This window comes from Aminobacter sp. HY435 (genome assembly GCF_027568395.1).
In the GTDB taxonomy this organism is placed as follows: domain Bacteria; phylum Pseudomonadota; class Alphaproteobacteria; order Rhizobiales; family Rhizobiaceae; genus Aminobacter.
Window position 1 is genome coordinate 281,261 of record NZ_JANKZL010000004.1, and the last position, 57,372, is coordinate 338,632.

The 57,372-nt window shown below is 63.4% G+C and carries 51 protein-coding genes, 1 tRNA gene and 1 pseudogene (2 of these 53 only partly in view); 22 read left to right on the forward strand and 31 right to left on the reverse strand.

All coding sequences use genetic code 11. The annotated features are described in order from the left end of the window. The 3 genes from PCJ21_RS06175 to PCJ21_RS06185 form a co-directional block, all read right to left on the reverse strand. Positions 1–715, reverse strand: partial view of a glycosyltransferase gene (locus tag PCJ21_RS06175; protein WP_269930499.1) — the 5' portion only. The gene continues 392 nt to the left of window position 1, outside the view; the window shows 715 of its 1,107 coding nt (coding positions 1–715); the start codon lies at positions 713–715; its stop codon lies beyond the left edge, outside the window. Between the two features lie 48 nt (positions 716–763). Continuing rightward, entirely contained in the window at positions 764–1,741 is a 978-nt protein-coding gene (locus tag PCJ21_RS06180; RefSeq protein WP_269930500.1) for a glycosyltransferase family 2 protein, read from the reverse strand. 61 nt (positions 1,742–1,802) lie between these two features. Then, positions 1,803–2,795, reverse strand: coding sequence for a glycosyltransferase family 2 protein (locus PCJ21_RS06185; RefSeq protein WP_269930501.1), 993 nt, complete (start codon positions 2,793–2,795; stop codon positions 1,803–1,805). A 285-nt stretch (positions 2,796–3,080) separates the two neighbouring features. Between PCJ21_RS06185 and PCJ21_RS06190 the strand changes: the two genes are divergently transcribed. Further along, on the forward strand, positions 3,081–4,010 hold the full coding sequence (locus PCJ21_RS06190; RefSeq protein ID WP_269930502.1) for a hypothetical protein: 930 nt from the start codon (positions 3,081–3,083) through the stop codon (positions 4,008–4,010). A gap of 24 nt (positions 4,011–4,034) precedes the next feature. On the opposite strand, the gene PCJ21_RS06195 is transcribed toward PCJ21_RS06190, so the two are convergent. Continuing rightward, positions 4,035–5,252: a glycosyltransferase family 4 protein gene (locus PCJ21_RS06195; protein ID WP_269930503.1), complete on the reverse strand. Its 1,218-nt coding sequence runs from the start codon at positions 5,250–5,252 to the stop codon at positions 4,035–4,037. 252 nt (positions 5,253–5,504) lie between these two features. On the opposite strand from PCJ21_RS06195, the gene PCJ21_RS06200 reads away from it, so the two are divergent. Further along, positions 5,505–6,638, forward strand: a complete 1,134-nt coding sequence (locus tag PCJ21_RS06200) for a glycosyltransferase family 4 protein (protein ID WP_269930504.1) — start codon at positions 5,505–5,507, stop codon at positions 6,636–6,638. Here the strand turns inward: PCJ21_RS06200 and PCJ21_RS06205 are convergent. Next, positions 6,628–7,860: a glycosyltransferase gene (locus PCJ21_RS06205; RefSeq protein ID WP_442865967.1), complete on the reverse strand. Its 1,233-nt coding sequence runs from the start codon at positions 7,858–7,860 to the stop codon at positions 6,628–6,630. The genes PCJ21_RS06200 and PCJ21_RS06205 overlap by 11 nt on opposite strands. A 243-nt stretch (positions 7,861–8,103) precedes the next feature. On the opposite strand from PCJ21_RS06205, the gene PCJ21_RS06210 reads away from it, so the two are divergent. After that, positions 8,104–8,973 (forward strand): glycosyltransferase family 2 protein, encoded by an 870-nt coding sequence (locus PCJ21_RS06210; protein WP_269930505.1) that lies wholly within the window; start codon positions 8,104–8,106, stop codon positions 8,971–8,973. Positions 8,974–8,984: 11 nt separating this feature from the next. Further along, positions 8,985–10,400, forward strand: coding sequence for a polysaccharide biosynthesis/export family protein (locus PCJ21_RS06215; protein ID WP_269930506.1), 1,416 nt, complete (start codon positions 8,985–8,987; stop codon positions 10,398–10,400). A gap of 457 nt (positions 10,401–10,857) precedes the next feature. On the opposite strand, the gene PCJ21_RS06220 is transcribed toward PCJ21_RS06215, so the two are convergent. From PCJ21_RS06220 to PCJ21_RS06260, 9 genes are all read right to left on the reverse strand, one after another. Further along, a complete protein-coding gene (locus tag PCJ21_RS06220; protein ID WP_269930507.1) occupies positions 10,858–11,706 on the reverse strand; it encodes a sugar transferase in 849 nt (282 codons plus the stop codon). A gap of 281 nt (positions 11,707–11,987) precedes the next feature. Continuing rightward, positions 11,988–13,790: a GumC family protein gene (locus PCJ21_RS06225; protein WP_269930508.1), complete on the reverse strand. Its 1,803-nt coding sequence runs from the start codon at positions 13,788–13,790 to the stop codon at positions 11,988–11,990. Between the two features lie 233 nt (positions 13,791–14,023). Then, a complete protein-coding gene (locus PCJ21_RS06230; protein WP_269930509.1) occupies positions 14,024–14,413 on the reverse strand; it encodes a hypothetical protein in 390 nt (129 codons plus the stop codon). A gap of 121 nt (positions 14,414–14,534) precedes the next feature. Further along, complete coding sequence (locus tag PCJ21_RS06235) at positions 14,535–15,965, reverse strand: hypothetical protein (RefSeq protein ID WP_269930510.1); 1,431 nt, start codon at positions 15,963–15,965, stop codon at positions 14,535–14,537. 467 nt (positions 15,966–16,432) lie between these two features. After that, a complete protein-coding gene (locus PCJ21_RS06240) occupies positions 16,433–18,319 on the reverse strand; it encodes a CocE/NonD family hydrolase (protein ID WP_269930511.1) in 1,887 nt (628 codons plus the stop codon). Between the two features lie 22 nt (positions 18,320–18,341). Continuing rightward, on the reverse strand, positions 18,342–19,379 hold the full coding sequence (locus tag PCJ21_RS06245; RefSeq protein ID WP_269930512.1) for an ABC transporter ATP-binding protein: 1,038 nt from the start codon (positions 19,377–19,379) through the stop codon (positions 18,342–18,344). After that, positions 19,376–20,341, reverse strand: coding sequence for an ABC transporter ATP-binding protein (locus PCJ21_RS06250; RefSeq protein WP_269930513.1), 966 nt, complete (start codon positions 20,339–20,341; stop codon positions 19,376–19,378). The genes PCJ21_RS06245 and PCJ21_RS06250 overlap by 4 nt, the downstream gene beginning before the upstream one ends. Position 20,342: 1 nt before the next feature. Continuing rightward, on the reverse strand, positions 20,343–21,248 hold the full coding sequence (locus PCJ21_RS06255) for an ABC transporter permease (RefSeq protein WP_269930514.1): 906 nt from the start codon (positions 21,246–21,248) through the stop codon (positions 20,343–20,345). Further along, on the reverse strand, positions 21,245–22,219 hold the full coding sequence (locus PCJ21_RS06260) for an ABC transporter permease (protein ID WP_269930515.1): 975 nt from the start codon (positions 22,217–22,219) through the stop codon (positions 21,245–21,247). Before PCJ21_RS06260 ends, PCJ21_RS06255 begins: the two co-directional genes overlap by 4 nt. Before the next feature lie 201 nt (positions 22,220–22,420). On the opposite strand from PCJ21_RS06260, the gene PCJ21_RS06265 reads away from it, so the two are divergent. Both PCJ21_RS06265 and PCJ21_RS06270 read left to right on the forward strand, forming a co-directional pair. Next, positions 22,421–23,350 carry a LysR family transcriptional regulator gene (locus PCJ21_RS06265; protein ID WP_269930516.1) on the forward strand — a complete coding sequence of 310 codons (930 nt, stop codon included), beginning with the start codon at positions 22,421–22,423 and terminating at the stop codon, positions 23,348–23,350. A 260-nt stretch (positions 23,351–23,610) separates the two neighbouring features. Further along, positions 23,611–25,185 carry an ABC transporter substrate-binding protein gene (locus tag PCJ21_RS06270; protein WP_269930517.1) on the forward strand — a complete coding sequence of 525 codons (1,575 nt, stop codon included), beginning with the start codon at positions 23,611–23,613 and terminating at the stop codon, positions 25,183–25,185. 471 nt (positions 25,186–25,656) lie between these two features. Here the strand turns inward: PCJ21_RS06270 and PCJ21_RS06275 are convergent, their stop codons facing one another. From PCJ21_RS06275 to PCJ21_RS06290, 4 genes are all read right to left on the reverse strand, one after another. After that, positions 25,657–26,901, reverse strand: coding sequence for a sulfotransferase family protein (locus PCJ21_RS06275; RefSeq protein ID WP_269930518.1), 1,245 nt, complete (start codon positions 26,899–26,901; stop codon positions 25,657–25,659). A gap of 246 nt (positions 26,902–27,147) precedes the next feature. Beyond that, positions 27,148–27,321: a hypothetical protein gene (locus PCJ21_RS06280; protein ID WP_269930519.1), complete on the reverse strand. Its 174-nt coding sequence runs from the start codon at positions 27,319–27,321 to the stop codon at positions 27,148–27,150. A gap of 280 nt (positions 27,322–27,601) precedes the next feature. Beyond that, positions 27,602–28,876, reverse strand: coding sequence for an alkyl sulfatase dimerization domain-containing protein (locus PCJ21_RS06285; protein WP_269930520.1), 1,275 nt, complete (start codon positions 28,874–28,876; stop codon positions 27,602–27,604). 432 nt (positions 28,877–29,308) lie between these two features. Next, a tRNA-Ile gene (locus PCJ21_RS06290) sits at positions 29,309–29,384 on the reverse strand. 132 nt (positions 29,385–29,516) lie between these two features. Between PCJ21_RS06290 and PCJ21_RS06295 the strand changes: the two genes are divergently transcribed. Beyond that, complete coding sequence (locus PCJ21_RS06295; protein ID WP_269930521.1) at positions 29,517–30,233, forward strand: SIMPL domain-containing protein; 717 nt, start codon at positions 29,517–29,519, stop codon at positions 30,231–30,233. A 255-nt stretch (positions 30,234–30,488) separates the two neighbouring features. Here the strand turns inward: PCJ21_RS06295 and PCJ21_RS06300 are convergent, their stop codons facing one another. Further along, on the reverse strand, positions 30,489–30,893 hold the full coding sequence (locus tag PCJ21_RS06300; RefSeq protein ID WP_269930522.1) for a hypothetical protein: 405 nt from the start codon (positions 30,891–30,893) through the stop codon (positions 30,489–30,491). 212 nt (positions 30,894–31,105) lie between these two features. Beyond that, positions 31,106–31,552: a YcgN family cysteine cluster protein gene (locus PCJ21_RS06305; protein WP_269930523.1), complete on the reverse strand. Its 447-nt coding sequence runs from the start codon at positions 31,550–31,552 to the stop codon at positions 31,106–31,108. A gap of 200 nt (positions 31,553–31,752) precedes the next feature. Between PCJ21_RS06305 and PCJ21_RS06310 the strand changes: the two genes are divergently transcribed. The 4 genes from PCJ21_RS06310 to PCJ21_RS06325 all read left to right on the forward strand — a co-directional run bounded on the left by PCJ21_RS06310 (position 31,753) and on the right by PCJ21_RS06325 (position 35,505). After that, complete coding sequence (locus tag PCJ21_RS06310; RefSeq protein WP_269930524.1) at positions 31,753–33,852, forward strand: OmpA family protein; 2,100 nt, start codon at positions 31,753–31,755, stop codon at positions 33,850–33,852. A 386-nt stretch (positions 33,853–34,238) separates the two neighbouring features. Continuing rightward, entirely contained in the window at positions 34,239–34,778 is a 540-nt protein-coding gene (locus PCJ21_RS06315; protein WP_269930525.1) for a TIGR00645 family protein, read from the forward strand. Between the two features lie 82 nt (positions 34,779–34,860). Beyond that, positions 34,861–35,103, forward strand: a complete 243-nt coding sequence (locus PCJ21_RS06320) for a hypothetical protein (RefSeq protein WP_269930526.1) — start codon at positions 34,861–34,863, stop codon at positions 35,101–35,103. A 96-nt stretch (positions 35,104–35,199) separates the two neighbouring features. Further along, positions 35,200–35,505, forward strand: a complete 306-nt coding sequence (locus PCJ21_RS06325) for a hypothetical protein (RefSeq protein WP_269930527.1) — start codon at positions 35,200–35,202, stop codon at positions 35,503–35,505. 279 nt (positions 35,506–35,784) lie between these two features. On the opposite strand, the gene PCJ21_RS06330 is transcribed toward PCJ21_RS06325, so the two are convergent. Next, positions 35,785–36,210 (reverse strand): VOC family protein, encoded by a 426-nt coding sequence (locus PCJ21_RS06330; RefSeq protein WP_269930528.1) that lies wholly within the window; start codon positions 36,208–36,210, stop codon positions 35,785–35,787. 68 nt (positions 36,211–36,278) lie between these two features. On the opposite strand from PCJ21_RS06330, the gene PCJ21_RS06335 reads away from it, so the two are divergent. Continuing rightward, positions 36,279–36,890 carry a TetR/AcrR family transcriptional regulator gene (locus PCJ21_RS06335; RefSeq protein WP_269930529.1) on the forward strand — a complete coding sequence of 204 codons (612 nt, stop codon included), beginning with the start codon at positions 36,279–36,281 and terminating at the stop codon, positions 36,888–36,890. Positions 36,891–36,987: 97 nt separating this feature from the next. Here PCJ21_RS06335 and PCJ21_RS06340 read toward each other — a convergent pair whose 3' ends face one another. The 3 genes from PCJ21_RS06340 to PCJ21_RS06350 all read right to left on the reverse strand — a co-directional run bounded on the left by PCJ21_RS06340 (position 36,988) and on the right by PCJ21_RS06350 (position 38,701). Continuing rightward, a complete protein-coding gene (locus tag PCJ21_RS06340; RefSeq protein ID WP_269930530.1) occupies positions 36,988–37,278 on the reverse strand; it encodes an HlyU family transcriptional regulator in 291 nt (96 codons plus the stop codon). 111 nt (positions 37,279–37,389) lie between these two features. Continuing rightward, complete coding sequence (locus PCJ21_RS06345; protein WP_269930531.1) at positions 37,390–37,683, reverse strand: GYD domain-containing protein; 294 nt, start codon at positions 37,681–37,683, stop codon at positions 37,390–37,392. Positions 37,684–37,819: 136 nt separating this feature from the next. Further along, on the reverse strand, positions 37,820–38,701 hold the full coding sequence (locus PCJ21_RS06350) for a helix-turn-helix transcriptional regulator (RefSeq protein WP_269930532.1): 882 nt from the start codon (positions 38,699–38,701) through the stop codon (positions 37,820–37,822). A gap of 167 nt (positions 38,702–38,868) precedes the next feature. Here PCJ21_RS06350 and PCJ21_RS06355 point away from each other — a divergent pair, with 167 nt between their 5' ends. Beyond that, positions 38,869–39,699, forward strand: coding sequence for an N-acyl homoserine lactonase family protein (locus tag PCJ21_RS06355; protein WP_269930533.1), 831 nt, complete (start codon positions 38,869–38,871; stop codon positions 39,697–39,699). A 123-nt stretch (positions 39,700–39,822) separates the two neighbouring features. On the opposite strand, the gene PCJ21_RS06360 is transcribed toward PCJ21_RS06355, so the two are convergent. Further along, positions 39,823–40,434 (reverse strand): LysE family translocator, encoded by a 612-nt coding sequence (locus PCJ21_RS06360; RefSeq protein WP_269930534.1) that lies wholly within the window; start codon positions 40,432–40,434, stop codon positions 39,823–39,825. 164 nt (positions 40,435–40,598) lie between these two features. Between PCJ21_RS06360 and PCJ21_RS06365 the strand changes: the two are divergent. From PCJ21_RS06365 to PCJ21_RS06375, 3 genes and pseudogenes are all read left to right on the forward strand, one after another. Then, positions 40,599–40,813: pseudogene (locus PCJ21_RS06365) on the forward strand (citrate/2-methylcitrate synthase); the annotation flags it as partial. Positions 40,814–40,897: 84 nt separating this feature from the next. Next, entirely contained in the window at positions 40,898–41,284 is a 387-nt protein-coding gene (locus PCJ21_RS06370; RefSeq protein WP_269930535.1) for a DUF1801 domain-containing protein, read from the forward strand. Positions 41,285–41,388: 104 nt separating this feature from the next. Next, entirely contained in the window at positions 41,389–42,021 is a 633-nt protein-coding gene (locus PCJ21_RS06375; protein WP_269930536.1) for a DUF930 domain-containing protein, read from the forward strand. A gap of 89 nt (positions 42,022–42,110) precedes the next feature. Here PCJ21_RS06375 and rpoD read toward each other — a convergent pair whose 3' ends face one another. Together rpoD and dnaG are read right to left on the reverse strand one after the other, a co-directional pair. Next, entirely contained in the window at positions 42,111–44,132 is a 2,022-nt protein-coding gene (gene rpoD, locus PCJ21_RS06380) for an RNA polymerase sigma factor RpoD (protein WP_269930537.1), read from the reverse strand. 322 nt (positions 44,133–44,454) lie between these two features. Beyond that, the gene (gene dnaG, locus PCJ21_RS06385) at positions 44,455–46,401 is read right to left on the reverse strand and encodes a DNA primase (protein ID WP_269930538.1); all 1,947 of its coding nucleotides are present in this window, start codon (positions 46,399–46,401) and stop codon (positions 44,455–44,457) included. A gap of 295 nt (positions 46,402–46,696) precedes the next feature. Between dnaG and PCJ21_RS06390 the strand changes: the two genes are divergently transcribed. After that, positions 46,697–48,361, forward strand: a complete 1,665-nt coding sequence (locus tag PCJ21_RS06390) for a Na/Pi cotransporter family protein (RefSeq protein ID WP_269930539.1) — start codon at positions 46,697–46,699, stop codon at positions 48,359–48,361. Between the two features lie 159 nt (positions 48,362–48,520). Continuing rightward, positions 48,521–49,684, forward strand: coding sequence for an amidohydrolase (locus PCJ21_RS06395; RefSeq protein WP_269930540.1), 1,164 nt, complete (start codon positions 48,521–48,523; stop codon positions 49,682–49,684). Between the two features lie 111 nt (positions 49,685–49,795). Here the strand turns inward: PCJ21_RS06395 and PCJ21_RS06400 are convergent, their stop codons facing one another. Then, the gene (locus PCJ21_RS06400) at positions 49,796–50,245 is read right to left on the reverse strand and encodes a GatB/YqeY domain-containing protein (protein WP_269930541.1); all 450 of its coding nucleotides are present in this window, start codon (positions 50,243–50,245) and stop codon (positions 49,796–49,798) included. 289 nt (positions 50,246–50,534) lie between these two features. Here PCJ21_RS06400 and carA point away from each other — a divergent pair, with 289 nt between their 5' ends. After that, positions 50,535–51,737: a glutamine-hydrolyzing carbamoyl-phosphate synthase small subunit gene (gene carA, locus PCJ21_RS06405; protein WP_269930542.1), complete on the forward strand. Its 1,203-nt coding sequence runs from the start codon at positions 50,535–50,537 to the stop codon at positions 51,735–51,737. Between the two features lie 104 nt (positions 51,738–51,841). Here carA and PCJ21_RS06410 read toward each other — a convergent pair whose 3' ends face one another. From PCJ21_RS06410 to PCJ21_RS06420, 3 genes are all read right to left on the reverse strand, one after another. Beyond that, positions 51,842–52,759, reverse strand: a complete 918-nt coding sequence (locus PCJ21_RS06410) for an aldo/keto reductase (protein WP_269930543.1) — start codon at positions 52,757–52,759, stop codon at positions 51,842–51,844. 77 nt (positions 52,760–52,836) lie between these two features. Further along, positions 52,837–53,748, reverse strand: a complete 912-nt coding sequence (gene ypfJ / locus PCJ21_RS06415) for a KPN_02809 family neutral zinc metallopeptidase (RefSeq protein ID WP_269930544.1) — start codon at positions 53,746–53,748, stop codon at positions 52,837–52,839. 150 nt (positions 53,749–53,898) lie between these two features. Next, a complete protein-coding gene (locus PCJ21_RS06420; protein WP_269930545.1) occupies positions 53,899–55,071 on the reverse strand; it encodes an MFS transporter in 1,173 nt (390 codons plus the stop codon). Positions 55,072–55,209: 138 nt separating this feature from the next. Here PCJ21_RS06420 and PCJ21_RS06425 point away from each other — a divergent pair, with 138 nt between their 5' ends. From PCJ21_RS06425 to carB, 3 genes are all read left to right on the forward strand, one after another. Further along, a complete protein-coding gene (locus PCJ21_RS06425) occupies positions 55,210–55,551 on the forward strand; it encodes an ArsR/SmtB family transcription factor (RefSeq protein ID WP_269930699.1) in 342 nt (113 codons plus the stop codon). 198 nt (positions 55,552–55,749) lie between these two features. Further along, positions 55,750–55,995 carry a hypothetical protein gene (locus PCJ21_RS06430; RefSeq protein ID WP_269930546.1) on the forward strand — a complete coding sequence of 82 codons (246 nt, stop codon included), beginning with the start codon at positions 55,750–55,752 and terminating at the stop codon, positions 55,993–55,995. 188 nt (positions 55,996–56,183) lie between these two features. Next, a protein-coding gene (carB, locus tag PCJ21_RS06435; RefSeq protein WP_269930547.1) for a carbamoyl-phosphate synthase large subunit crosses the window boundary here: on the forward strand, positions 56,184–57,372 show its 5' end (the start). 2,306 nt of this gene lie beyond the right edge of the window; the window shows 1,189 of its 3,495 coding nt (coding positions 1–1,189); it begins with the start codon at positions 56,184–56,186; its stop codon lies off the right edge, out of view.

Sequence of the window (57,372 nt, forward strand, 5' to 3'; positions counted from 1 at the left end):
CCACGCCAGGCACCGATTGTGCCACCTCGGCGATCCGGTCATGGCCCAGCCCCCTCGAGCCACAAAGGACATAGCGGACCCCCTGTTCGTGGAAACGGCCGGCATGAAAGGCCTCGATGGCGGCGATCTGGTTCTTGCGGGTCTCGAAGGCTCCAACGGTCAGAAAGAAGCGGCCATCAATGCCTGGAACCGGCTCCTCGACGCCATTGAACAACTCTTCCCGGACATACAGCGAAATGGTCTTGAGCCATCGGAAGTCGGAACCATAGAGAGCCTTGAAGGCGCATCTTGACCAATCGCTGACGAACACGATTCCAGGCCTTGCGCGAGCGATCTTGTCGTAGGCCAGGCGGTAGTTGGCGACGGTTCGGGTATCGTAGAGCCCGCTGTGGGTGAGCGGACCGACGTCATGGCACAGCACTATGTCAGTCTCGTCCAGGCGAGACCGCAAGACATAGAGCGGATCCAGGAAAACCCTCGAGTTGCCGGCCTTGTTCGTGTCGCCGATCAGGCAAACGTTGCGGTCGCCGAGCCAGTCGATCTCCATCATCATCAGCCGCGCCATGAGCTTGCGGGCCACGCCTTCGGGAGCACGTGAACCAAGCCTCCAGTAGCGAACCTGAGCGTGAGCCGGTACGAACTCACGACAAAGATCCCTGGCGATGTAGTAGGCGCCAGTGCGGTTGATGAGAGAGAGGGAATTGTCGAACAGCAACTTGTACCTCACCTCCAATTTGAACCCGTTGCCATCATGACACGGGCGCTACGCAGCGCGCCGGCCAAGCGCCTCGGACACCACTGCCACGACACGCTTCGAAGCGCCCCCCATGCGAAACAGATGCCCGACCGGCGGAAGCAGCATCGTGGCCGGCCTCAGCGAGAAGCCGTACCGGAACAGTTCGAGCCCTGTGCCCGCCTTGCCGCGGGCTACATGGGACGCCGCGGACCAGAAAGCAGTCTCGGCAATTCGCTTGATGCCCAGCCGGTGCATCTTGTCGGCTCCGGGCAGTTGCCCCCCATCCAGTGCGAAGAAGCTATCGAATACGGCCTGACGCTCCCGCAGCAGACGCAACCGATTGCCCCAGGCCGGCTCGGAGATGCTGGTTTCGTGGATCCGTCGAACGGCAAGCGGGGTGTGCAATTCCACGACGGACCCTGTTCGAGCCAACCTCAGGACGAGTTGGAAGTCGTCATAAAAGGGCAGCGATGAACAGTAATATCCCACCTGCTTCTGTATCGACGTCCGCACCAGGAACGCGTGCGCGGCGACATGCTCGATGGACCGGCAACATCTATCGATGAAACGGGGGCCGTCGGTCGTCGTCCAGTCAGCTTCGTTTCGGGCAAGTTTGTCCTGCTCCTCTATCGACCGGGTTTCCCGATACACTCCAACGGCGAGGCTTGCCTCGGGATGCCGCTCAAGTGCTTCCACTCCCAGCCGCAATGCGCCCGGCGAAACCAGGTCGTCCGCGCACAGGATCATGAAATAGTCGGCGCGCGCCAGATCTATCCCTTCGTTGAACGAGCCCTGTGGCCCGATGTTCTTGTCGTGGCAGACGATTTCGACACGGCTGTCCGCAACGCCAAGACGACGGGCAACCTCGACGCTGCTGTCTGTGGAAGCGTTGTCGATAATGATTACCCTGAGGCCATCGACGTCTTCCGACAGGACGCTAGCCACGCATTGTTCAAGGAAATGTGCATAGTTGTAGCAGGGTATGACCACATCCACGCTCATCATCGCACCTTTCCAACAGGTCAGCTCGGTTTGGCGAGTTGTTCAGGGCGCCAATCGCCTTCGCTCAAATCCTGTTGCTCCTGGGGGCAACCGCCTCGGACAGCACCTCGACAGCGCGCCCGAATGGTCGGTCCATCCGAAACAGCCATGAAAGCGGCGGCGTCAGCACCGCATTTGGACGCCAATGGTGGGACAGGCGCATGATTTCGATGGCATTGCCCCCATGCCCGCGCAACAGATGCGAAACCGCCGACCAATAGGCATGCTGGCCGAGTCCTCGCCTGACATCCGCGGCCAGCGCTTCGACGTCCGCAAGTCGCCTGCCCTCATGATCGAAAAAGCTCTTGAATGCCCTTTCGCGCTCGATGAAATCCCGCGCTTGCCGGCTCTGATAATGAACCGACATTCGCGTATCGTGATATCGCCGGATTGCCTGGACCTCGGAAATTCTGGCGACGTTTCCAGCGGTTGCAAGGCGCAACCACATCTCGAGATCGTCGGTATATGGCAGCGACGGGCGATAGTGACCGATCTGCTTCTGCACCGACGTCCGCCGAACGACGGTATTCGCGCCGATGTGATTGACCGGCATGCGGCATAGCTGGCGAATGAAAGCCGTTCCGGTCATGGTGGAAACGGCCGGCTGGTCCGAGCCCAATCCCGGCATCCCGGCAGCGCCCCCCGCTTCGAGGCGGCCTTCGTCTCCGTGGGCAAAGCAGATGCTGGGATCGTTGTCGAGAACGGCGACCGCGCGCCCAAGCGCTCCAGGCGCAAGCATATCGTCAGCGTCGAGGATGAGCATGTAGTCGCCCGAAGCCAGGTCTATTCCCTCGTTGTAGCTGTATGTGGCGCCGCGATTGACAGAGTGCGCCACGACCTCGACCCTGCTGTCGCGTGCAGCCATCTTCCGCGCGATATCCAGGCTATCGTCCTGCGACGCGTTGTCGATGATCAACACGCGCAAGTCGACGCCACGCTGGTCGAGCACACTGGTTACGCAGTCGCCGATGAAGCGCCCGTAGTTGTAGCATGGAACCACCACATCGACGCTTGCCATTGGCTCCTCCAAGTTCGGGCTGCTTGCCGGCGCGGCAGCTCATTTCTGAACACGCTGAGCATAGTGTGCGAACGATGGCGTGGCGCGTCACCTGATGGGATGAAACGTGGCACGCCTATTGGCTAGGGTCCGGTTGCGGCCTGGAATGAAATGCCCGTCGCTACGCCAAATGATGCACTGTAGCTGCAGTGACCAGTACCGTAATCTTCTCGACGACGAACGTCATTGAGTTGCATTCCAACGATGTTGGGGCGCGTCAACCAGATGCCTGCTGCGGAGGGGTCCATGTCGGCCTTGTTCATCGATGCGAAACTCGGCGACGAAGCGCGCCGCCACCGGCTCTATTCAGGAGATATTTTCATCTTTTCGTCGACCGATGCGACGGAGGCATTGATCCAGCTGGCCCGCACAATGCTTGAGCAGGCATTCGCGCCGCATGATCCATGTTCGATTCACAAGCACAAGTCGGCGGAAGAAGTCGCCGATATCCTGGCCAAGGTGAAGCCGGCCTTCATCCATCATCCGGAATGCAAGCGCCTGATCCCGCTGATCATGCGGGAGCGCGGCATCGATCTCGAAAAACTCTATTTCGACGTGCCGCGCATGCGGTCGGCCTACCCTTCGCACTTCCTGTCGTCGGGCATCGCCTATGCGTTTCATCCGCATCGCGACACCTGGTATTCGGCGCCAATGTGCCAGATCAACTGGTGGCTGCCGATCTACCCGGTCGACCCCAACAACGCGATGGGCTTCTATCCCGATTATTTCGACGTGCCGGTGAAGAACAACTCCGAAATCTACAACTACTACGAATGGAACACCAAGAACCGTGCCACGGCGGCCCAGCACGTCAAGAGCGACACGCGCGAGCAGCCGAAGCCCCAGCAGCAGTTGCAGGGACAATCGCTGCGATACCTGCCGCCGCCCGGAGGGATGATCGCCTTCTCCGGCGCCCAACTGCATGAAACGGTGCCCAATACCACCGACATGGCGCGCTACAGCATCGATTTCCGGACCGTTCACATAGATGATGTCGCCGCGCGCCATGGTGCCGCCAACGTCGATACGCGCGCCACCGGGACCACCATGCGCGACTATGTTTGCGCCGCCGACGGACAAAGCCCGCTGCCTGAGGAACTGGTTCGGATGTATGACGACGGCACGGCGACGGACGACAAGATCCTGCGCTTCGGCGATCGGCTGGCGACGGCCTGACGCCAAGCCCTTTGCAGGCTCTCGCTACTGCGCCATTGCCTGCCCGTCCACCTTGGCCATCAGCTCGAGATAGATCTCGGCAATGCCGCGCCAGCTGTATTCCGCGGCGCGGATGTGGCCCGCCGCGACAAGTGCCTCGCGCATCTGCGGCTTCACCTGCAGACGGCGCACGGCATCGGCCCAGCCATCGATATCGTCGGGGTCGGCGTAAAGTGCTGCGTCGCCGCAAATCTCCGGCAGGCACGGCGAGGTCGACGCCACGACAGGGCATCCGCTCGCCATCGCTTCGACTGCCGGCAGGCCGAAGCCTTCGATGCGCGAGGGAAACAAAAAGCACAAAGCGCCGATCAGCGCCTTCTTGAAATCGTCGTCGCTGATCCGGCCCAACAGCCTGATGTTCTGCGGCACGGGGCGTTCGATCCTGCCCAACGCATCCTCGGCAGCGTCGCCCGCCATCCACAGGTCGAGCCCCATGCCGTCGAGCACGGTGGCAAGGCGCACCAGCAGCTCGAGATTCTTGTATCCCTGGTCGCGGCCAAGGCAAAACACATAGGCTCTTCCGGTCGTTGGAGCCAGCGTCGAACGACTGGCATCCCAGCGCCTGGCGTGGTCGCTGCCATTGTAGGTGACGGTGATCTTGTCGGCCGGTGCGATGCCATGGCTGGCGAGGTGGTCGCGCGACAGCTGCGAGACCGTGGTGATGTGCGCGGCGCGCCGGCCAAGCGCCGGCAGGATCAGGCGATGTGCCAGGCGGAAACCCAGCCCATAGCTTTCCGGCATCAGCCTTGTGTGCAGATCGTGGATGCAGGCGATCTGCCGCCTGACAGCCACCGGCGCCAGATTGCAGAAGCTGAGCAGCCCGCCCGGCACGTGGCGAGGCAACTGCATCTGGACCCAGAATTGCGGCAGGCGCGGCCTTTTGTATTCGGGCACGACCAGCGTGCCGATGACCCTGAGGCCCAGATCGACCGGCCGGGGGGCAACGACGTCAAGCTCAAGGTCGCGTGCCAGCGGGTGGCCCTGCGCCATCAGCGCGTCCAGCGCAGCGGTGACCTCGCGTGCGTAGCGCGCCACGCCATTCGGATTCAGCGTGACAAAATCGCCATTGATGCTCCAGCGCCTGACCTGGCGGGGCAAGCTCTTATCCGTGGCAGAAGCATCCACCCCGCGCTGCCGCGGCGGCATGGCGATGACGTTGCTCGCTTCGACCGTCGCTCGTGGCGCGGCACGCTCCGGGTCCATTGGATCGGCATCTCCAGGACAAGCGGCGTGGTGTCGCCGCCATCAATCTGGACCGTAACATTGTGCGGGCGTCGCGCGGTTTTACACGATGGAGGTAGGCGCATACTCCTTCGGATAGACCGCCCGCATTGTGGTGCGCCGTATTGCTGACACCGCCGCCATGCGCCGTCCCAATGGTCGAAATGACGGGCCGGCGGGTCGGAGGCAAGGTGCTCTTCACAGACTTTCCGACGTCAGACGATCGAGGATCATGTGAGAAGGCACTGGGCCATCAACGGCCGCTTCCTTGCCCAGCCATTGACCGGCGTGCAGCGCTATGCGCGCGAGATCGTCCGCGCCATGGATCGGCTGTTGGCCCGTCATCCCGGCATAGCCAGCCATCTAGACCTCGAGGTGCTGATGCCGCCGGATGCGGTCGACGACCTCGCCCTCACCGCCATCCCCTCGCGCCGCATCGGCAGGTTCGGCGGCCACCCCTGGGAGCAGGCGATCCTGCCCGCCAGCGTCACCGGCGGGCTGCTCAGCCTGTGCAACACCGGGCCGGTGCTGGCGGGCAAGCACATCGTCTGCATTCACGACGCCAACACGCGCAACTTCCCGCAAAGTTATTCGCCGTCGTTTCGCGCGCTCTATCGCTCGCTGCTGCCGGCGCTGGCGCGCAGTGCCGAATGTATCGCAACCGTCTCCCACTATTCGGCCGGTGAGCTGGCCCGGCACCAGATTTGCCGGGCAAGCAAGATCTTCGTCGCCTCCAATGGGCACGAGCACGCCACCCAATGGAAGGCAGAGCATTCCTTGCGGACGCAGATGGCCGCGGGGCCGGACACGATCGTTCTGCTAGGCAGTGCGGCCCCCCACAAGAACGCCAAGCTGGTTGTTGGCATGGCCAACCAGTTGCAGGCGGCGGGCTTCAAGATCGCCGTTGCCGGCATTTCCGATCCACGCGTCTTCAAGGCAACGGCAATCGCCGAGGCAACCAACGTGTTTTGGCTCGGACGACTTTCCGACAATGCGCTGGCAGCCCTGTTGCACGACTCGATGTGTCTCGCCTTCCCGTCATTCGAGGAGGGTTTCGGACTGCCGCCACTCGAGGCCATGGTCGTCGGTTGTCCGGTTGTGGCGTCCGATCGGGCAAGCCTGCCCGAAATCTGCGGAGACGCGGCACTTTATGCCTCGCCCAACAACCCGGCGGCATGGTTCGACCGGTTCATGGAACTCCGGGTGGCGCCGCTGGCTCGGCTCGACATGATCGCTCGCGGCTGGGCGCGCACCTCGCGGTACCGGTGGGACACCTCGGCGGAGCTCTATCTTCTGGCGATGCTGGAGTCGGATGGCTTGCAGCACGACGAGCGCGAGAGCGCCATCGAAAGGGAAATCATCCGATAGCCGCGTGAAGCGATTGCACGTGGCCTACCGCATCCATCAGTTCCCGGTCGAAGCGCTCTTCCGAAAAGCGCTCGCTGTTCTCCCGACATGCCTGGGGGGTGATCGCCGCGCCTTTGTCTTCGAAATGGCCGACAGCTTCCTTCAGGGCTGCCACAGTCTGCCGGCCGAACAGCACGCCGGTCGGCGCATTCGAAACGCCGAGGCGCTGTACGATATCGGTTGCCCCGCCGCGCCCGAAGGCGATCAGCGGCGTGCCGCATGCCTGCGACTCCGCCAATGCAATGCCGAAATCCTCGCACCCGGCGAACACCATGGCGCGCGCTTCGGCGATCGTGCGGACATATTCGCGCCGCGGCAGATAACCGGAGAAGGTGACGTTCGGTCCTGCCAGCGCTCTGAGTTTGGCCGACTGTTGCCCCTCGCCGACCACGACGAGGCGCCGCGAAGGCATTTCGTTGAACGCCTGGATCACCAGGTCGGTGCGCTTGTAGGGGGCGAGGAAGGAGGCCGAGACGTAATAGTCGTCCTTGTCGGATACGACATCCAGTTCGCCGAGCGGAACCGGCGGAAACACGACGCGGGCGTCGCGGCCATAGATATGCTTGATCCTCGACCTGACATAGTTCGAGTTTGCCAGCATCAGGTCCGGCCCATGTGCGGTGCGCGTGTCCCATTCCCTCAGCCGGTGCAGCATGTAGCGAAAAAGCGTACCCTTCGGCCCATAGCCGAGCTTGCCCTGTTCGAGATAGGAAAACTGCTCGTCCCAGGCATAGCGCACCGGGCTGTGCACATAACACAGATGCGGCTGGTCCGGCCGCGTGATGACACCACGCGCGAACGCAGCCGACGACGAGATCACGGCATCATACCCGGTGACGTCGAACTGCTCGATCAGGAAAGGACAGAGGAAAAACAGCGACCGGTAGAATTTCTTGACCATCGGCAGCCGGTTGGCAACCGAGGTGTGAAACTGGATGTCGCGAAAATACTGGTCCTTGATCTCCGCCGGCAGGAAGTCGAACAGCGTGAAGACATCGGCATTGGGGAACTGCCGGCAGATTTGCGCCAGGACCCGCTCTCCGCCCCTGAAGTCAGGGCACCAGTCATGGATGATCGCAACGCGGCTTCCGGGCGCGAAGCTTGCCTGCGGCAGCAGCCCAGCCGGCGTGCTGCCGGTCATCTCGGCAGCCGTCACCAGTTCGGTCGGCTTTGCATGGCGCATCACTGTCGATCCCGCTTGTCCGGGCCAGTGTCCGATTGCGGCACTGGCCCAGCAAGCTGGCCATCGGGGTGGCGCGACTTCCTACCCCAACGGTTATTCCGTCTACCCCAGCCATACCTCTAACGGCGCATCGCACTGACAGACCGCCCCTTTTATGCAAGCTGTTCCCGGTCACCTCAGGGGCTAGGGTCGGAACGGATGAATCCGCCTGCCGTCACGGTGGATCTCTGCAAAGGATTGCAGATGAAACTCGTCGTAGCGATAGCCACGCTTGGCCGCCCGGAGCAGCTGTCGCGGCTGATCGCGCATCTCGGATGGCAAACGCGGCTGCCCGACGAAGTGATCGTCTCGGCGCCCGATGCGAGCCATGTGGGCGAGGTTCAGTGCGAAAGCTTTCCGGTCACGACCGTCTTCGGCGCGAAAGGCCTGTGCGCGCAGCGCAACACTGCGCTGGACCGGGTCGGCAGCGACTTCGACATCATCACCTTCCTGGATGACGACTTCGTGCCCGCCGACGACTATCTGGCGCGCGTCGATGCAGCCTTCGCCGCCAATGCGGACTGGGCGGTTGTCATGGGCCACGCCATCATGGACGGTGCTCGCAATGCCGGCCACAGCTGGCAGGACGCGACGGAGGCTCTCGTCAATGCCAGGGCCAATCCCGCCGAGCATAGCGTTTCCGATCATGTCGGCGCCTATGGTTGCAACATGTCGATCCGGGCAGCGATGATTGGCGACCTGCGTTTCGACGAACGCCTTGTGCTCTACGGCTGGCAGGAAGACATCGACTTCACCAGCCAGTTGAGGGCGAAGGGCCGCGTCGTCGGCGTATCGTCGATCGTCGGCGTCCATCTCGGCCTCAAGGCCGGGCGGGTCAGCGGCGTGCGGTTCGGCTATTCGCAGGTCGTCAACCCGGTCTACCTGATCCGCAAGGGCACCGTGCCGGCGACATTCGCCGTGCCGCTGATGGCACGCAACATCGCCGCCAACATCGCCCGCAGCCTTCGGCCGGAAACCTATATCGACCGTCGAGGTCGCCTGCGCGGCAACATGATGGCTGTGGCCCACGTCCTGACTGGACGCATCGAGCCCGAATACATCCTGAGAATCTAGGAGTACGCGACGTGGACGCTAAGGCAAAGCTTGGACAGGAAATGGCGGCCCGGGGACACCTTCGTCTGAAAGTGCTCGCCGCCTCGGCGGCAATGGTCATGCTGGGCATGGGCGCGCTGCCAGCCAGCGCCGGCGAGTATCTGCTTGGTCCGCAAGACAAGGTACGCCTCAAGATCTACGAATGGCGCGCGTCACGCGACAGCATATTTGAATGGACCGCCCTGAACGACCAGTTCACCGTCGGGGCCGACGGCAACATGTCGCTTCCCTTCGTCGGCTCGATCAACGCCGCGGGCACCGCACCGGGAGCGCTCGGCGCGTCCATCGGCAGGCTGCTGATGGAGCGCATGGGGCTGGGCCGCGCGCCCGACGTCGCCGTCGAGGTCGTGCAATTCAGGCCCTTCTACGTCGTTGGCCAGGTCAAGAATGCCGGCGAGTTTCCCTACCGCCCCGGCCTGACTGTGCTCCAGGCGCTCAGCATTGCCGGCGGGCTCCAGACGCGCGAGGAAAGGACCGACCGTCTCGAGCGCGAGGTCATTTCCGGCAGGGGAGATCTCAACCTTCTGGCATTGGCTGGCACCAATCTTCTTGCGCGCAAAGCGCGCCTGCAGGCGGAGCTCGCCAATGCAGACGACATCGCCTTTCCGGAAGCGCTGACGCGCCGCGCCGGTGAGAGCGCGGTGGCGTTGGCGATGGAGCAGGAAAAGCTGGTCTTTACCGCTCGCAAGGACGGGATGAGAACGCAATTGCAGGCACTCAACGGCCTCAAGGAGTTCCTGCAGAAGGAGCAGACGTCGCTCGAAGCCCAGCTGGCCCTCTACGACGAGCAGATCGAGTTGGTGAAAAAGGAACTGACCGGCGTATCGACGCTGGTCGACAAGGGGCTGTCAGCTGCGCCTAGGGAAATTGCCCTCGAACGCGCCCTCGCCCAGGTTCGCAGCGATCGGCTGGCTGCCGAAACGGCCGTTTTCCGGGCCAGGCAGGAGATCAGCCGTACAGATGTTTCCATCCTCGATGTCAGCAACAGGCACACCACCGAGGTTTCGGAGTCTCTGCGCGAGACACAGGCCCAGATGAACGAAGTCTCGCGCAAGGCAGATACCGCCATGCAGATGCTGCGCGATTCAGAAATCACGGCGCCTCGCCTGCTCGCCATGCGCAACCGCAACGAAGAAGCCGAGCCGATCTATGTGCTGATGCGCACCACGCCTGAAGGCAAATCGACAGAAATCCCGGCCACCGAGGCCACGCAAATCGAACCTGGCGACACCGTCAAGATCAAGATCCCCCTGCCAAAGCTCGATGAAGGTGGACTGTCTCTGCTGTCGGAAAGCCAGGAGCCCGGCCTGCCCCTTGCATCACAGCCTGATGACCCCGCTACCGGGCTAGATCCGGAACAAATGGCGACGACCTCCAGTACCCAATAGCCGCTTCGCCATCCGTGGCAGCCCACGCCAGCCCCGCTGGCGTGGGCTGTTCGCGCGTTCAGCAGGCCAAAATGTGCCCTACATCACACAGCTCCCTCCTCTTGCGAGGTGAGAAAGCCATCAGCACCCTGTTCAGGCGACATCGACCGATGTTTCAATGCAGGGCGGGCCTGGGCATGATTCGCCTCAGCCGAAGGAGCGAACGCACTTGCTTTGGAGCATTGTCAGCGTCGGAGTGGTGGGAGCACTGCTGGGAATGACCTTTCGCGTACCCGCGCTGATCGCGGCAACCGCCGTTACGGTCGTAGCCACCAGCTTGCTGCTCGACGGACCGCTGCTTCATCGAGTGGCGATTCCCGTGCTGGTTCTCCAAGGCGCATATCTTGCGGGTCTCGTTCTAGCGAGCCTGTGGCGCCGAATGATGCCTCACGGTCGCTAGCTGATATAGCCAAACGCCTCAGGCCGCCTCGTCAAAGCGCATGACCGCAAAGACCGTGCGTATGAGTATCTTGACGTCGACCCATAGCGACCAGTTGTGCACGTAGTAGCTGTCCAGCTCGACTCGCCTGGCATAGTCGGTGCTGCTTCGCCCCGTCACCTGCCACAGCCCGGTCAGCCCGGGTCTGGTCGCCAGATAGTCGCCGACACTTGCGCCATAGCGCCAAAGCTCGTCCTGAACGATCGGGCGGGGTCCGATACAGCTCATCTGGCCTTTCAGGACATTGAACAACTGCGGCAGCTCATCGATGCTCGACTTGCGCAGGAGTGCGCCAAGGAACGTGATCCGCGGGTCATTCTTGAGCTTGTGATTGTCCTGCCACTCTCTGGCGGCCTCCGCATTGCCGGCAAGATGTTCACGCAGGATCTCGTCGGAATTGGCGACCATTGATCGGAACTTGTAGCATTTGAAGGACTGCCCCTTGAAACCGATCCGCTCGTGCGAGTAGAGCGCCGGCCCGCCGGTGGCAATCCGGATGGACAGGGCTACGATCAACATGACCGGCGAGGCAAGTACCAGCACGGTAAGCGCAAGCACGACGTCGACAAACCGTTTCAATCGACCGCCAAGAGGTGCCGAAGGCGGCGCGCCTGTATCGGACGTCGATAGAGCCCCTGCATTTGTCGGGCTTGCTGCACCGCCTACCGCCTGGCCGGAGACCGGAACAGTTGCTCTTGGCCAGTTCCAATTCTCGGAAGGCTCAAGCTGGTATTGCAGGTCGGCAGCCGCAGGCGCGCGCGATCGAATCTTCCGAAAGTGCCGGAGCTGATTTCGAGACACTCGCTTGCCTGGAACATTGATGGTCATGGGCTTATCGGGTGGCTTCTGGTTACGTATTACAATCCCAGCCGGCACCCTTGGCCGGCAAGAACGGCAAAGGTCGTATCGGCATCGATGGGGGCGTATGCACTAAGCCAAAGGCATTAGAGCGCCGCGCGTCCATTTGGACGCGCAAGAGACGCCACCACCCTGGGTATGTGTCATCGGAGATCGGATCGGAACGTGGCTGCTGGCTGCTCCCGCCATACAGCCATGCTGTTTGTTGAGACAGATGCAGCTTCGGAAGCCAAAGGTGACGCGGCCTTGGTTCAGCGCGCTTTCCTGCGGCCGTGACCATTGTACATCCTTGTCGATGAGACACGCACATTGGTCATGGCGACGCCAAGGATCGAGGTCTTGCTCGCGTGCATCGACCTCACCAGCTCGCCAAACAGGTCAATCGGGGTCCGGCCCCATTCGGCGATCAGGATCACTCCGTCGAACAATGGCGTCGTCGCAAGCCTGTCGGAACCGCATGTCAGAGGGGGCAGGTCAACGATGATCATGTCATAGCTCTGAAGCTCCGGCAGCGCCACGCGCATGTTGCGCGAGGCCAGAAGCCCGCGCGCGTCTGCTACTGCGCTCGGCAGGAGGTCGAACGTCGCATTCGCCACCGGCGCTATGAACTGCGAGACAGTCGTGCCGGTCGCGGCATTTACATCGCCTTCGCCCGGACTCGATACGGGCAGCAGCGCTCCGCTCAACACCGAATGACAGACGTCGGCGTCGACAATCAAGGTGCGGCTGCCGCTCATCGCGTACAGTGCGGCGAGATTGCTCGCAAACGAACTCTTGCCGTCGGAAGGCAGGGCCGACACGACGCCGATGCAGCGCAGCGACGATGCGGAATCTGCAAGGCCAATCGCCGTTTTCACGCATTTGAGACTGTTGCTGTAGCGCGAGGAAGGCGAAATGACCGCCTCGTCGAACATCGTTTCGCCCGATAGCGGTGGCAGTTCGCCCAGGCATTCGAGCCCAAACTCTTCCCGCAGCTGACGGCTCGACTTTATGCTCGGATCAAGCGTGTGGCGCAGGAACGCCACACCAACGCCAACCATCAAGCCGGCAAGAATGGCGAACGCGACCAGAAGCTTGGGCCGTGGCGAGCTCGCCCCAAGTGGGGGTGTCGCGGTTGTTATCACGCGGGCGTCGGCCACCGGATAGGACTGCTGGCTCACTGAGTTCGTGTAGGCCTGCAGGAAGCTCTCATACATTTTCCGATATGTATCGGCAGTTACTTCAAGCTCTTCCAGTGTCGGCGAATTCTTGCCCTCGCCAGCTTGCGAGGCCTGATCGCCGCCGACCGCCGGACCGACGCCATAGTCATGCTTGGAGCGGAATTCCTGTGCAACTTGCGTTGCTTGGTTCATTTGCTCGCGAAGTTCGTTCAGCCGGAGCTCAAGCCATTCGCCGCCTTCGCGCGCGGAAGCAGACTTTGTCTCCATTTGCTCGCGCACGAAGGCTTCCGCCGTTGCATTGGCGACCTTGGCCGACAGCTCGGGATCAAGCGAGCGAAAAGCGATGTTGATTGCGTATGAGACCCCGACCCGGCGGACATCGAGGCCTGCGCTGTACGCCCACATCGTCCCCCTGTCGCGCTCGAACCCGCTTGCCGGGCGCGCATAGCCCGTACCGGCACGCCAAAGTCCTGCTCGTTCGGCAAGCTTGCCCAATCGCTCCGTGAATGTCGGACTATGTGACCGATTGAACAAGGAATCGTGCGTCAGCTGCAGTTCGTCGATCACCATCTTGGCGATCTTCTCTGACTGCATCACGGCCATCTGACTTTCGACCTGGGCTGTGTCGAGCGTCAGGTTCACCTCCGTCTGCTGCTGCTGCAGCAGTTGAGAAATCTTCGGCTCGATGAGAATCTGCGTCTGTGCAGTGTAGATGCGGTCTGTCGTGGCAAGATAAAACCACGCACATGCCAACGCGACGAGCACGCATGCGCCAATCGTTTGGACGTACCTTCTTAGGAACGTGGATACGTCGGCAATGCTGATGAAGTCGCTTTCGGCAGGGCTGCCACGGTCGCTCACCTGATGCCAATGGGAAACTAGGCGACTGTCCATTGAATAATCCCGACAGCAAGTTGAGCAACCAGCGGCAGGCAGCAAGGCCCTGATGCGGCGTGCCGGAACCTTGCTGCCCGGTTTGGCTGCTTCCGCCCTGCAACGGATACAAGTCGGCAGGCGTCGGCGGCCTATTCCGTGAATGTCTCGAAGTTTAACTCCGACCATGGCAAGGTAAATGCCGCCATAGGGAGTATCGTTCATACCCCTTATGAGAGGCGGTTCGGCATGTGTCAGATGTCGCGCAACGCCGTTCGACTGTCGAATACCGCGCGCGGCGCTGCGGGTTCGCAGGTCCGCAAATTGAGCCGCGCCAGCCGTTCGGTCGTAGCTTGGACGAAGGCTGCCTCTTCCTCGATCGCGGCAAACCTTTTTGCGCTAGCTGCAATTAGCTCCGTCAACCTGGTGACGTCAGCGGAAATCGATGACGGTTCATCGCCATTGTCGAGTGCCTCGAGAGCGAACGCAGCGTCCGCGCAGGCGTTGTCATGCCGTTCCCGCAATGCCGTTCGCTCGGCCACAAGCTCCCGGCCGATCTCGTCGAGCAATCGCCTCAGGCGCCGAAAGCGCCATTCGCTGTCACCGCCGATCCCATGATCATGGCTGAAACGGAGAAATTTCATATCCAGCCTCCCGGCAAGCAGCCAGGCTCCCGGTTCTGTGGCCGGCCTTGGTCGCCTGTTCGGCATGATACGCCTAGCATCCGGCGCCGCGACACATCCTTTCGGCGGAAGACCGGCCGCATCATCGCCAGAGTGTGGCATACAGGTTCTCGCTTTGGCGCGGGCCGAACAGTACCCTGTTCCGACGCGCTTGGACGCGGCTCACGGAGACCACCGCCAAGGCAATGAAGAATACCATTCCCGGATCGGCGGTGCCGCTGACGAGGGAACCGGCGATCACACCGGCCAGCGCACAGGCTCGTACGCTTGATACGATCGCGTCGCTCTCGGGATCGATCCAGGCGCTTAGCCCGCCTGTCCCACGCGCAACGACGATCAATAGGACCGTCATCATCGCCGCACCAAGCAATCCCAGTTGGGAAAGAACAGCGATCGGCCAGCTCGAAGCGCGAGAACTGCCCATGCCGACGCCCAAACCACCGGTATCGGAAAAGGCCTGGAGGCTTTTCGTATTCCAGTAGGTACGCTCCACCCCGGACGCGGAAGTTCCCTTGTTGATGACCGTCGACTCGATCAGTCGGGAGAACGGATCGAAGAAACCGGGGTCAAGCAAATGGATCGCCAGCCCAACGACGACCATCGCAGCGAGGACGCCGACAATCGCAAAATCGTCTGGCCCCAGGCGACTTGATATCGTGGCTTGTACGAGGGAAATGGAGACCGGTACGGCAAGTATCGCCAACCCGACATAGGCCGTCGATGAGGTCGACAATATGATCAGCAACAGCAGCGTGGCCGACAGCCACTTGGCATAGCGTGCCCCCGTCTTGCGCCAGTAGGTGAAGGTGAAAGCAAGGCACGCGAGCGACACGCCACCAAAGGCGGAAGCTTCGGAATAGGCGCCGGCTATTCGCGCGAAACCGCCCTCGCTGGCATTCGTCAGCATCGCGTAGCTGGCCGTGCGAATTGGGCTCAGCAGATCCCCGGCGCCGGAAAGTTTGCCAAGCAAATCCAACAGCCCCATTCCCGCATGAAGACTGCACCAAAGGATAAAGCCGCGCCGCACCTGTTCCAGCCCGTGAGATCTGAGAAGAAGCACGCTGAGCGCAATCGCGGTCAGTCCTCCAAGCAGGAAATAGCCGGTCTGCGAGACATTCCCCGACACCGGTCCAAGCGCGGTTTCGACAACTCCGCGACGCGACGTTGATTGCACGAAGACGCTCGCATGACCTGCGAACAGACGGGGAAACAGCCATGCCCCTATGATTGCGTAGAGCATCAGGCCGCCAAGCACCCACAGCGGACGCATGCTGCCCATCGCATCTCCCAGCTCCCGGCGAACCTGCCGCCTGGCCGCAACCGCTGTGACGAGCAGAGCCGCGAAGAAGGTGTAGATCAGAGGCGACGAATTGCCGAGAAAAGTGAGCGTGGCGATGGCGGTGGCGCCGAACGCCAGCGAGGCGACAAGGCTGCCGACAAGCACATTGCGCGATCTGTATCCGACAATCAGGATACAGCAGCAGACGACAATACCCATCAGCGACGGTTGCATGGCCTGCTTCCACCCGCGCCTGCAAAGACAACGACTTGCCCCGGCGCGCGATCGCGCCGCGGCCGCTTGCCTCCGGCTCGAAATAGACGTTCCAAGACCTTCGCGTCGCCTCAATTGGTGCTGTACAGCATCCTCCGGGCGACAACGATTTCAGGCAACAACGTCAAAGGCGGTAGGCCATCCCGCCACCGTGATCGCTTCTACCTCTTTGGTACGCTTGGGGCAGCAAGGCGCCGTCCAGGACCAATCCAGAAATGACAAAGCAATCCGTTAGGCCGGGTTGAAACTGTGCGATTTCCCGACCCGCCGACGCTATCCAGGACGCGCACCTCTTGTGGAGCGGGCCGTCCAACAAAACTCGACCTTTCGTCATGTGGTTAGACGGCCGTCACCGCACTCATCGGTCGCGATCATCAGTTACCGCCTGTATCTCTTCGTCCAAAGGGTGACGAGGCGACAGGGTGATACTAGAGCTGTGAACCCGGAACAGTCAGCAGCCTGACGGATGAAGGCCGCTCGCGATCGCAATAGACGGTGTTGCGGGCGATCCGCTTGGTGCGTCCACGGCCTTCCGGCGCCCCGGTGTTTGGATTGACGTCGAATTTCGGAAAATTGCTCGACGACACGTCGATCCGCAGCCGGTGCCCCTTCTTGAACAGGTTTGCGGTCGCGAACGGCTCGATCGTGATCTTCATCACCTCACCTGGCATGCAAGGTTCAGGCTTGTCGAAACCATTGCGGTAGCGGCAGCGGAAGATGCCGTCGCTGAGGATGAGCGCGTAGCCGGACGGATAGTCGGTCCCCGGCGGGTAGACATCGATGAGCTTTGCCGTGAAGTCGGTGTCTGGGCCATCGGTCGCGGTGAAAAGCTCAACCGTGATCGGACCGACAACCGCCGTGTCCTCGGCAAAGGGCTCGGTCTCGAACGACAGCACATCCAATCGCGCGGAAAGCGGCAGGCCGCTATCGTCGCAACCGAAAAACCGGCTCGACTGGCGCTGGTCGAAGCCACCGCCTTCGAACACCGGCTGGCCGCTGGTCAGCGCGCCGCCGATGGTCGGAACCGGATTGCTCGGGTCGAAATCGTATTCAAACGCCGCTGCATCCGCGGCGGGCTTCTGGGCAGAGAGTTCGCCATTGTCATGCAGATACAGGACCGTTTCGCGCGCTCCAGGCAGCGGCCAATCGCTGGCTTCGATCCAGCGACCGCCGTGGTCGAGCCGGCCGGTCCCGGTCTTGGCGCCGCTACCGCCGCCCATGACGAAGAGCCGGGCACGGGCCTCGCTGTCGACGCCGTTGTCCACCCCCTTCAGCCAGCGATCGAACCAGCGGCGGCGAAATTCGAGCCAGCTTTCCGTGACATTGCCGCCAAGCGGGGCGCCCGGGCCGAATTCGACATCGCCGGCAAACGGCGTGTTGCGGTTGCCGTGCAGGCTTGCATGCATCAACAGGGCCATCGGCCGGTCGGCGTCGCGCGCCAAGCCGGCATAGTTCTCGAACGTGGTACGAACATAGGCGTCGTACCAGCTCGACATCAGCGCCACAGGCACTTTCGGGAAACTGTCGTAGTGTCCCGCGGCGTAGATGCCGACCTGTTTCCAGTAGTCGTCGAAGGTGCCGCGGCGCCACTGATCGAGCAGATAGTCCTCATATTCGGGGATCCAGCGCACCGGCGAGCGGCCTTCCGACCATGGCATCGCGGTGAACCAGGCGCGCAGGTCTTCAGCCTCCAGTGCCCGCAAGAGATCGGGACTGCTCCTGGCGTGCTTGCTTTCGCGCGCATTGTTGTAGGCCCAGGTTGCCTGTTTCAGCTCAAAGGCACCGCCTTGGCGGATGCCACAGGTGAAGGCGTTGGAAAAGCCGCCGGAATCGAGCACCATCGCCGCCAAGCCGGGCGGATTAAGACAGGCCTGCGCCATCTGAGTATGCGCGGCATAAGACAGGCCCATGGTGCCGACCTTGCCGCTCGACCACGGCTGGGCGTCGATCCAGGTCAAGGTGTCGAAACCGTCGGGGCCTTCGGAAAGGTATTTTACGAATTCACCTTCCGAGCGATAGCGGCCGCGGCAGTCCTGATAGATGACGATGTAGCCGTGACGGACGAAATGGCTGGCGACTTCGGCGCGCTCCATCGGCCGCGCCATGCCGATCTCGATCTCCGAGCGCGACCGCTCGCTCTTGCCGTAGGGCGTACGCTCGAGAATCACCGGAAGCGGCTGCTCCAGCGGCGCCGCGGCGGGCCTGTAGATGTCGGCTGCCAGGCGCACGCCGTCGCGCATCGTCACCATCACGTCGCGCTGCACGACAACGCCGTCCGCGACCGGCTCGAGTTTCGGATTTGCGTTGTCCAACACCGCTCTGCTTCCTCTTGATGCGTTAGTAGGTGGCTGAAAGCGCAGCCGTCGCCGGGGTCTTGCCGGGCGTGTCGTTGAGATGGCAGGCGCTGATGTGGCCTGGCGCGATCTCGCGTAGAACCGGACGCTCGATGCGACAGCGGTCGAAGGCGTTCGGACAGCGCGGATGGAAATGGCAGCCAGATGGCGGATGCAACGGCGACGGTATCTCACCCTTGACCGGATTGAACTGCCTCCGCCGCTGCTTGATCGTCGGCACTTCCGACAGCAGCGCGATGGTGTAGGGGTGGTTTGGCGCGGCGAAGAAGGCATCGGCCGGCGCGCTCTCGACAATGCGCCCAAGATACATGATCGCAACCCGGTCGGAGATGTGCTTCACCACCCCCAGGTCATGGCTGATGAACAGGTAGGTCAGGCCAAGCTCCTGCTTCAACTCCATGAACAGATTGAGAATCTGCGCCTGAATTGAAACGTCGAGGGCCGACACCGACTCATCGCAGATGATGAAGCGCGGCTTGACGGCGAGTGCCCGGGCGATGCCGATGCGCTGGCGCTGACCACCGGAGAACTGGTGCGGATAGCGCTTGAGATAGGAAGGATCGAGGCCGACGCGTTGCATCAGCGCGGTCACCATGTCGGCGGCCTCGTTGCGCCGCACCAGCCCGTGCGCCACGGGTGCTTCACCGATGATATCCATTATGGTCTTGCGCGGATTCAACGAAGACATCGGATCCTGGAAGATCATCTGTGAGGCCAGCCTGGCCGCTTTGGCCTCGGAACGGCCTTGCGTCGAAACGTCCCTGCCCTGCCAGCGCATGACGCCGTCGGACGGCGGCAGGATGCCGGCCATGATGCGACCGAGCGTGGACTTGCCGCAGCCGGACTCGCCGACAAGGCCGACAACCTCACCCGGATTGACCGCCAGCGACACACCGTCGACGGCATGAACGACGCGCTCCTCGACATTTGCGCCCATCATGCGGGCGAGCCTTTCGGCGTAGTCCAGCCCACGGCTGAAGCGGCGCGAAATGGCGGAGGCTTCGACCAAAGGTGTCGTCATGCGGCCCTCGCAGTCTGCGGATGGAAACAGCGCCAGCGGTGTCCGGCCGCCTGGCTTTCGGCCGGCTCGGTCTCGCATATCTCGGTGGCCGCGAAACAGCGCAGCCGGAACGGGCAGCCGCCAGGACGCCGAAGCGGCGGCGGCGCCATGCCGGGAATAGGCGTCAGCGGCTCGCCGCGATCGAGGTTGGCCGGCACCGAGCGCATCAGCCCGATCGTGTACGGATGAACGGGGCGGTCCAGAACCTCGTCGACCGTGCCGGTTTCCACGATCCTGCCGGCGTACATCACCGCGATCCTATGTGCGAGGCCGGCCACGACGCCGAGATCGTGACTGATCCACAGCAGCGACATGCCGAACTCGCCGCTGAGGCGCTGGATCACCGCCAGGATCTGCGACTGGATAGTGACGTCGAGTGCAGTGGTCGGCTCGTCGGCAATGATCAGATCGGGCCTGTGCAGCAGGGCGATGGCGATTGCCACGCGCTGGCGCATGCCACCCGAGAACTGGTGCGGGTAGGCAGCGAGCCGCTCCTCCGGAGACGGAATGCCGACCAGGCCGAGCGCCTCGATTGCCCGCGCCCGTGCGTCGGCCTTGGAGACGCGGTCATGGGCGCGAACCGTTTCGACCATCTGGGTCTCGATGGACAGCACCGGGTTGAGCGTCATCATCGGATCCTGGAAGATCATCGCGATCTTCTTGCCGCGCAGCGCGCGCATCTCGCCAGCCGGGCGGCCGACCAGATCCTGGCCCTGGAACAGAATTTTTCCCCCGGTCACGCGACCCGGCGGATCGACCAGCCCGATGATGGAGAAGCCGGTGATCGACTTGCCCGAGCCCGATTCGCCCACCAGTCCGAGGATTTCGCCACGCCCGACCTCGAACGACACGCCGTCGACCGCCTTGGCGACACCGTCGCGCGTGAAGAAATGAGTCGACAGGTTCTCGACTTTCAGCGTCATCTCAGCGCTCCGCCAGACGGGGATTGAGCACCTCGCGCAGGCGGTCGCCGACGATGTTGATGCTGAAGACAAGGACGAGCAGCAGCAGGCCGGGATAGACGCTGATCCAGTACTGGCCTGAAAGCAGGGTCTGGTAGCCGTTGGCGATCAGCAGGCCGAGCGACGGTTCGGTGATCGGCAGGCCGATGCCGAGGAATGACAGTGTCGCCTCGGCGGAAATTGCATTCGCCACCTGCAGCGTGCCGATGACGATGATCGGCGGCAGGCAGTTGGGCAGCATATGGCCGAACAGGATGCGCGTCTTTGAAAGACCAAGCGAGGTGGCAGCCTCGACATATTCCTTGCCGCGCTCGACAAGGGCTGCCGCGCGCACGGCGCGAGCGAACTGCGCCCACTGCACGATGACCAGCGCCAGAACCACCTTCCAGACACCCTGACCGAGGAAGGCAAGAAGCATCAGGGCAACCAGGATGGTCGGGAAGCCGAGCATCAGGTCGACCAGCCGCATGACAAGCGTGTCGATGCGACCGCCAAAATAGGCTGCAGCGAGGCCGAGCGCCGTGCCCACGGCGAGAGCGACAATGCCGGAGAACAGGCCGACGCCCATGGAGGTGCGCAGGCCGTAAATCATCGCCGACAGCATGTCGCGGCCCTGGCCATCGGTGCCGAGCCAATAGGTGCCGCCAGTCATGCTTTCCGACAGCGGCGGCAGGCGCGCGTCAAAGAAGTCGATTGCCGCGAGATCGTAGGGGTTCTGTGGTGCCAGCGACGGCCCGATGACCGCAATGACCAGCAACAGGAGGCAGACGACCAGCGCCACTGCCGCCTTGGGGCTGCCCAGGATGCCGCGTAGCGAACGCGCCCAGAACGCCTCGCTGGTTCGGAAACGTAGGGTCATCGCGCTCATTGCGTGTCGCTCAGCCGGATGCGCGGATCGAGCATCGAATAGACGATGTCGACCAGCAGATTGATGACGATGAACATGGTGACGACGACCAGCAGGTACGCAACGACCACGGGACGGTCGAGCAGTGTGATCGAGTCGATCAGCAGCTTGCCGATGCCCGGCCAACCGAAGATGGTTTCTGTAACCACAGCGAAGGCGATGATCGAACCGAACTCCATGCCGACCACGGTTACGATCGGGATCAGAATGTTCTTCATGACATGGACGAAGACGACGCGGCGCTCGGACAACCCTTTGGCACGGGCGAACTTGATGAAGTCGAGCGGCATCGTCTCACGCACACCGGTGCGCGTCAGGCGGATCACCAGCGACAGCTGGAACAGGGCAAGATTGGTAGCGGGAAGGATGAGATGCGCGAGGCCGTCCAGCGTTGCCAGGCTGGTCGTCATGCCAAGGATTTCGCCGGTCTCGCCGCGTCCCGACGACGGCAGCCAGCCAAGCCAGACCGAGAAGATCATGATCAGCATCATGCCTTGCCAGAAATTCGGCAGGCTGAAGCCCAGTATCGATCCCGTCATGATGGTTTCGTCGGCGACCGAACGCGGCTTCAAGCCAGCTATGAGACCAAGCGGAATGCCGAACGCGAGCGCGATGAACAACGCGACGAAGGCAAGCTCAAGCGTCGCCGGCAGGCGCTGGAAAATCAAAGAGATAGAGGGCTGATTGAAGACGAAGGAGCGCCCGAGATCGCCTTGCAGCGCGTTGGTCAGGAAAGACCAGTATTGCGCGAGTAGCGGCTTGTCCAAGCCGAGCGCACGTATCGCCGCGTCGCGCTCGGCAATGCTGGCGTCGGCGGGAATGAGAATATCGACAGGGTTGCCGATGGCGTAGACGCCGACGAACACGAGGATGGACGTCACGAGCAGGACCAGCAGGCTCTGTGACAGACGCCGGATGATGAAGACGGTCATCTCCGGCAATCCCTTGAGCTGGAAACAGCTCCCCCGCGGGGGCTTTGATTCGTCAACAGATTCCTCCACGCGCTATTTGCCGGTTGCTTTTCTTGACCGGAGCTAACAGGGAGTTCTTGAAGTACGCAATCTTATGCGTTTTGTGCATTAGTCAATGAACGGCGGGCTAAGGCGTCGCCTCGGCATGACAAGGGACCAGCATTGAACCTGCGCCAGCTCGAAGTGTTCCGCGCGATCATGCAAACCGGCTCCACCATCGGAGCGTCGGTTGTGCTGAGCCTGTCGCAATCGGCGATCAGCCGCCAGCTGACCAGTTTGGAGCAAGAGATCGGCTTCGAGCTGTTTCACCGTGACAAGGGCCGGCTGGCGCCGAAACCCGAAGCGACCGCGCTTCTGCGGGAAGTCGGGGAACTATCGGATGTATTGGTCCGCTTGAAGCGCCGGACCGACGAGCTGAGTGCCGGACGGTCGGGGCGCACCCTCATCAAGATGGGCTTTCCCCACTCGCTTACGACGACGCTGCTTCCGGGGCTGGTGCGTGACTTTCTCGCCGACCAGGACCAGGTGAGCATAGAACTGGTTTCAGGTCCTTACAGCGAGATCGAGCGGGCGGTCATGGGGCGCGCGGTGGATTTCGGCTTCGTGCGTCTGCCAACGGACGACCGCGGACTTCAGACAATGCCTTTGTTGAAAAGCATGCAACTGTGCGTTCTGCCCGCGGCCCATCCGCTTGCCGAGCACGAGACCGTCGCCGCAAGCGATCTTTCACGTCTGGACCTGGTGCTGCTCGGTCGCCTTCGTTCGAGCCGCGAAGACCTCGAGGAACGCCTGCGCAAGGCCCTGGGCACGGTTCGCTGCCGCGTCGAGGTCCACTCGGTGGAAGCAAGCGTGGCCATGGTAGCGGAAGGCATCGGCGTGTCGATCATCCCCGCGCTCATCGGCGATCTGCTCAAGTCAGAACGCGTCGCGATGCGACCACTGTCGCCGCCCTTGTGGAACGACTATGGCATCGCCACCTTGCGCGACGCACCGCTGTCGCGGCCGATGCTGTTGTTCATTCGCATGCTGCAGCAGCGGCTGATCGGCGATGGCGGTCATACCCAGGCCATCGGCGACGCTGTCACGGACTAAAGCGCGGCTTAATGTCCAACCGCGCTGCTTGTTCGTGCATTTGCGCATCGGGCAATGCACAAACGTCATAGCGTTGCGCCCGGTGCCGGCTGCTCCATACTCTCCGACCAAGGCGCGACTGCCGGGCATTGGCAATGCGTTGGGACAAAGGAGGAAGGGATCGCGGCAAAGGCGCTATCCCTCGGCTCGTTCCGGCGCGCAACCCCTGCCACGGCATCGCGACCGGCTATTGATGCCAATCAACGGGAGACCTCACCGCAATGAAATTTCTTCGGCCCGCATTCCTGGCGCTAGCGCTGTCAACCAGCCTGGGCGGCATGGCGTTGGCCGCCGACCTGATGGTCGGCAGCTCGACCGAACCGCAGGCGATCGACCCGCATTACTCGCGCACCGGCAACAGCCAGCAGATCGCGCAACAGATCTTCAATCGCATGATCGAGCCCGACAAGAACCTGCAGGTCCAGCCCGGCCTGGCTGTCGAGTGGAAAGCCGTCGATCCGCTGACCTGGGAGGTCAAGCTGCGCGAGGGCGTCACTTTCTCTGACGGTACGCCCTTTACCGCAGAGGACGTGGAGTTCTCGATCAATCGCGCCGCTACCATTCCCAACAGTCCTGCCCCTTTCACCGCCAATGTCGCGCCGGTCGCCAGCATCGAGATCGTCGACCCGCTGACCATTCGCTTCAAGACCGAAAAGCCCACTCCGCAGTTCATGGAACTGGTTGGCCTGGTCTACATCGTGTCGAAAAAGGCGGCAGTGGGCGCCTCGATCGAGGATTTCAATTCCGGCAAGGCGACCATCGGCACCGGGCCCTACAAGTTTGTGTCATGGACACCAGGCGACCGCTACGTGCTCAAGGCCAACCCGACCTACTGGGGTGAGAAGCCGAAATTCGAGAACGTCACCTTCCGGTTGATGTCGAACTCCGCCACGCGTGTCGCAGCACTTCTCTCTGGCGACGTCGACCTGATCGACGCGGTACCGCCGAACGACGAAGCGACACTGGCCAAGGATCCAAAGGTGACGCTGCATTCGACGCCGTCTGGCCGCATCATCTATCTCGGCCTGGACAGCGCCCGTGACGAGAGCCCCTTCGTCACCGGCCCTGACGGCAAGCCGCTGAAAGCCAACCCGCTAAAGGACGCCAGGGTTCGCAAGGCGATGTCGAAGATGATCGACCGCCAATTGCTGATCGACCGCGTGCTTTCGGGAGCAGGCACCCCGGCTGGGCAGTTGGCGCCAGAAGGCGTCGGCGGCTACACCGCGGACCTTGTCGCTGACACCATCGACATCGACGGCGCCAAGAAACTGCTGGCAGAGGCAGGCGTGCCCGACGGCTTCGGCATCACCGTGCATTCGTCCAACGACCGTTTCCCCGGCGACGGCGATGTGGCGCAGGCACTCGGCCAGTTGTTCCAACGCGGCGGCCTCAAGGTCAATGGCGTGGTCACTCAGCCGTACAACGTTTATGCAGCCGCAGCCGGCAAGCAGGAATTCTCGGCCTTCATCTTCTCCTTCGGAACCACCACGGCATCGGCGTCAGCCGGCATGAACAACGTGCTGATGACCTATAGCAAGGAAGCCGGGACCGGGTCGTTCAACCGGATGCGCTATTCCAATGCCGACTACGATGCCAAGATGCGCGAGGCTCTTGCCGAGTTCGACACGCAAAAGCGCAATGCCTTGCTCTCCGACGCCGCCAAGATCGCCTTCGGCGACCAGGCCATCCTGCCGCTTTATTGGCCGAAAGTGACTTGGGCGACGCGCAAGGGCATCGATTTCGTGCCCAACACATCCGAGGACACCTTGGCAACCTACGCCAGCGAAGCAAAGTAGCGGCGAAGCCGCGCCACCATCGCACTCGGGATACAGGCGGCCGGAACACTGTTTCGGCCGCTTTCTTATCAGCAACGGGTACGCTGCTCGGCGCCTGGAGGAGACGCTGCCATCCATGTCCGGTGCGGCAGGCACCGGGTGTCCAAAGCGGCATGACGCACTTCCGAACGGAAAAGCGCGTTACATTCTTCTGGAATTGCCCTGGCTATCGATCTCTGCTTTTCCAAAGACCGTTTCCGATATCAGGCGCGCCACGGCACCCGAGGGACGAGCGCGCGAAGCAGCCTAGCTTGGCTCTCGCCACCAGCGCGGGGTTCCGTGGCTTTCACAAGCATCAGGGTAGAGGGTTGAGACGTCCACCAAGCGCGCAGCGAATTCGTCCCAGTCGCTGCGCAATTCGTCACGGCTCCAACGCCATTTATGTCCCCAGTTCTGGGCAACATCCATTTCACGCAACCGCGTGGCGATGACCTACCTGCGCCAGCCAAAGCGGGGTCGACGTGATTTCAACCTTTCGATCTCTCTCAAGAGATCATCGAGCTTGAGGTTCTGATCAGCAAGATTCGCTTGAACGGAGGCCAGCTCGGCAGCCGACTTTCGTCGTTCCTCCCGAACGAGTTCCTCGACCATGCGCGCAAGTGTGATTGCTTGCTCGGCGTCTGACTTCCGCCGCCCCTCTTGAACACGCTCCTCGACCATGCGCGCAAGTGTGATCGCTTGCTCGGCGTCTGACTTCCGCCGCACCTCTTGAACAAGCTCCTCCACCATATCCGTCAGCTTGATGGCCTGCTCGTCTGACGCCTTGCGCCGATCGTTCGACGCCGATGCAATTGCCGCTGACAACATGAACGTTGCCTTGTCGAACCCGTCTCGGATGGAATCGAGGGTATCCAAATCCTGTTCGTTTTCGCCAAAGCGAACCCAACGGCTCGTGATTTCAAAAGCTTGGCTCAGTCCACCCGGCACGAACAGCTGATCCAGCCTGCCCGAAGGCTGACGGTGATGGCGATGCTTGTCCGACAAAAGGACGTCGATTTCTCCTGCGGCCTCATCGATCGAACGCGGCCAGGGCAAATCCAGCTCTGCCTGCATCTTGTCCGCCAGCAGGCGCCAGTCGCCGAGCAGATCATCATAGGTGGTAAAGACCCGGGATTGTCCACGCGTGGCGAATTCGGCCTCCAGAAGGTGCCGCATCCATAGCAAGTGGCCAAGGCTCGGGTCGATCTTGTCCCGGACTTGCAGCGATGCCGCCACCTCCAGCGGATTTCGGATCGGCAGCACGAATAGTGGAGTCACCCCCATGCCAGCGAGGACATCGCGCCAAAAAGCGGCCAATCGGCAAATGCGAGGCTCTTTGAGAACGAATGGGCGCGTTCCGTTGAACTCGGACCGGAGAATGTCCAAGGCTTCATTCTTGAACGTGGCTGCCGCTTGCGACCGGTGCCAGCCAGCATCAATCGGCCTCCAGTCGTCCCAGGTGGTCCCTAGCGAACCGAGGATCCGTTCATTCAGCGAAACGACAGGAGACGGCTCCCAATGGCCAGTCACGTTCCATTCGTTGCCGCCGAGTGGCGTTGCCGGCAAATCGATTCCCAACAAGCCCAGCATCCGCGTGAGCGCACTGGTGCCCGAGCGGTGCATACCGAGGACGACGACGCACCGTCGGTCGGCCGATGCGCCAGAAGCTGGATTTACGGGCAAGACATTGTTTGTCAAAAGAGTTCTCTGAATTTCATGATTGCAATGGCGCGTCGCCGCGGTCGGATCGCATTGTCAGGTCGAGGCGAGAACCGTCTGCATTCACGATCGCCCGAAGGCAATAAGCCGGCCGCCCTTCTTACACCGGTCGCTATGTCAGCGTGGACGGTCAGGGCATGGGCACCTACACGCCGAACAAGAGCGAGCACGTGCGCAAATTGACGGAAGCCTGCATCGGCTGGCAGCCACAGCGCAGCGATAGAGCTACCCGGCGATCGATCCGATGACGAGTGCGCCCATGATCAGGGCTGTGGCAACTATTGCCAGCATGGTGATCGTCTGAATGGCCCCGATAGCGGCACCTGCCGCCACCACGCCAACCAGGGCTACAGCAGCGACGAACGCCAGCACGGGCCTTTTTCGGACGACTTCGATCATGGTGCTCGATCCTTCTTTTCGCGCACACTCTAACCGCTCGCATTTGAAATGCCATATCGCGAAACTGCGACATGAGGACTGGCTGCAGGAGGAAGCTCTAAACAACCAGCTCATGATGGCGACCAGCCGACGGCGCGAGGACAAGTCGCCAAGGCAGGTCGGCCTGTTGCCGTGCAAGCCTCCGCGCGCTCGTCTCGCATTGGTAAGTTCAGCGAAACGACCAACCATACGACGGGATGGTCGTGGCTACCGAAAAGATCGAAGCATGCCACCATGCCGCTCAATTGGTGGACCGATTGCCCGACTCGCGCAATGTAACGGCCATGATCGCCTTTCCGATCAGCGAGGTCTCTGCTTCAACGCAGGCGGCATAGACCGCTGTGCGAACCCGGTGCACCTCCTTGTCGTCCGGCGCAGCTGCGACCGCGAATTCGATAAGACTGGCGGCGAGCCGGGTCTGGCCTTGCCTGCAAAGCGTTTCCGCGCGTCCGGCCAGCGTCGCTACGCCGCCGGCGAGGTTGGCGATCTCGGTTCCCAGCTCAAGATCGGACGCAGGCTTCAAATGCGCCGGATTGGCGTCGAACCAGCCGGCATAGAGGTGCCAAAGGCCGCGAACGACGAATTCCGGATCGTCGTACTTCGGAAGCAGATATGGCTTGGCGAGTAGTTCAGCCGGCGGCTTGACCCGATGCAAGATGGTATTCAGCGAATGCCCCTCATTCATCATGTCGAGCGTCTGTTTGACCAGGCTCTCCAAGACGCTTGCGCCATCGTCAAGCAGTTGGGCAGCGCGCCGGGCGTCGGCGATCACGGGACCGTGGCCCGGCACCAGCACCGCAGGCGCCAGGCCATGCATCTGGCGAAGAACGCCGGCCCAGTCATTGGCAAAGCGCTGGACCTTGCGCGGGTTGCCGGCGTTGGGGAAAACCCAGATCACGAAATCGCCGCTGACCAGAACCTTCTTTTCCGGAAGCCAGACGAAGGTTGCGTCGTCGGTCTCGCCGCGTCCGTGGCGTAGCTGGAGCCGAACCCCGCCGATCGTCAGCGTCAGCTCCTCGTCATAGACCTCGTCGGGGCGCCGATGCTCGCCGGGGAAGGTGTAGCCGGCCTGGTTGAACTGACGGCCCATGATGATCGTGTTCAGATCCTGGGTCTCGTCGTAGCGTTGGAAACGATGGAGCACGTTGCGGTGCGCGATGATGCGCGGCCGCGGAACGCCGTTGTCGTCGGCCTCCCTGTCGAGAAGCCGGGCGCCCCAGGTGTGGTCGATGTGGCCGTGGGTATAGATCACCGTGTGGACCGGGCTCTTGTCCCAGGATCTGACCGCCGTGAGCGTTTCCTGGGCAGTCTCCCGGCTGCCGGTGTCGATCATGACCAGCCCGGCTTCGGTGCGAATGACCGTGACATTGCCGAAGAGATAGCCGGTCGAGACGACGATGACATCGCTCGACACTTGCTTGATCGAGCCGCCGCTGACGGCCGCCGTCCATTCTTCCATGGGCGATTCGCCGTTCCACACGCGGTCGACAATCGCGTCGATTTGCCGGGTATCCATCATCAGCTTCCAATCATCTTTGTACTCGACCTCCTCGCCAACGCTGGCGAGCAGGCTGCTCTCCCCATCAAGAAGTCGCCAGACATCCCTCAGGTATCAGAGCATACGATCCCGGCCCGCCCGATGAAATCGCTGCGCATCACTGTCGGGCGCCGTCCGGTTCAACGATGGGCAACGAAGGGTTGAATTTGTCCATCAGGTCAGCCGGAGTTTTCGAGCTTGAGTGCGTATTTCTTCAGCCCGTCAGTGAAACCCCCGTTGCGGACCGGTACGACCGACATTGACACGTCGGCAGTCGGATCGCTTCGCCCACAATCCAAAACACATCAGGAATCTTTTCGCCAAAGGTACACGCGCGCTCCAGTGTACGTCTTGGTGTACACCCGCGCTTGAAACGGACTAAAATATAAATGAAATCAATAACTTAGTGAATGGTGGGCCCGGAGGGACTCGAACCCCCAACCAAGCGGTTATGAGCCGCCGGCTCTAACCATTGAGCTACAGGCCCCACGCGGGCTGGATAGTGTCTTTTTGACTCCGGCACAAGCCATCTTCGCAGCTCTCTTGCACGCCGCCGCAATCCACCCATAATCCGACCCTATCCGGCATATCCGCAAGGGCATCCAGAATGGAGAATATTATGAATCGCAAATACATGGCGCTGATGCTTGCAGCAGCGCTCGCGCTTCCCGCCGCTGCCGCGCGCGCCGACAACCAGCCGCCGCCGCGCATCATCGTCACCGGCGAAGGCGAGGCCAGCGCGGCTCCCGATTTGGCATTGCTTTCGCTCTCGGTGATGCGCGAGGCCAAGACCGCGCGCGAGGCGCTCGACGCCAACAACGAGGCGATGGCCGCAGTCATTGCGGCGATGAAGGCCGCCGGCATTGCCGACCGCGATCTCCAGACCTCGGGCATCCAGATTTCGCCGCGCTACAATTTCACCAACAATACCGACGGCAGCCAGACGGCGGAACTGGTTGCCTACCAGGTCACCAACACGCTCTCGGTGCGCATCCGCGACATCGCCAAGGCCGGCGAAGTGCTCGACAAGGCGGTTTCGCTCGGCGTCAACCAGGGTGGCGGCATCACCTTTGCCAATGACGATCCGTCCAAGATCATCACCGAGGCGCGCAAGCTGGCGGTCGCCGACGCCATCGCCAGGGCCAAGGTTCTGGCCGAGGCGGCAGGCGTCAGTGTCGGCAAAGTGCTCGAAATCGCCGACCAGTCCTTCGTCGGGCAGCCGATGCCGATCCAGGCCAAGTCATTCGATCGCGCCGGCGCCGCCGCAGTGCCTGTCGAAGCCGGCGAAAATGCCTACCGCGTGCAGGTCAACGTCATCTTCGAGCTGAAGCAGTAGCCAAAGGCCCTCCCGCACCCCGAAGACCGGCAGCGGCCTTCGGGGTGAGCGTGTGCCCTCGGGCGAGGAAAAGCGTGACGCGGTTTTCCGTTCGGAATTGCGGCAAGACAAGAGCGCGAATCGAAGCGAACAACACGCCAAACGCGCAATGAGACAACTTGAACAATGAAAAACCCCGGAGGCCAGGCCTCCGGGGTTTTGTTGGAGCCACCGCCCGACCCTGAGGTCAGGGGCTCCCGCTACTGTGGCGCTGGCTTACCAACGAACGACCGGGCAGTTGGGGGAGCGGGCGAAGCTGACCGAGATCCGTTCGCCGAACTTGCGGCCGGCAACCGTGATCGTGCGGCGATTGACATCGACGATGCGGGCGCGGCGCAGGCCCATGCGGTCGGCCTTGTCGAGCGCGCGGTCCGGCGAGCAGGCGCGGTTCCAGCGATCCTTCGGGCGACCCCAGCGGTTGTCGTTGCGATAGTCGTTGCGGTTGTCCCAGCGGCCGCCGCCGTGGCGACCGTCGCGATCCTGGACATAGATGCCGACATCGGCATGGCCCTGGCCAAGGTTGAGATAGAGGCCTTCCGCCTGGGCGGAGGCAGGGATGGCCGCGAGCGTGCCGAGGCCGATGACGGCCGAAAGCGCTGCGGTCTTGATCTTGTCGAACATGGTCTTCTCCTTGGTCCCTAAAACGTTTCGCCTGAGCGATGACCACACAATGCCAAGCTCAAGCTGAACCGATCTCGAACCGAATATTCATTTTCGGTTCATCTGCCAATCCTTTGAAATTATTATATATTTTCCAGAGAATCGCGCCAGCGCCCCCACCCCGGCCCACATTCAACAAGTGAACCCGGCTGCAATGTGGCGGCCGCTGCGGCTTACGGCTCGTCCTCGAGCATATGGTCGAAATAGTCTTCCGGCTCGGCCAGGTCGTCCTCAGAGGCCGTCACCGTGCCACGCACCGAAATGCCGGCTTCGTGCACGGTTTCACGGCTGCCCGAAACAAGGTGGTGCCACCAGTAGAGATCGTGGCCCTCGCCGACCAGCCGGTAGGCGCAGGTGCTTGGCAACCACGAAATGGTCCGCACGTTCTCCGGCGTCAGGCCGACGCAATCGGGCACGCGCGCCAGCCGGTTGGCGTAGTCGGCGCAGCGGCAGCTGTCGCTGTCGAACAGCCGGCAACCGACGCTCGTCCAGTAGATTTCGCCGGTGTCTTCGTCCTCGAGCTTGGACAGGCAGCACTTGCCGCAGCCATCGCACAACGCTTCCCACTGCGATGGGCTCATCGCCTCCAGCGGCGTGGTTTTCCAGTATGCTTCATCCATGGCGTGGCATGTGGCGCGCCTCGCGCCCGGCGTCAAGCAAATGCGGCTTTGGCGTTCATCGCCAGTTCAGCGATGTCACGATAATGCCATGTTGCTGTCGGGCAAATGCCCCGAAACGATGCGACTCCGCCAGGGAACCAATGCCGGTTCCGCAGGTTTGGGCGCGGAACGGGACTTTTACCTTGAGGAGACTTCCAACGATGAAACGCCAACCACGGATTCTCGCAGGCACGGCTATCGGCCTGTTCATGGCATCCGCGCCGTTGGGCGCCATGCCGCTGCCGGCTGGACCGCTTGCGGCCAATGGACAGGCCTTGCCGCTTGTGCGGGTGCAGGCCGAATGCCAGGACGGCGAATCGGCGGAAGCTTGCGCGGCGCGCCAGGGCGGCGGCCAGCAGGAACAGGCACCCGCACAGGAACAGGCGCCCGAGCCAGCCCCGCAACCCGAACCGCAGCCCGCGCCGGAACCACAGCCCGAGGCGCAACAGCCCGCACCCGAGCCACAGGCCGAAGAGCCGGCGCCACGCCGCAAGCAGCGCCAGCAGCCAGCCGCCGAAGAAGCCGCTCCGCAGGAAGCAGCGCCAGAGCCACAGGCCGAAGAGCCCGCGCCAAGGCGCAAGCAGCGGCGCGAACAGCCAGCCGCTGAGGAAGCTGCGCCGCAGCAGGAACAGGAAGCAGCCCCGCAGGCCGCGCCAGCGCCCGAACCGCAGGCGGAGGAGCCTGCGCCCAAGCGCAGGCCGAAACGTGAGCCAGCCGCCGAAGCTCCCGCCCAGGAACAGCCTGCGCAAGAGCAGCCGGCCCAGGAACAGCCTGCCCAGACGCCCGAAGTTGCGCCGCAGCCGGAGCAGCAGCCCCAGGCCGAACAGCCGGCCCAGCCTCCGGCGGACAAGCCTGCCCAGCCGACGCCTGAGCAGGTCCCCACCCCTGCTCCCTCGCCGGAAACCCAGGCTCCCGCCGGCGAGGCCCCGGCTCCCACCGAGCAGCCGACGCCATCTGAACAACCCGCGACCGGCGAACAGCCGGCACAGCCGGGCGAACAGCCCGCGGCCGGCGAGCAACCCCAGCAGCCTGCCACGGGTGAGCAGCCGCAGCAGCCCGCCACCGGCGAACAGCAGCCGGCACAGCAGGGCGAAGCGCCTGTGAACCCCAACGAAGCGCCGATCCTCGACAGCGCCAAGGAAGCGCCGCCTGCCCAGGATGGCGCGGGCCAGCAACCGGCACAGGAGGGCCAGCCGGCCCAGCCCGCGCCTGAGGGCCAGGGCGGCGCCCAGACGGCTCAGCCACAGCCGCAGCCGGTCGATCAGGGACCGCCCCCTGTCGACGACAAGGCCGCCACCGAACAGGCCCAGCCCGCTCAGATCCAGCCGGTGACGGCTGAAAAGGGCACCCGTCTCGAACGGGCGCCGGAAATCGACCTTCGCCGCCGCCCGCGTCCCGAAGGTTCTGAGGTGCTGCGCGAGATCGGCGACCGCGTCATCATCCAGCTCAACAACCAGATATTCGTCGAGAGCAACGACCGTCCTCGCCTCACCCGCGATGCGCAGGAGGTCTACTATGACGAACTGCCGGGGGGCCGCACCCGCGAGGTCATCGTTCGTGAAAACGGCAACCAGATCATCACTATCCGCAACCGCTATGGCGATGTCGTCCAGCGTTCGCGCATCACGCCGGATGGTCGCGAATACGTGCTGAGCTATGTCGATGATCGCTACTACGCCGACATGGACGAGTGGCGCGATCCGGGTCTCGACCTGCCTCCGCTTCAGCTGCACATCCCGCGCAACGAGTACATTCTGGAATCCGAGTACGTCGATGGGCCTGACGACTACTATGACTTCCTCGAGCAGCCGCCTGTCGAGCGCGTCAAGCGCCTCTACTCGGTCGATGAGGTCAAGCGTTCGGCCCGCGTTCGCGACATCGCCCGCCGCGTCGATCTCGACACGCTCAACTTCGAGTTCGGCTCTGCCTCGATCCCCGAGGCGGAGGTCAACAAGCTTGAGGGCGTGGCCAACGCCATGGACAAGCTGTTGCAGAAGAACCCGGCCGAGACCTTCCTGATCGAAGGCCACACCGACGCCGTCGGTTCCGACGTCGCCAACCTGGCGTTGTCGGACCGCCGCGCCGAGGCGGTGGCGGATGCCCTGACCAATGTCTTCGGCATCCCGCCGGAGAACCTCAGCACCCAGGGCTACGGCGAGCGCTACCTCAAGGTGAAGACGGACCAGCGCGAGCGTGAAAACCGCCGCGTCGCCATCCGTCGCATCACCCCGCTGGTCGCACCCGTCGCCAGCGCGAAGTAATCGCTGCCATGCCGGAGAGCGGCAACGCTCTCCGGCACTTCCTGCATATTCCACTATCCAAAACAAAGACTTGCGGCAGCCTGATGAATCAGTTGGCGAGCTGATTCAGCCTGCTGGCACAGCCATCCGCGCCAGCCGCGCCCACCACATTTCCCCTCTGCCGGCCGGTCACAATCACGCGATCACCCCGTTTTCGTCATTGATTCGCTGGATTTTGATGCCACCTTTGTCGAGACGTGGTTCCCTGCCCCGTCCCGTCTCCGTCTCAGGAGACACAGGCCCGGCCGAAATCCCCCTCCAGCGGCCGGGCCTTGTTTTGTCCGGCGAGCTGATGCATTCGTTTCGCTGACATCACAAAACTCGTTTCCAATCAATTCGGACGTCTTATGAAACGCCTCGAACTCGCTGTTGAATCCATCATTCTTGCCTCGCGCTGGCTGCTCGTGGTGTTCTACCTCGGCCTTGCCCTGGCGCTTGGGGTGTATGCGCTTTCCTTTGCCAAGAAGCTCTACGAATTCATCGTCAAGGTCATGATCCTCGACGACACCGACACCATTCTGAAGGTGCTGGGGCTGATCGATGCGGCACTTGTCGCCTCGCTGGTGGTGATGGTGATCATTTCCGGCTACGAAAACTTCGTCAGCCGCTTCGACAACCACGACGGCGAAGTTCACTGGCTCGGCACCATCGACATCAGCTCGCTGAAGATCAAGGTCGCCTCGACGATCGTGGCGATCTCGTCGATCCACCTCCTGCAGGTCTTCCTCAATCACCAGCAATACACATCCGAACAATTGATGTGGCTGACCCTGATCCATCTCACCTTCGTGCTGTCGGCCCTGCTGCTTGCCTATATCGACCGTCTGACGGGACTTACCAAGAGCGGCAAGAAGGCGACGGCGGAGGACACCGGCCCGAGCCTCTAGCGCATCGGCGGCGCTCCAGCCGCCTTCCAAACATCAACGGAGGCGCCGAAAGCGCCTCCGTTTTGCGTTTTGCCGGCGCCAGATGGGCCACGCGCTTGCCCGCGCCATGGAACGCTCGGTGATTTCAGGGGTTGTCTACGGCAAGTCGAAGCCGGAGACCGCCATGTACGAGCTCTTTCACGCGTTGCTCGCCAGTCCCTGGGGCGATCCACCCGGCGACGATGACGCCGCAATCGTCGCCCAGGCAACTGCGATCGAGCTGCCTGCACCTGATCTCGATCGGTGTTTCGAGGCCGTCGAACAACAGCTGTTCGACCAGCCATGAGACCCAGCCCTGCGGAGCCAGGCGAAAGCGCTGACCTCCGTGGCAGCAAGGGGTCGGCTTCGCCTGTCAGCGCCTGTCGGCAAAGGGAGAACTCACGTGAACGTCGCCAATCTGCAGCTCGAGGGCCTGTTGATGGCCATCGCATCGATCAACCATGTGCTGGTCAGGAAGGGCGTGCTTTCGGCCGAGGAGATAGACATCGCGCTGCGCAAGGCCGAGGCCAGCGAGACCGCCGAGGAGCGCTCCGGCGGCATGTCGTCATCCAGCCGCGACGCGGTGATTTTCCCGATCCGGCTGCTGCAACTGGCCAACCAGTGCCAACCGGAGGCCGACATTCCGTCTTTCTCGGCCCTGGCCCGCATGGTCGGCCAGATCAAGGAGCCGTACAACGACCAGATGTGAGGCGGCAGCGGACGCAGCATAGGGGGCTCACTGTGCCCGACGTCAGCGCATGTGATCGACGCTCGCGACGACACCGCCATCAAGACGCCCCGCACGACGTCGTCAACGGCGTTCCAGCGCGAAACCGGAGAAGTGTGTTCGCCCGCGTCGATGCCGGCCTCGCCGCCGACCTCAGCACACACTGAAGGTCGGCCTGTCGGGCAAGCTCCGAGCTTTCTCAGGCATCAGACCATGCCGGAGGCGTCCTATGGGGCGCCTCCTTGCATCTTGGACGACGGCTCACACGCCCACCGCATCTGGAGCATAGAGCGCCAGGAACTCCTCGCTCGGGGGGATCGGCTTGATCACGTCGATCAGCACGCCATTGGGATCGCTGACGATGAAGTGGCGCTGGCCGAAGGCCTCGTCGCGCAGCGAGCGCAGGATCGGCAGGCCGGCGGCGGCGAGACGGTCGTGCACGGCATCGACATCCTTGACCTCGAAATTGATCAGCAGGCCGGCCGCGCGGCCCCTTCCCGCTTCCGGAATGGTCTCGTGGTCGCCGTCGACGATGGCGAGGTTGACGCGCTTGTCCTCGCTCGACTGCAGGTGGACGTACCAGTCGCTCTCGAACAGCGGCTGGAAGCGGAAATGCTCGACATAAAAGGCCACGGTGCCCGCAACGTCGCCGGTCATCAGCACGGGATAGTAGCTCGTCGTCTTCATGGCTTTTCAACTCCTCGCAAAAAACATACTGTCTGTATGTTGATACAACTAACATACAGGCTGCATGTATGCAAGAGAGAGCCGAGCGCCGCTCCAACCGCGACCGCACCGAGACGACGCGCGCCCAACTGACGGCGGCTGCGCGCCGGCTGTTCGCCGAGAAATCCTATGCCGAGACCAGCACGCCGGAGATCGTGGCGGCGGCGGGGGTGACGCGCGGTGCGCTCTACCATCACTTCGCCGACAAGCAGGCCTTGTTCCGCGCCGTGGCCGAGGAGGAGGCGGCGGCAGTGGCTGCCGAGATCGAGCATGCCGCGCCCGACGACATGGACGCGCGCCAGGCGCTGATATCGGGCAGCAAGGCCTATCTTGAGGCGATGCAGGCGCCCGGCCGCACCCGGCTGCTGCTGCTCGACGGGCCGGCGGTGCTCGGTCGCTCCGGCATGGACGAGATCGACGCCCGCCACGGCAACCGCACCCTGCGGGAGGGTCTGGCGATCGCCATGCGATCAGGCGCGATGAAGAGACTGCCGCTTGCGGCGCTCACCGGCCAGTTGGCTGCGGCCTTTGATCGGGCCGCCCTCGCCATCGATGCCGGCGCGCCCGATGCCGAGCAGATGGACGTGATATCGGCCGTCATTGAAGGCCTGATGCTGCCCGACAGGGCAATTCCGGTGTGAGGCTGGTTGTGCCTGGCATTGCCGCAAGCAAACAGCCTTGAAATGCAAAAGCCCGGCGTTCAGGCCGGGCTTGCTTTTTGCGATGCCGCCTGGCTCGTCAGCTGAACATCCGTTCGCCCTGTTCGTCGACGAGTTGGCGTCCCTTGGTCAGCGACACCTCGACCGCATCGTCGAGGGCGGCAAAGCGGTCGGCGCGGATGAATTTGTGTTCCCTGACCACGCCGCCGACATCCTTGGAGACCACGCCGCAGGTCTGGAACTGACCACCTTCCTTGTAAGGCGTCGCCTTGACCAAAAAGCCCTTGTACTCGATCTCCTTGGCGACCGCGGTTGCAGCCGGTTCGGCGCCTGCACCGCCACCGCCAAAAAGCCTCTTCAGAAACGACATCGGTTCTTCCCTTTGTTTTCCGAAGCTTAGACGCTTGTCTTGATTCAGTCGAGGCGTTTCGGACAGGCAACGGCAACGGCGCACGCATTGCGTGCGCCGACCATCGCTTGCTCACCCCATCGAGGCGATGATTTCGCGATAGGCGAGCTCGGGGAACGCTTTCATCGTCCGCGTCCGGACATTGCCGCCCTGGCCGAGCATCATGGCGAAGCGCGCCACAACGGCATCGTCGGGCGCATCCGCAATCGCCACCATGTCGCACTCGCCCATGGTGAGATAGAACTGCTTGAACGAACCGCCCATGTCGCCGAGCAGCTTCTTGGCGGCGTCGAGCCGCTTGGGCGAGGACCTGACATCGCGAATGCCCTGGTCCGTCCAGTTGATCAGCATGATGTACGTCGTCACGGCAACCTCCCTCCGGTGCCACGGCGCACGGCGGAAAGCCGGGGCAGGCATCCGGTCATAGCCCTGAAATGCGTCCGACGCTGAATTATCCTCCCCCGAAGCGAGCGGCGCAAGGCGGCCTGTGCGCACGCTCGGCTCAGGCACCCTGGCGCAGGCGCACCTCCGAAGGGGTCGAACCGTAGACACTGACGAAGCGCCGGGCGAAATGCGAGCGCGAGGCGTAGCCGGCAATGCCGGCGGCATCCGAGATGTTGCCTTCGCCACGCGCCAGCATCTCGTGCGCCAGCTGCATGCGCGCTGCGGCCAACACCTGGCGCAGCGACGTGCCCTCCTCACGCAGCTTGCGCCGCAGCGTCGATGCCCCCAGGCCAAATTCACGGCCGATGGCTTGCGCCGTCCAGCGCCGCGACGGCGCGCCTGCCACCAGCCAGGCTGCGCGCTCGGCCAGCGACTGCTCGAACAGGCAGACCGCGGCCGGCACCCGGCGCAGCAGCATCAGCACCTCGGCCAGCCGGTGCCCTGCCAGCGCGCCAGCATGCGAGGACGCGCTGAGCGCGATCGCCGCATGTCCCAGCGCATCGACAAGCTCGCCGCCGAGCGGCACCCTGAGGTCGAAGCCGGAAGGTGTGCGTGCGCCCGGCATCTCCAGCACCCATCTCGGCACGTCGGTGACGTCGACCAGCAGCGATTCGTAGAGGCCGTTGGCCTCGGACGGGATGTTGACAGCGTCGAAGGCCTGTCCCTTCGGCAGCACGAACACGTCGCCGGCGACGAAGCGTTGGCCGGCATCGCCCAGCCAGAACTCTTTTTCGCCCGACAGCACGACGCCGATCCTGTTTGTCTCCGAAACCACGCTGGCGAGCCGCTCGCGCTCGACGCAGCAATAGCTGAACAACTCCCGCGCATGGCTGTGGAAGCCTGGGCCGCGGGCAGTACGGTTGGCCATGGCAAGCGGCTTCAAGAGCTTCAGCAGCCGCTGCGCGTGGCTTCGCTCGGGCAGTTCGATCAGGGAGGTCATCTAGGCAGTCTAGCGTCTCCACCCGCCATGTCGACGGCACTTCGAGCGTTTCGGGCACATCTTCAGGTGCAAAACGGGCACATTGTGGCGCCGGCCAACCGGCATCTTCGCGCAGCAAACGGCGGCACCGCCACCTCATCGCGGCGCCGCAAGCAAGGAGATACGACATGAATCCACGCCAATTTGTCCTCGCCACCGTGACGGCATTCCCGGCCTTCGGGGCAGCGCAGGCCGCCGATATCGAGCTGTGGCGGCTCGACTGCGGCTCGATCAAGGTCAGCGACCTCTCGGCCTTTTCCGACACCTTCCGCTACCAGGGCGAGGAGCGGACGCTGACCGACAGCTGCTACCTGATCCGGCACGACAGCGCCTACATGCTGTGGGACGCCGGCCTGCCGTCTGCGCTTCTTGGGGCTGCACAAGACGCCAAGCCGATGGCGCCGGCGCTCGCCAGGACGATCAAGGACCAGCTGGCCGAGATCGGCGTCGCGGCGGAGAAGATCGCGACGCTCGGCATCAGCCACAACCATTTCGACCATGTCGGCCAGGCATCCGACTTTGCCCATGCCCGCATGCTGATCGGCAAGGGCGACCTCGAAGGCTTCCGCGCCACCCCGCCGGCCTTCGGCGTCGAGCCCACCCTGGTCCAGCCATGGCTCGACGGCACGGCGAAGCTGGAGACGATCACGGGCGACAAGGATGTCTTCGACGACGGCTCGGTGGTCATGCTGGCGACGCCAGGGCATACGCCGTCGAGTTATTCGCTGCTGGTGCGGCTGGCCGACACCGGCCCCGTGCTGCTCAGTGGCGACACTGCGCATTTCCAGGAGCAGTTCGGCAACCGCGGCGTGCCGCCGTTCAACTTCGACCGCGCCGAAACCCTGGCGTCGATGGACCGTCTCGAGGACGCGGCGAAGGCGCTGAACGCAACGCTTGTCGTCCAGCACGACGCAAGCGACATCTCCAAGCTGCCCGCCTTCCCGGCAAGCGCGAAGTAGCGATATCAGGGCGCACTTGGTGCGTCGTGCTTCAGGAAGTCGCCTCGGCCCAGTCGAGGCGCTTTTCCATGAACACGCTGAGCGGATCTTCGCGGTAGTCGCCGAACGGTCCGCGCCGGCGGATCAACGTTCGGTCAGGGCCAGCTTGGCGCCAAGCATGACGAAGGCCGCGGCAAAGCTGCGCCGCATCCAGGTCATGACGCGCACGCTGCCGACCACCTTGTCGCGCATCGCAGCCGCGCACAGGCCGTAGATGGCGAAGATGACGAAGGTCGCCAGCATGAACACCCCCGACAGCTCCAGCATGCGCACCAGCACGTTCGGCTCGTTCGGCGCAATGAACTGCGGCAGGAAGGCGACGAAGAAGATCGACAGCTTCGGATTGAGCACATTGATCAGCACGCCGTCGACCAGCACCTGGCGCGCCGAGCGCGGGTCGGCCTTGTCGTCGATCTTGAGTGCGCCGTGCTCGCGCAGGCTCTGCCAGGCCATGTAGAGCAGGTAGGCAACGCCGGCATATTTGACGATCTCAAACAGCAGCGCGCTTGTGTGCAGCAGCGCAGCAAGCCCGGTCAGCGCCGCGATCAGATGCGGCACGATGCCGAGCGTGCAGGCAAACGCCGCAAGCACGCTGGCCTTGCCGCCGCGCGAAAGCCCCGCGGCCAGCGTGTAGACCACGCCCGTGCCGGGCGACGCGACAATGATAAGGGTGGTCAGCAGGAACTCGATCGACACGGCTCTCTCCCCTTTGTTGACAGGACCTTAGTGGATCAGGCCAGGCGGCGAAAGCCACCCGATTTCGCGTGATTTGCGTTTTGTGTGGAGTCCCACCATGCAGGGCATCGCAGCGCCGGTGCTGATGACCTTTGTCGTCTCGGCCATCGCGACGCTGAACAGTCCTGGCCGAAGCGGGCGGCGTACGCCCCAACATCGACTATGCGCTGGCGGTGATGATGCGCATGTTCGGACTGCCGATCGGCTACGAAACAGCGTTCTTCGCCATCGCGCGCTCCACCGGCTGGGTCGCCCACGCCATCGAGCAGCTGGCCTCGGGAGTGTTGATCCGCCCGCGCGCCGCTATGTCGGGCCGGCGCTGGGACGTGGCGGCAGCTAATCTGGGCGCGTAGCTGACAAGCCGCAGGCGTGGCACGGCAAGGGCGTTCGCGATACGCTTCAGGCATGTGAGAGGGACAGGCACATGATGCGCAAGGAAATCCCGGCGAAGAGCCCCGAGGCTTATGTCGAGGTCTTGAGCGGCTGGCGCCGCGAGATCGTCGAGGACTTGCGCGCCGCCACCCGCGCAGCGGGCGATCCCGAGGCGCGCATCAAATGGGGCCACATCGTCTGCTTTTCCAACGGTCCGGTCCTGCTCGTCCGCGCGGAGGAAGCGCGCGTGCTCTTCGGTTTCTGGCGCGGCAAGCGCCTGCGCCACATCGAGCCGAGACTGAAAGCCGGCGGCAAATATGAGCTCGCCACCATGGAGTATCGCGAGGGCGACACGGTGGACACAACACTTGCCGAAAAGCTCGTCCGCGAAGCGATGCGGCTGAACGCCGAGGTCGGCGACCCGACGGAAAGCAACTAGGCAGGTATGCCAGATAGCCGGCAACCGCCCGGTGCCGCAATCGCGCCACAGTGACAGGCGAACCAACTGGCTGCATCAGAAAGCCGGGTCGCATGACGCCTGCCGTGAAACTGGATCCCAGCTGGCTCGTCTCGGTGGCACTGCATGCCCTGCTGCTGGCGGCCACCCTGCTGTTGCCAAGGCCACAGCCATTCAGCTTGCCAGCCGAGGACGCGGTACCGGTCGAACTGGTCGCGCCCGTGCCCGAAACAATTAAGTCGCCGCGCCAGCCGAAAGCTCCCGCCGCACCGCTTGCGCCTGTCACCCCGGTCACGCCGAAGCTCGACGCGCCTGCCGCCCAGCGCCCCGCCATGGTCAAGGCGCACAGTTTCTACGCGGCCAAGCTGCTCGCCGACCCGCGCAGCCGCCGCGCCAGGCAGGCACTCGCAACCTTTGCTCCAGACGAGCGCGCCATCCAGCTCTGCAACATCGAGGCCATGGAGCAGATCCATCGCTGGAAGGCCGAGCTCCACCCCGATCTCGTGGTTCCCTATGCAACCGACAGCCTCAGGATCGACGGCGGCTCGATCCACGCGGAAGGCGGAGCCTTCCGTGCCGGACGCCGCTGGTACGGCCTGACATTCTCTTGCGATGTCGCCGAAGGCAATGTCGCGGCTTTCGAGTTCGGCGTAGGCGAGGCAATCCCCGAGGCCAGGTGGGCCGAATACAACCTCGTCGCCGGCAACCCGGAAGATTAGCTCCCCCAACGAAAAAGCCCGGCTGGAGCCGGGCTTTTTGCATGATGGGCAACGATCTGCTGCCGAGGCACCGGCGCAGCTTGCGACTGTTAGCTGTCGAGGAAGCTCCTGAGTTTCCTCGAGCGGCTCGGGTGCTTGAGCTTGCGCAGCGCCTTGGCCTCGATCTGGCGGATACGCTCGCGGGTAACCGAGAACTGCTGGCCCACCTCTTCGAGGGTGTGGTCGGTGTTCATGCCGATGCCGAAGCGCATGCGCAGCACGCGTTCCTCACGCGGGGTGAGCGAGGCGAGCACGCGCGTGGTGGTCTCGCGCAGGTTTGCCTGGATCGCCGCATCGATCGGCAGGATCGCCATCTTGTCCTCGATGAAATCGCCGAGGTGCGAATCCTCCTCGTCGCCCACGGGCGTTTCGAGCGAGATCGGCTCCTTGGCGATCTTCAGCACCTTGCGCACCTTCTCGAGCGGCATGGCGAGCTTTTCGGCCAGTTCTTCCGGCGTCGGCTCGCGGCCGATCTCGTGCAACATCTGGCGTGATGTCCGGACGATCTTGTTGATCGTCTCGATCATGTGCACCGGAATACGGATGGTGCGGGCCTGGTCGGCGATCGAACGCGTGATCGCCTGCCTGATCCACCATGTCGCATAGGTCGAGAACTTGTAGCCACGGCGGTACTCGAACTTGTCGACCGCCTTCATCAGGCCGATGTTGCCTTCCTGGATCAGGTCGAGGAACTGCAGGCCACGGTTGGTGTACTTCTTGGCGATCGAGATGACGAGACGGAGGTTGGCTTCCACCATCTCCTTCTTGGCCATCGCAGCTTCGCGCTCGCCCTTCTGCACCTGGTTGACGATCTTGCGGAATTCCAGGATCGAAATCGCCGTTTCGGTGGCGAGGTTCTGGATTTCGGCGCGCAGGTCGCGGATCGCGTCCTTCTCGTTCTTGGTGAACTCCTTCCAGCCGCGGCTGGAAAGGTTAGAAATCGAGCGGATCCAGTTCGGGTCCAGCTCGGAGCCCTGATATTCCTTCAGGAATTCGTCGCGGCGCACGCCATAGCTTTCGGCCAGGCGCAGCAGCTTGCCTTCGTTCTGCACCAGACGCTTGTTGATGTCGTAGAGCTGCTCGACAAGCGCTTCGATGCGGGCATTGTTGAGCGACAGCGACTTCACGGCCTTGATGAGCTGGTCCTTCAGCTCCTTGAGGCGACGGTCCTGGCTCGGCGACAGCGTGCCGGCGGCAGCAAGGCGGTTCTCGACCTGCTGGTCCTGCAGCTTGCGCAGCTTCTTGTAGGTGTCGGCAATGACGTCGAGGGTTTCCATGACCTGCGGACGCAATTCCGCTTCCATGGCCGCCAGCGACAGGCTTGCCTCGTCGTCTTCTTCCTCGTCTTCCTCGCCGCGGGTGTCGCCACCCACATTGGTGATGTCGTCTTCTTCATCGCGACCGCCGCGGCGCGGCTTTTCGTCGGTCTTGGCCTTGGCGTCCTCGTCAACACGCTCGACGATCGGCGCCTGCTTGGCCTCGGGGCCGGCATAGGTCGCTTCGAGATCGATGATTTCGCGCAGCAGGATCTTGGCTTCGTTGAGCTCGTCACGCCAGATGATGATGGCCTGGAAGGTCAGCGGGCTTTCGCACAGGCCCGCAATCATCGTCTCGCGGCCGGCCTCGATGCGCTTGGCGATGGCGATTTCGCCCTCACGCGACAAAAGCTCGACCGAGCCCATCTCGCGCAGGTACATGCGCACCGGGTCGTCGGTGCGGTCGGTCGGCTCTTTCTTGGTGGTGGTCGCGGCAACAGCGGTGCCGGTCTGCTCGGCCAGTTCGTTGGCGTCCTCCTCGGCGTCGCCTTCTGTGGCCTCCGCCTCTTCGCCCTGCTCGTCGTCCTCGACCACGTTGATGCCCATGTCGGACAGCATCGCCATCGTGTCCTCGATCTGCTCGGACGTCACCTCTTCCGAGGGAAGCACCGCATTGAGCTCGTCCATGGTGACATAGCCGCGCTTTTTCGCGAGCTTTATCATCTTCTTGACAGCGTCATCGGAAAGGTCGAGCAAAGGTCCGTCTGGGGCGCCTTCGCGTTCGGTCTCGACCTCTTCCTTTTCTTTTGTCGCCATTCTGTGCTTTCTCCAGGCGGCCCGTCAGCCGCTCAAACCCTTGGACAGTGCAAATCAGATGCGTTGATCCAACCGCGCCTGAACTGCCAGTAGCTGCCCCTGTGTTAAGTCAAGATTAACCCTGAAATAGGTGGCGGAATATCTTCCTGCCAGATGACACAAGTGCCCAGTCCGCATTGAGGCCGACGACACGCTGACGGTCCAGCCGCCGGTTAACTTTTTCGAATCGACCTGATTCCGTTATTCTGGTCAAACGTCAAGCGCCTGTCGCATGATTCGCGACTCAAAAGCGAATCAAATGCTGGATAGCCTGCATCCTGGTTCAGTTTCGTCCGCTGCGGCCCGAGGACACCCCAAAACCTTCGATAAGCGCTTCGGTGGCTTGCACGTCGTGAAACTGCGCCTGCACTTCCACCAGATTGCGATAGTTTTCGTCTGTGGGATCGGTAGCCAGCGCCGCCTCGGCCTGTTTCAGCTCCTTATGTAGAGTTCGGGCGCTGCGATGCAAGTGCAGCGTCTGGGCAAAGGCGTCGCGGGCGTCCTCCAGTGCTGCGTCGTTGAGCGCGGTCCATTGCCTGGCCTTGCGGATCAGGGCGACGGCCCTTTCCCAGACCTCCGTGCATCCCGCTCGCGCGATCGCGGAGACGACCTGGTCGCGATTGTTGGCCTCGTGATGGGCCATCGCGTCGATCAGCACGGCATGCAGCTGCTTCAGTTCCTGGTTGGTCAGGTCGAGCCTTTCGACATGGTCGAAATTCTCGTCGATCAGCGTCGGATGGTTGACCAGCGCCACAACCAGCGCCGCCTCGCGCAGCGGCATGATGCCGCCGGCGCGCTTGACCATCGCCGAGCGCGCCAGGCTGTCGGATACGGCAAATCGGCCGGAAGCCGCAGCGTTCCCGCCCTTGTTCCACTGGGCGCGGTCGCCGCCCTTGCCGAACGCCCCCTTGCCGCCACGCTCGCCCTGCCCCTGCTGGCGACCGCGCTGGTTGCCGAAGAAGCTGAGCACCCGCTCGCGCATTTCCTGCTGGTAGTGGTAGCGTACGCTCTCGTCCTTGATCCTCGAGGTCAGCTCGCGCAGCGTCTTTTCAAGCTCGGCGCGGCGTTCCGGTGTGTCGAACACCCCGCCCGACGTCTCGCGCATCCACACCAGGTCGGCCAGAGGCCGCGCCGCGCCAAGCACCGCGCGAAACGCTTCCGGTCCCTCGGCCTTGACTAGGTCGTCGGGGTCCTTGCCCTCCGGCAACAGCGCAAAGCGCGCAGTATGCCCGGGCGCCACCAGCGGCAGCGCCAGGTCGGCGGCGCGGTAGGCAGCCTTGAGGCCGGCCTTGTCGCCGTCGAAGCACAGCACCGGCTCGCCCGACATGCGCCACAACAGCCCGAGCTGGTTTTCGGTCAGCGCCGTGCCAAGCGGTGCCACCACGTTCTCGAAGCCAGCCTGGGCCAGCGCGATCACGTCCATGTAGCCTTCGACGGCAATCACCGTCCCGCCCTTCTGCAGCGCCTTGCGGGCGCGGGCGAAATTGTAGAGCACGTTGCCCTTGTGGAAGAGCTCGGTTTCCGGCGAATTCAGGTACTTGGCCGAAATCTCCGCCGACATGGCGCGGCCGCCAAAGGCAATGATGCGACCGCGGGAATCCGGGATAGGAAACATGATGCGGTCGCGGAAACGGTCGTAGGACACCGGCACGTCCTCGAAGACCGTCAGTCCGCAGGCTTCCATCTGCGCCTTCTCGACACCCTTCGAGGCAAGGAACTCCTTCAGCGCATTGCGGCTGTCAGGTGCATAGCCGAGCCGGAACGACTGCTGCGTCGCCAGCGCCAACCCGCGATCCCGGAGATAGGCGCGGGCGCGGGCGCCCTCGGACGTCTGCAACTGGTCCTCGAAAAACCCGGTCGCCAGTTCCATGACGTCGTGCAGCGAAGCCTTCTCGCGCTCGCGGCGCTCTTCCTGCGCATCGCGCGCCGGCATCGGCACACCCGCCATCTCGGCGATGCGCTCGACAGCCTCGGGGAAGCTCAGCCCGTCCATTTCGGTCAGAAAGCGGAAATGGTCGCCGGTGACGCCACAGCCGAAGCAGTGGTAGCGGCCCTTGCGGTCCTCGCAGTGGAACGACGGCGACTTCTCGCCATGGAACGGGCAGCAGGCCCAGAAGTCGCCCTTCTGGGTGTTGGTCTTCTTGCGATCCCAGGTCACGCGCTGGCCCACCACGGCCGAAATCGGCACGCGGTCGCGTATCTCACTCAAAAATCCGTCGGAAAAGCGCATCAGGTCCTGCTTGTTTGAACCCTGATATAGTCGCTCCCTCCGCACGACACTAATCCTATTCGCCGCCATGCCCGCTGTTCACAGGCTGGCCTGACGCTCGATCGTCCAGTTTGCGCCGCGCCCCGGCCGCCACGGGACGGGGCAAAGCCCCGCCCTGCCCTATCAATGGGCTCAGCCCTTATTACGATTGCACACGCGTGCAATATGGACGAATAATATTATCCGGCTAATCTAATCGCATGGTCATTACAGTGATTCGCATCGCCACTTCGACAGCCCGCTGTGGAGACACCCGATGAGCGGCTCGGTCGTCCTGCTGCATCTCGCGGGCGCCGTGGCGCTGCTGCTGTTTGCCACCCGCATGGTGCGAACCGGCGTCGAGCGCGCCTATGGCGACGTGTTGCGGCACAAGCTGCGCAACACCATGCGCAACCCGCTGATGGCGGTGCTGGCTGGAACGGCGCTGGCGATCGCCCTGCAGAGTTCGACCGCCGTCACCTTGCTCGTCGGTTCCTTCGCCGGGGCCGGCATCGTCAGCGGCATGGCCGGGCAACTGGCTGTGCGCGGCGCCGAAATCGGTTCGGCTCTGGTCATCAAGATCCTGACCTTCGACCTGTCCCTGCTGGTGCCGATCTGCCTTGCCGCGGGTACCGCGATGTTTTTGGCCACCGAGCGCCGCTCCTGGCAGCAGTTCGGCCGCATCCTCGTCGGCATCGGCCTGATGCTGCTGTCGCTGGAACTCGTCGCCCAGGCCTCGGCGCCGCTGCGCGAAAGCACGCTGATGCCGATCATCATCAGCTATTTCGGCGGCGACCCGGTCACCGCCTATCTTCTGGCGGCGCTCGTCACCTGGCTGTTCCACTCGTCGATTGCCGCGGTGCTTTTGATCGTGGCCCTCGCCGGACACGGGCTGGTGCCGCCGGAGCTCGGTATCGTGCTCGTGCTCGGCGTCAATCTCGGCAGCTCGATCATCGCGCCCCTGCTCACCCGCAGCGCCGAGCCGGCGGTGCGCGTCGTCCCGATCGGCAACCTCCTGATGCGCGGCGCAGGGTCCCTGGTGATGCTGATCGCCTACCTCAGCTTCAAGCCCTCTGTCGCATTCCTCGGCTCGACGGTTCCCGACCAGATCATCAACGCCCACATCCTGTTCAATTGCCTGATCCTGGTTGCCGGCCTTCCGCTCGCCAAGCTGGTCTACAAAGCTTCCGAAAAGATTGTTGCCCTGGGCGCAAAGCCCGATCCGGCCAAGGACATGGCGGTCGCCGAGCTCAGCGCGCTCAACGAAGCGGCGCTCGCCACGCCGTCGCTCGCGCTTGCCAACGCGACGCGCGAAGTGGTGCGCGTCTGCGAGACGGTCGAGATCATGCTCCAGCGCATCATCGAGCTTTACGAGAGCGCCGACACCGCCAAGATCGCCGCACTCGCGTCCCTCGACGACCGCGTCGACCGCAAGCATGCGGCGATCAAGCTCTACCTCGCCAAAGCAACGATCCAGCCGATGACAGAGGACGAAGCGCTACGCTGCCAGGAACTGCTCGGCGCCTGCGTCAAGCTCGAGCAGGTCGGCGACATCATCGTCCGCAACATGCTCGCCCATGTGCAGAAGAAGCTCGATCGCGGCCTGGAATTCACGCCTGAAGGCTGGCGTGAACTGGCGAGCTTCCACGCCGCCGTCATGGCCAATGCGCGCCTCGCCTTCAACGTGCTGGTGTCGCGCGACCCCAACACGGCCCGCCAGCTGGTGCTGGAGAAGGACCGGCTGCGCGACGTCGAGAAGGAAACCAGCCAGAGCCACTTCCTGCGCCTGCGCGACGGCACCATCAAGAGCGTCGAGACCTCCTCGATCCACCTCGACACCATCCGCGACCTCAAGCAAATCAATTCGCTGCTCGCCTCGATGGCCTACCCGGTGCTGGAGGAGCAGGGCCTGCTCCGCGGCTCGCGCCTGAAGGCGAGCTGAACGGACACAAGAGCAGCCTTCATCGTCGAAAGCGGAGCAAAGCGCAGCTTGCCCGGGAGCCACAAGGCGCAAGCCGCCTCACCCTGGCCCCACCAACCGCTCTTGCCTGCCACCGCCAATCCGGCGACGCTGCACCTCCAAATCCAGGGGATCAGCACAATGGCCGCGCTCAACCAGAACATCCTCGTCGCCGAGATGACCGCCTGGCGGCGCGACCTGCATGCCCACCCCGAGTTCGGCTTCGAGGAAAAGCGCACCAGCGCGTTCGTCGCCGACAAGCTCCGCGAATACGGGCTCGACGAAGTGGTGGAGGGCGTCGGCGGAACCGGCGTCGTCGGCACGCTGCGCCGTGGCAGCAGCAACAGGGCCGTGGCGCTTCGCGCCGACATGGACGCGCTGCGCATCACCGAACAGGGCAACCACGAACATGCATCGCGGACGCCTGGCGTCATGCATGCCTGCGGCCATGACGGCCACACCGCGATGCTGCTGGGCGCTGCCAAAATGCTCGCCGCCGAAGGCGGCTTCGACGGCACGGTGCGTTTCGTCTTCCAGCCGGCCGAGGAATGGGGCAAGGGCGCGCTGGCCATGCTCGACGATGGGCTGATGCGACGTTTTCCCTTTGACGAGATCTATGGCCTGCACAACATGCCCGGCCTGCCGGTCGGCCATTTCGAGACAAGATCCGGCCCGCTGATGTCGGCCGAGGACAATTTCGAGATCGTGCTGGAAGGACTCGGCGGCCATGCCGCGCGCCCGCATGTCGGACGCGAGGTGCTGGTCGCCGCCTGCGCCGTGGTCACCAACCTGCAGACGATCGCCGCCCGCCGGCTCAATCCGGCCGACGTGGCGGTCGTCTCGGTCACCGAACTCATCACCGACGGCACGCGCAACGCCCTGCCCGGTCATGCCCGCATCCTCGGCGACGCCAGGAGCTTCCGCCCAGAGGTCAGTGCCGAGATCGAACGGCAGATGCGCATCATCGCCGAGGGCACGGCGCTGGCCTACAACTGCACGGCCTCGGTCGCCTACAGCAGGGAGTTCGTGCCGCTGGTCAACGACGCCGATGCTACCGCCGCGGCCCTTGCAGCCGCTGCCGGCGTGTTCGAACCGCAGGCCATAAACGGCAAGGGCGAACTCGTCACCGCCTCGGAGGACTTCGCGCGCTTCCTCGACCACGTGCCGGGCTGCTTTGCCTATATCGGCAATGGCGAAGCCTCGGCGCCGCTGCACAATCCGCGCTTCGATTTCAACGACGCGGCCCTCATCCACGGCGCCAGCTTCCACGCCGCGATCGTCCGCCACCGCCTGCCGGTGGCGTGATACGCCGGTCTTCGCCTTTGTCGAAGACAGAAGCGCCAACCTTCCCCAAGCAAGAACGCCCCGCTCTGCATGGCAGACGGGGCGTTACGGTTCGATACGACCGGCGCGTTGTTACTGCAGAAGATCCTTGACGATGCCGCTGGCCTTGCCGAAATCCATCTGGCCGGGATAGCGCTCCTTCAGCGCGTTCATGCAGCGCCCCATGTCGCGCAGCCCCTCCGCGCCTACTTCCGCAATCACCTTTTGGGCCGCGTCGCGCACGGCGCCCTCTTCCATCTGCTTGGGCAGATAGTCGTTGATGATGACGATTTCCTCGCGCTCCTGCGCGGCCAGTTCCAGCCGGTTGCCTTCTTCGAAGGCCTTCGCCGACTCCTGCCGCTGCTTGACCATCTTGGTCAGGATCTGCAGGATTTCATCGTCCGTCACGGGATCCTTGCCGACGCCGCGGTGAGCGATGTCGCGATCGTTGATGGCGGCCTGAATCAGCCGCAGCGTCGAGGTGCGGCGCTTGTCGCCTGACTTCAACGCGGTCTTTAGCGCCTGGGCGAGCATCTCGCGCATGGCCGTTTCTCCTGAAAGTGTCGCGAACAATAGCGCCGATCTGCCACAGCAGCAAACCGAATGACAACAGCCAACTTCCTGATTTTACTCGGAAAAATAAATCAGGACGATTCCCGCCGCAGTCATTGACCAAAAAGCGGGCTTCGCCTATTGTCCGCGCCTTGCAAGGACTTGTTTGGTTTTGTGCACGGGGCTCGCTTTTGGCGGTCGCCCGTGCTTTTCGCTGCGCGATATGGCCCCTTCCCAGCCATCTTTCAAGACGCGGCATCCGTTACGCAGGAGCATCGCGATGGCCTCTGAGACCGCCCCCTGGGCAACCGAAGCACCGACCGCCGTTCTGGTTCTCGCCGACGGCACGGTGATCACGGGCCGCGGCCTGGGCGCCACAGGCAGCGCCGTTGCCGAAGTCTGCTTCAATACGGCTTTGACCGGCTACCAGGAAATTCTCACCGACCCTTCCTATGCCGGCCAGATCGTCACCTTCACCTTCCCGCACATCGGCAACATCGGCACCAACGACGAAGACATCGAGGACCTGACCCCGGCGGCCCGTTCCGGCGCGGTCGGCGCGGTCTTCAAGGCGGACGTCACCAACCCGTCGAGCTATCGCTCGGCCGGTGATCTCGATCAGTGGCTGAAGCGCCGCGGCATTGTCGCGATGTCGGGTGTCGACACCCGCGCCCTGACCGCGCTGATCCGCGAAAAGGGCATGCCCAACGCCGTCATCGCCCATTCGCCGGACGGCAAGTTCGATCTCGACGACCTCACGGCACGCGCCCGCGCCTGGTCGGGCCTGCTTGGCCTCGACCTCGCCAAGGAGGTCACGTCAGGCCAGTCTTCGTCATGGACCGAAACGCCCTGGGTCTGGAACGAAGGCTACGGCGAGCGTGGCGCCGCCTCGATGCATGTCGTTGCCATCGACTTCGGCGTGAAGCGCAACATCCTGCGCCTGCTCGCCGGCCTCGGCGCAAAGGTGACGGTTGTTCCGGCCAAGACCTCGGCCGATGACATCCTTGCAATGAAGCCGGATGGCATCTTCCTGTCCAACGGCCCCGGCGACCCGGCGGCAACCGGCGAATATGCCGTGCCTGTCATCAAGGATCTTTTGAAGAGCGAGCTTCCGGTGTTCGGCATCTGCCTCGGCCACCAGATGCTGGCACTGGCGCTCGGCGGCAAGACTGAAAAGATGCATCAGGGCCACCACGGCGCCAACCATCCAGTCAAGGACCACACCACGGGCAAGGTCGAGATCGTCTCGATGAACCACGGCTTTGCGGTCGACGCCGCCTCGCTGCCGGAGGGCGTCACCGAAACGCATGTGTCGCTGTTCGACGGCTCCAACTGCGGCATCGCGCTCGCTGGCCGCCCGGTGTTCTCGGTCCAGCATCACCCGGAAGCCTCGCCCGGCCCGCAGGACTCGCACTACCTCTTCCGCCGCTTCGCCAATCTCATCCGCGAGCGGCAGGGTGAACCGGCGCTCGCCGAGCGCTGAGCTATCGCCACCGGACGCTTCGAAATTGAAAAGGCCCCGCTCGCGGGGCCTTTTTCACAGGTGACCGACGGCAAGGGCGGCCAGCCTCCACATGGAGCGTGCCTTCAGGACACCGCGTGCCCTTCGCTCGCCTCGAGGATCGAGAACCACTGCTGCCGGTCGAGCGTGACATCCAGCGCCCTGGCCAGCGTGGCCAACCTCGCCGGCTTCATCGTGCCGAGCACGGGTACAAGCCTTGCCGGATGGCGCAGCAGCCAGGCGATCGCGACCGCGCCGATGTCATTGGCGCCGGTTTCACCGGCAACGGCGGTGAGCGCGGCGCGCAGCCTGTGCTCGCGCGCGCCATCGCCGGCAAACAGCGAACCACCGCCCAGCGGCGACCAGATCATCGGCGCATAGCCCAGCCTCTGCGCATGATCGAGCCGGCCATCGATCAGCGCCGAGGTCTCCATGACCGAATGCTCGATCTGGTTGGTGACGAGCGGAATGGCGAGGCGTGAGGCCAGGAGATCGTACTGCGCGGGCGTGAAATTGGAGACGCCGACGGCGCGCACCTTCCCCGCCGACACCAGCTTCTCCAGCGCCGCAGCCGTCTCGTCGGCGTCCATCAGCGGGTCGGGCCGGTGGATCAGCAACAGGTCGAGATAGTCGGTGCCGAGATTCTTCAGCGACCGCTCGGCTGAGGCCGCAATGTGCGCGGCACCGGTGTCGTAGAACTTCAGCCGGTTTCCCGGCCGGTTGGCCGATTTCAGCATGATGCCGCACTTGCTGATGATCTGGATATCCTCGCGCCGCCCGCCCCAGCGGGCCAGCCCGGCACCGAAGGCCGCCTCCACCTCGTAGTTGCCATAGATGTCGGCATGGTCGAAGCTGGTCAGGCCGAGATCGGCAGCCGTGCCGATCAGCCTGGCCACGTCCTCGGGCGATGGGCGCCCATCGTCGAGCAGCCGCCACGCGCCGAACACCAGCCGCGACAGCACCGGTCCGCCGTTCACGAGTTCGATCTGCCGCGCGCCAGCCATCCTTGCTTCCCCGCCAAGTTAGCGACGCCCGGTGGACCGGAGCGTCGAAACGTCAGTCTGGTCCGAGACTTTACAGCTCAGATCGGGTTGTTGAAGGTGTCGCAGGCCGACAGCTTGCCGCTCTGGAAGCCGGCAGCGAACCAGCGCTGGCGCTGGTCCGAGGTGCCATGATTGAAGCTCTCGGGCACGACATAGCCTTGCATGCGCTTTTGCAGCGTGTCGTCGCCGATCTGCTGGGCGGCATTCAACGCCTCGTCGATATCGCCCTGTTCGAGCAGGCCTTTCTGATCAGTGTAATGCCCCCAGACGCCGGCGAAGCAGTCGGCCTGAAGCTCGACGCGCATCGACATGGCGTTGGCGTCGGCCTCGCTCATGCGCTGCCGCATCTGGTTGAACTTGGGCAGGATGCCGGTCAGATTCTGCACGTGATGGCCGACCTCGTGGGCGATGACATAGGCCTGGGCGAAGTCGCCGGCCGCGCCGAACTGCTTGGCGAGCTGGTTGAAGAATGCCGTGTCGAGATAGACCTTCTGGTCGCCCGGGCAGTAGAACGGTCCGGATGCCGATGACGCAAAGCCGCAGGCCGAACGCACCTGCCCGGAAAACAGCACCAGCTTCGGCTCCTGGTATTTCAGGCCCTCGGCCTGGAAGATGCCGTTCCAGGTGTCTTCGGTCTCAGCCAGCACTGTCGAGACAAACTGTGTCATCTCGTCATTGGCCGGCGCGCCGCCCTCGGTCACCTGCCCGCCGCCGCCCGGCACGGAATCGCCGCCTTCGGTCAGCACCTGCATCGGATCGATGCCGCAGGCGCGCAGCGCGAAGAACAGCACGACAAGGATGATGATGCCGGTCAGGCCGCCGCCGCCGCTGATGCGCGGCCCCATCGGCAGGCGCCCGCCGCCGCCTCCCAGTCCTCCGCCGAATCCACCGCCGCCCTGGCCGCGCGTGTCTTCGATGTTGTCACTCTGGCGACGGCCTCTCCAGCGCATATGCTATCCCTCGAATTACGCGATCGCCGCCAGCAGCGCCCGGCAGGCTCCAACAAGACAATTAGCCCAACGACCAGGGCAAGTCACAGGGTTTTTGGTTGCGCCACGCTGCTGGCGGCAACAACCCTGAGTCAGCTTTTTCTGAGACTGCTACTCGGCCGCGGCCAACGGCGTGTGCCTAACACTGACAGCCAAAACGGCAAGCGCGAGCACCGGAAACGCCGCGGCGACCAGCCCGAGATCCGACGGCCTGGCGAACTCCAGCACTCGTCCGCCAATGACCGTTCCAAGCGCGATGCCGAAATAGAGCGCCGACGCATTGAGCGACAACGTCAGGTGCGCGAGCTCCGGCGCGAAGCCGACGATGCGGCTTGCCTGGGCCGGCGGGAATGCCCAGCCGATGATGCCCCATGGCACCATCAGCGCAATCAGCACCGGCCCGGCGACATCATGCGGCAACAGCTTGAGCGTCAGCGCGATGGCAAGAGAGAAGCCGGACGACATCAAAAGTGACAGCACCACCACGCGCGTGGCGCCAATGTGGTCGGCGAGATAGCCGCTCGACAGATTGCCGATCACCGCACCGACGCCGAAGGCCAGCAGCATGCCCGGCAGCGCAATATCAGGCAGTCCCGCGCCTTCCAATGCCAGTGGCGCAATGTAAGAGATGACCGTGAAGCCGCCGGCAATGTAGAGCAGCGTCACAAAGAGCGACGACGGGATGCCCGGCCGGGCAACGGCAGTGAAACGCTCGGCAACCGTCAGCTTGATGCCGCGCGAGCCGCGTGGCAGCCGCAGCCAGAGGATCGCGGCACAGACAAGTGCGAGCAATGCAATGGCGACGAAGGTGCCCCGCCAGCCCCACATCGTGGCGATCAGCGAGCCGGTAGGCGCGCCCAACGCCACGGCAAATGTCGTGCCGCCGACCACGACCGCGATGGCCCGGGCGCGGTGCTCGGGCCCGGCCAGCGACACGGCGGTCGCCTGCGCGGTGGCCGCATAAAGCCCGGCCGACATGCCCATCACGATCTGGGAGACCAAAAGCCCGGCAAACGAGCCGCTTGTCGCCGCAACCATGTTGCCGGCGACGAAGACCAGCATGGTTGCCGCCAGGATGCGGCGGCGGTCGATTTCTCCGGCCAGCGCCGACAAGACCGGCGCGCCGATGGCGTAGGCGAGCGAAAACGCCATGATCAGGTAACCCGCGAAGGGCACCGACACATGCGCGTCGGCGGCAATCGCCGGCAAAAGGCTGGCGAACACGAAGCCGACGGTGCTCATCGCAAAGGAGCCGACCGCCAGCCATACAAGGCTCTTGTCCATGACACCGTCCTTAGTTCAAGATGCGTTGAACTATTGAACTTCACCAAACGTCATGTCAATCTGGCAGCCACGGATCTCCTGCCAGCCTGATGACAGCAGGCAACAATGAACGGACGAAACAGCCAGTACCTTCGAGCCATGTCGCTACCGCATCCCAGTTCCGACCAGATCAGCCTCGCCAACGTGCTTGCCGTGCTTGGCGACCAGACCCGCCTGGCGATAGTCGGCTATCTGGCCCGCAACGAGGGCGTGGCGATGAGCTGTGGCCAGTTCCTTGATTTCGGCTCGAAGACCAATCTCAGCTATCACCTCGCCAAGCTGCGCGAGGCCGGCATCACCCAGACGGAAGTGTCGGGCACCAGCCGTCTGATTTCGCTGCGCCGTGGCGATCTCGACAGCCGCTTCCCCGGCCTGCTCGATTCGATCATCACGGCCGCGCGAGAGATTCCCCTGCTCGAGCGGCTCAAGGAAGACGGCTAGCCGAAATACCAACATCGGGTTCATGCTCGCCCCGATCACGACGAGCGCGATCTCAGCGAAGCAATCGTTGAGGGCCGGCCCGTCCGCGCTCCCCTCACCACGATCGAAGAGCACCTCGCAGCGACTGCCCCGCAGTTCCGCCTGCTGCTTTCGGGCCATAGCCACCGTCCCGACCTCATTCGCCTTGCCGACGGCCGCATGCTGTTCAACCCCGGCAGTGTCGGCGACCCGGCCTACAGCGACGACAACGCGCCGGCACATGTCTCTGAGCAGGGATCGCCTTTGGCGCGTTATGGTTTTGTGGACCTGGGGCCTGATGAGGCGCTGCGCGGCTTCGAATTCATGGCCGTTCCCTACGACCATGAGTCGGCGGCGCGCCGTGCCGAAGCCGGCGGCCGCCCCGCATGGGCGTACGCGCTGCGCACCGGCTTCATGCCCGACTGAATGCCGCAGCACATTTGCTGCGGCATTGTTGCCTGTCCACAATGACTTAAATGCTATTTTCGGGGTTCCCCCCCGATGATCCATCCCATATAAGGCCCGCTTAGCCTCATAGTTGAACTTTCCTTGCGCACCGGCCCGGGCATGCCCCGTCCCGGGTCTTCGCGCAGGCTAATATACGGACCGAACCCATGCCCAGACGCACCGACATCAAGTCCATCCTGATCATCGGCGCCGGTCCCATCGTTATCGGCCAGGCCTGCGAGTTCGACTACTCAGGCACCCAGGCCTGCAAGGCCCTGCGCGAAGAGGGCTACCGCGTCATCCTGGTCAACTCCAACCCGGCGACGATCATGACCGATCCGGAGCTGGCCGACGCGACCTACATCGAACCGATCACCCCTGAGGTCGTCGCCAAGATCATCGCCAAGGAGCGCCCCGACGCGCTGCTGCCGACCATGGGCGGCCAGACCGCGCTCAACACAGCGCTTTCGCTGCGCCGCATGGGCGTGCTCGAACGCTACAATGTCGAGATGATCGGCGCCGACGCACATGCCATCGACAAGGCCGAGGACCGCTCGCTGTTCCGTGAAGCCATGGCCAAGATCGGGCTCGAGACGCCGCGCTCGATGCTGGCCAACGCCTCCGAGGTCAAGGACGCCGACCGCAAGAAGCACGAGGCCGAACGCGCGGCCCTCAAGGCGGAAAACCCGGCCAACCTTGATGCCGCCCTCGACGCGCTCGAAACCCAATGGAACCTCGGCGAAGGCGACCGCAAGCAGCGCTACATCAACCACGGCATGGCGATCGGCGCACAGGCGCTCGATCATGTCGGCCTGCCCGCCATCATCCGCCCGTCCTTCACCATGGGCGGCACCGGCGGCGGCATCGCCTTCAACCGCCAGGAATTCTTCGACATTGTTCAGTCGGGTCTCGACGCCTCCCCCACTACCGAAGTCCTGATCGAGGAATCGGTGCTCGGCTGGAAGGAATACGAGATGGAAGTCGTGCGCGACCGCGCCGACAACTGCATCATCATCTGCTCGATCGAAAACATCGACCCGATGGGCGTGCACACCGGTGACTCGATCACCGTGGCGCCTGCGCTGACCCTGACCGACAAAGAATACCAGATCATGCGCAACGCCTCGATCGCGGTGCTGCGCGAGATCGGCGTCGAGACCGGCGGCTCCAACGTCCAGTTCGCCGTCAACCCGGCAGACGGGCGCCTCGTCGTCATCGAGATGAACCCGCGCGTCTCGCGCTCCTCGGCACTCGCCTCCAAGGCCACCGGCTTCCCGATCGCCAAAATCGCCGCCAAGCTCGCCGTCGGCTACACGCTCGACGAGCTCGAGAACGACATCACCGGCGGTGCGACGC

Coding starts and splice junctions, on each gene's coding strand:
- PCJ21_RS06180 (WP_269930500.1), bottom strand. CDS start 1,741: ATGATGAGCGTGGATGTGGTCATACCCTGCTACAACTATGCACATTTC.
- PCJ21_RS06185 (WP_269930501.1), bottom strand. CDS start 2,795: ATGGCAAGCGTCGATGTGGTGGTTCCATGCTACAACTACGGGCGCTTC.
- PCJ21_RS06190 (WP_269930502.1), top strand. CDS start 3,081: ATGTCGGCCTTGTTCATCGATGCGAAACTCGGCGACGAAGCGCGCCGC.
- PCJ21_RS06195 (WP_269930503.1), bottom strand. CDS start 5,252: ATGGACCCGGAGCGTGCCGCGCCACGAGCGACGGTCGAAGCGAGCAAC.
- PCJ21_RS06205 (WP_442865967.1), bottom strand. CDS start 7,860: ATGCGCCATGCAAAGCCGACCGAACTGGTGACGGCTGCCGAGATGACC.
- PCJ21_RS06210 (WP_269930505.1), top strand. CDS start 8,104: ATGAAACTCGTCGTAGCGATAGCCACGCTTGGCCGCCCGGAGCAGCTG.
- PCJ21_RS06220 (WP_269930507.1), bottom strand. CDS start 11,706: ATGACCATCAATGTTCCAGGCAAGCGAGTGTCTCGAAATCAGCTCCGG.
- PCJ21_RS06225 (WP_269930508.1), bottom strand. CDS start 13,790: ATGGACAGTCGCCTAGTTTCCCATTGGCATCAGGTGAGCGACCGTGGC.
- PCJ21_RS06230 (WP_269930509.1), bottom strand. CDS start 14,413: ATGAAATTTCTCCGTTTCAGCCATGATCATGGGATCGGCGGTGACAGC.
- PCJ21_RS06235 (WP_269930510.1), bottom strand. CDS start 15,965: ATGCAACCGTCGCTGATGGGTATTGTCGTCTGCTGCTGTATCCTGATT.
- PCJ21_RS06245 (WP_269930512.1), bottom strand. CDS start 19,379: ATGACGACACCTTTGGTCGAAGCCTCCGCCATTTCGCGCCGCTTCAGC.
- PCJ21_RS06250 (WP_269930513.1), bottom strand. CDS start 20,341: ATGACGCTGAAAGTCGAGAACCTGTCGACTCATTTCTTCACGCGCGAC.
- PCJ21_RS06255 (WP_269930514.1), bottom strand. CDS start 21,248: ATGAGCGCGATGACCCTACGTTTCCGAACCAGCGAGGCGTTCTGGGCG.
- PCJ21_RS06260 (WP_269930515.1), bottom strand. CDS start 22,219: ATGACCGTCTTCATCATCCGGCGTCTGTCACAGAGCCTGCTGGTCCTG.
- PCJ21_RS06270 (WP_269930517.1), top strand. CDS start 23,611: ATGAAATTTCTTCGGCCCGCATTCCTGGCGCTAGCGCTGTCAACCAGC.
- PCJ21_RS06280 (WP_269930519.1), bottom strand. CDS start 27,321: ATGATCGAAGTCGTCCGAAAAAGGCCCGTGCTGGCGTTCGTCGCTGCT.
- PCJ21_RS06285 (WP_269930520.1), bottom strand. CDS start 28,876: ATGGATACCCGGCAAATCGACGCGATTGTCGACCGCGTGTGGAACGGC.
- PCJ21_RS06295 (WP_269930521.1), top strand. CDS start 29,517: ATGAATCGCAAATACATGGCGCTGATGCTTGCAGCAGCGCTCGCGCTT.
- PCJ21_RS06300 (WP_269930522.1), bottom strand. CDS start 30,893: ATGTTCGACAAGATCAAGACCGCAGCGCTTTCGGCCGTCATCGGCCTC.
- PCJ21_RS06305 (WP_269930523.1), bottom strand. CDS start 31,552: ATGGATGAAGCATACTGGAAAACCACGCCGCTGGAGGCGATGAGCCCA.
- PCJ21_RS06310 (WP_269930524.1), top strand. CDS start 31,753: ATGAAACGCCAACCACGGATTCTCGCAGGCACGGCTATCGGCCTGTTC.
- PCJ21_RS06315 (WP_269930525.1), top strand. CDS start 34,239: ATGAAACGCCTCGAACTCGCTGTTGAATCCATCATTCTTGCCTCGCGC.
- PCJ21_RS06320 (WP_269930526.1), top strand. CDS start 34,861: ATGGGCCACGCGCTTGCCCGCGCCATGGAACGCTCGGTGATTTCAGGG.
- PCJ21_RS06330 (WP_269930528.1), bottom strand. CDS start 36,210: ATGAAGACGACGAGCTACTATCCCGTGCTGATGACCGGCGACGTTGCG.
- PCJ21_RS06335 (WP_269930529.1), top strand. CDS start 36,279: ATGCAAGAGAGAGCCGAGCGCCGCTCCAACCGCGACCGCACCGAGACG.
- PCJ21_RS06340 (WP_269930530.1), bottom strand. CDS start 37,278: ATGTCGTTTCTGAAGAGGCTTTTTGGCGGTGGCGGTGCAGGCGCCGAA.
- PCJ21_RS06350 (WP_269930532.1), bottom strand. CDS start 38,701: ATGACCTCCCTGATCGAACTGCCCGAGCGAAGCCACGCGCAGCGGCTG.
- PCJ21_RS06355 (WP_269930533.1), top strand. CDS start 38,869: ATGAATCCACGCCAATTTGTCCTCGCCACCGTGACGGCATTCCCGGCC.
- PCJ21_RS06370 (WP_269930535.1), top strand. CDS start 40,898: ATGATGCGCAAGGAAATCCCGGCGAAGAGCCCCGAGGCTTATGTCGAG.
- rpoD (WP_269930537.1), bottom strand. CDS start 44,132: ATGGCGACAAAAGAAAAGGAAGAGGTCGAGACCGAACGCGAAGGCGCC.
- dnaG (WP_269930538.1), bottom strand. CDS start 46,401: ATGCGCTTTTCCGACGGATTTTTGAGTGAGATACGCGACCGCGTGCCG.
- PCJ21_RS06390 (WP_269930539.1), top strand. CDS start 46,697: ATGAGCGGCTCGGTCGTCCTGCTGCATCTCGCGGGCGCCGTGGCGCTG.
- PCJ21_RS06395 (WP_269930540.1), top strand. CDS start 48,521: ATGGCCGCGCTCAACCAGAACATCCTCGTCGCCGAGATGACCGCCTGG.
- PCJ21_RS06400 (WP_269930541.1), bottom strand. CDS start 50,245: ATGCGCGAGATGCTCGCCCAGGCGCTAAAGACCGCGTTGAAGTCAGGC.
- carA (WP_269930542.1), top strand. CDS start 50,535: ATGGCCTCTGAGACCGCCCCCTGGGCAACCGAAGCACCGACCGCCGTT.
- PCJ21_RS06410 (WP_269930543.1), bottom strand. CDS start 52,759: ATGGCTGGCGCGCGGCAGATCGAACTCGTGAACGGCGGACCGGTGCTG.
- ypfJ (WP_269930544.1), bottom strand. CDS start 53,748: ATGCGCTGGAGAGGCCGTCGCCAGAGTGACAACATCGAAGACACGCGC.
- PCJ21_RS06420 (WP_269930545.1), bottom strand. CDS start 55,071: ATGGACAAGAGCCTTGTATGGCTGGCGGTCGGCTCCTTTGCGATGAGC.
- PCJ21_RS06425 (WP_269930699.1), top strand. CDS start 55,210: ATGTCGCTACCGCATCCCAGTTCCGACCAGATCAGCCTCGCCAACGTG.
- PCJ21_RS06430 (WP_269930546.1), top strand. CDS start 55,750: ATGCTGTTCAACCCCGGCAGTGTCGGCGACCCGGCCTACAGCGACGAC.